The organism is Mucilaginibacter pineti (genome assembly GCF_900101875.1).
Taxonomy (GTDB): Bacteria; Bacteroidota; Bacteroidia; order Sphingobacteriales; family Sphingobacteriaceae; genus Mucilaginibacter; species Mucilaginibacter pineti.
The window spans coordinates 1-57,671 of the sequence record NZ_FNAI01000011.1 but is presented as its reverse complement, the minus strand read 5'-3'; the positions used below and the strand labels follow the sequence as shown (position 1 = coordinate 57,671).

The window sequence follows — 57,671 nt, the reverse complement described above, 5'->3', positions numbered from 1 at the left end:
AAAAGCAGGTGCGTTATGAAGAGGCCGAACATTACGCTTTCCATGCTTCCATTACTATTGAAGACGAAATTATTATCGGTGAGGACAACGCCGCCCTGCAAAGCAGGCTGCAAGCCACCCTTGAACAGCTTACCGCCAGGCAGCGGGAAGCGATCTTTTTAAAGTTTTACGAGGGGCTTAACTATGAGGAAATCGCGGAGGTGATGGATATTTCTGTCAAGGGAGCATACAAAGTGATGGGCAGGGCAATTGATGCTTTACGGGATAAGCTTGACCATAATGACTTTTTAATACTGCTTGCTTTATTTTCCTCGAAATTATTTCGTTGATATATAGATGGTTGTAGATAAAAGATATTTTTAATCAATGCACTTGGGGTAAAAAAGCAAGGTTGCGGCTAATCGGAGCTGAAAGGCAAACTATGAAAAAGAGGAATACCGATTTTAACACCTATACTCTGCAAGACCTGCTTGATGATCCAAAGTTTATTAATTGGGTCTTACTCCCTAAAGAACCACTAAATATATACTGGAATGCGATACAAAACAGCTATCCAAATTTATCAGTTCTTATATCAAAAGCCCGGCAACTGGTTTTATCACTTCAATTTAAGGAAGAACGGATGGCTGAAGATGAACAGCGACAGCTTTGGCAGCAGATAACAGCGCAAACATCCAAGCATAAAACAACAACCCGTATTATTCCCATTTGGATGCGCGGCGCGGCAGCGGCGCTGCTTATCGGTTTTTTATTTAGCGCAGCATTCTATTTCTATATCAACAGAAAAACAGAGATTGCAACAGCTTACGGCCAGATCACAACCATTGTTCTTCCTGACAGTTCTGAAGTAACGCTTAATGCGAACAGTAAACTGCAATATACCCCTTATTGGAATAAAGAACAGGTAAGAGAGGTTTGGATAACAGGTGAGGCTTACTTTAAGGTCAATCACCTGCATAAGGCCGGAAAGATTACCTCAGGCGACCGCTTTGTAGTTCATGCAGGCAAAATCGATGTCGAGGTGTTAGGCACCATCTTTAATGTCAATGACCGCAGGGGGCTGATCAATGTGGCATTGATAAGCGGTAAAGTAAGCATGGGGTTGGCGGCAAGTCATAAGGCCCCGGTAATTATGCGACCGGGCGATGTACTGGAATACCAGGCCAGACAGGATACGATCATTCGGAAGCAGATGAAACCAGCGAACAAGGTTGCCTGGAAGGATGGTGTATTGGTGTTTGAGCAAATTACCGCCGGTGAATTGTTTGACCAGTTAGCAGATATTTATGGGTATAAAGTGGTTATCAAACGGCCGGAGATCAAACTTAAAAAGATAAGCGGCAGGTTTACCAGTAATGACGAGGAAAAGCTTTTTAAAGGCATTTCCCTGGCTTTAGGGGTGTCCATCAACAAAGATGAGGCCAATCACGCGCTTATTGTCCAATAATCACTTACCGATCTATCCACATGACTATTTTCAAATACCACATTACAATTTCTCTTTTCATTATATTGTTACTTATTAACTGCGCTTACGCGGATGCACAACAACATGCGGTTCCGCAATCTGCTGTGAAACTAAAGGATGCTTTACAGGAGGTAAGTAAGACTTTTCATGTCAGCTTTATGTATGAAACTGATTTGATTGACAGCAAGATGGTTGAACTCGACAGGCCAAACCTCAAAGCGCAAAAACTGGAAACCGTATTGTCCGAATTGCTCCAACCAGCCGGCATAAGTTATTATGCCATAGATCAGGATAACTATGCACTCTTTAAAATGGCTCGTGTCGCGATCCCAGCGAATCCTGCAAATAGCACCGGCCTGCAACCCTCACTTCCTGATACGACACGACATGCTTCGGTCAGCGGTGTTGTAATTGATGAAGCAAGCCATCCATTGGAATACAGTACTATTTCTTTACTCGATATAGATTCCAGTATCGTAAAAAGTACGCTGGCTGATTCATCTGGCCGGTATCAATTCAGAGACATCATGTCCGGACGTTACCTTGTCCGTGCTACGCAGATGGGATATTTAAAAAATCATTCACGACCCTTTGAGCTTTTAGCCAATGGCAAAGTAACAGTACCACCTATTATTTTAGCAGCTTCAGCGAACCAACTGGCTGAAGTAAAAATAACCGCTAAGAAGCCTTTGTTTGAGCGCCGGATAGACCGAACCATCGTTAATGTAGAAAGCAGTGCACTGGCCACCGGAGGGTCTATTAGCGATGTACTCGAAATAGCGCCAGGGGTATCGGTAGACAACAATCAGATCAGTTTAAAAGGTAAACAAGGGGTAACCGTGATGATCGATGACAAAGTAGTCAAATTATCAGCTTCACAGATCAGCAGTTTATTACAAAGTATGCCCGCCAGCTCTATTTCTCAAATTGAGCTGATCTCTAATCCGTCGGCTAAGTATGATGCGGAGGGAAAAGGCGGTATCATCAATATAAAAACAAAGAAAGGCACGAACCTGGGTTTTAATGGTACGATCACTTCCGGCATCACTGTAGGAACTTATCCCCGGTTTACAGAGGGATTAACATTGAACTACAAATTAAAGAGACTAAACCTGTTTAGCAATTACAGTTATCAGCATAATAAAGGCATCAGCCAATACCTCAGCGATAAGATCATTACGGGACAACCGCCCTTAACCTACCATCAGGATGAAACTTCCCATTCCAAGTCGGATGCACATAACGCAAGGTTGGGTGCAGATTATGATCTGAACGATAAAAACACGATAGGTATATTGGGGACATTGAATACTAACCGGAGCCGGTCTGACTTTTTGCAGGCGGTCAACTTTAACAACTATTCAACCCATCAGCGGGATTCCAGCCTTACTTCTTTGAATTACGGGTCTGGTAAATACGATACTTATGGCCTCAATATCAATTCCCGGCATGTATTGGGCCCGGACGGTCACCTGCTTTTATTCAATGCGGATTATACGAGTTATCGCTCTGCCAATCCCAATACCTATCAAAATAATTATTTTGATTCAGCAGGAGATCAAATCAGAAGCCCTGAAAATATATCAAACGATGCTGCGGTTGCCATTGACCTGCTCACCGCAAAAGTGGACTATAGTTACCCTGTCAATCAAACAACGAAACTGGAAGCCGGGGCAAAGACCGCCTTTACGCACTCCAATAGCGATATTTTATTTCAATCCGGTAATTCAGGCGGTCAACTTATTATAGATACCAACCGTACCAATACCTTTGATTACCATGAAAACATTAGTGCCTTATATATCAATTATGTCACCAAGTTGGGGAAGCAAACCGATTTCCAGGCGGGATTGCGCGGAGAAAACACCCACTATTCCGGTAAATCCCTTACGACCGGGCAAACAGTCGGCCGTAACTACCTGCAACTGTTCCCCAGCCTTTTTTTACTGCATAATTTTGGTTTCAATGCGTTAAGTTTTTCCTACAGCCGCCGGATAGGACGGCCGGGTTATGAAGATCTCAATCCTTTTATTGACTATTCGTCGCCGTATTTTTATTCGCAGGGAAATCCTTTACTCAAACCGGAGACTACGCACTCCTTAGAGCTAAATTATAATTATCACACAGATCTGAATATCAGTTTAGGCTACAGCCGGACAAGCGACTATTATAATTATTTTACTTCATTGGCAGACAGTAGCGGCGCTACTAAACAAACGGTGGCTAATTTCAAGAACTATGACACCTGGAATATATCCATCAGCTACAACAAAGAGCTATTTAAATGGTGGAACCTGACGGCCAATGGCGATGCTTTTTACGATATTTACCAAACGCCTTACCTGGGATCGTTCATCGATGTGCAACGTGCGGGTTATAACTTTAACATCTTAAATGCTTTTCAGCTTACGCAAAAAATGTCTATAGAGGTACTAAACCTGTATAAATCAAAACGGGTGGTATTGGCCCGCACCATTGATAGTAAGTATCGTGCGGATGTTGCATTTAAGTATAGTTTATTGGATAATAAAGCCACCATCAAATTAGGGGTGACGGATATCTTCTATACTTACATTAATCAGGGCGTTAATCAATTTGAGGGATTATATGGTACGTATTATAACCGGAACGAAAACCGGCGTTTTAATATGAGCCTTTCTTATAAGTTCGGTGGTAAAGCAACCGCACCTAAAAAGGTACAGAGCAATAAGGAAGAATTAGACAGGATTAAATGATATTACGACAGTCGAAGTGATTTATAAAATTTAACATCATATGCGACCGCTATTTCTGGCTGCTCCATGCACACGCCTATAAATGAATGCGTAATCGGGAGGATATGAAGACATTATTTATAAACTCTTTTCTAATCTCTGGTCGAAAAGGGAGACATTAATGCAATAACTTCAAACAACAACTTTCAAACCTACTTAAATAGGCTTTACCTTATGTTGTTTTTAAATTGTTGTTAAGTTTCTGTAAATTGCAGTTTGGAACCGGGTTAATGGCAGCTTACACTACACTTACCGATCAGGAATTGGCAGACTCTTTAAGGTCTGGCGATCAACTTGCGTTCAAGGAGCTGTATAATCGCTATTGGACTGTTTTATTAGATACCGCTTACAAACGTCTTGATTCAACAGAGGCAGCGGAAGAAGTGGTACAAGACCTTTTTGTGAGCCTTTTTATTAAAAGAGAAAGTCTAAAAATAACATACTCTTTGGATGGCTATCTTAAAAATGCACTGAAATATAAAATATTTGATATTTTCCGCTCACAATATATCCATAACAAATACGTCGATAATGTCCTCAACCAAAACGGCGTACTTAGCTTAACTCCCGAACATGAGATGCAAGTCAAGGAACTGGCGCTAAAGATAGACCGGGCAACACAAAAAATGCCGGAAAAATGCAGGGAAGTATTCCTTATGAGTAGAATGGAGAATCTTTCCAACAAATCTATCGCATCCAAATTGAGTATTTCGGTAAGTACCGTTGAAAAACACATCAGTAAAGCCATGCACATTCTGGAAAAAGACTTTAAAGAATATCATTTAGAGATAGCTTTGGTGTTTTTTTACCTTCTTCGAAAATAAAAGCAAAAAATACACTTTTTGAATAGCGGTTTTTACCGACAAGTGCGACTTGTTGGTATTAAGCATCGCTATGAACCAGCAAAGACTATTCGAATTAATTGAGAAATTAAAAAATGACCTGGCCACGGAAGCAGAAATGCAGGAGTTGGATCTATTGTATAATGCATTTGAGAAAAAGGCGGGGTATATCGACAACCTGGATGAAAAGCAAAAAGAAACTTACCGGGAAATGGTCTTCGGGCGCATCCACAGTCGGATCAATCCGGTTGAACAACCAAATATCATTCCGGCTAACAAAACTAAAAATCCACAATGGACACGCATTTTAATAGCGGCCTCCGTTATCCTTTGCTTATCATTCGGGGGTTACTTTCTTATACAACAGCGCCAAACTGATCAATTTGCCGACAACGCAGTAAACGATATAACTCCCGGTAAAAATACTGCGACCTTAACACTTGCAGGTGGTCAGAAAATTATATTATCGGGAGCCCTTAATGGCAAACTTGCTGTACAGGCTGGCGTAACGATTACCAAAACGGCCAATGGCCAATTGGTTTATTCCATTAAAAATAACAATGCCACCGGAGAAACCAAAAGCAACACCCTATCAACCGGACGAGGCGAACAATACCAAGTCGTTTTGCCGGACGGTTCCCATGTCTGGTTAAATGCCGCATCATCGCTGACTTTTCCGGCTTCATTCGCTGCGTTAAAATCAAGGGAGGTTAAATTAGCGGGAGAAGCTTATTTTGAGATTGCCAAAGACAAAGCACATCCTTTTATTGTCATAACTGATAGACAGCAGGTACAGGTTTTAGGTACGCACTTTAATATCAATTCTTATGACGACGAACCTGTTATTAAAACAGCCCTCTTGGAGGGTAGTGTTCAGGTAACTGAAACGGCTGATAATGTGGTTAAAGTCCTAAGACCGGGCCAGCAAGCGGTTTTAACCAATAGTAATTTATCGATCAGTGATGCCAATCTTGAAGAAACGGTGGCATGGAAAAATGGCGATTTTGATTTTAACAAAGAGAATATCCAAAGTATCATGCGGAAATTATCCAGATGGTATAATATCGAAGTAACCTATGAGGGAGATGTCAAATCAAAAACATTTACAGGAAAGATCTCCCGCTTTAAAAATATCAGCCAGGTACTGAAAATGCTAAGTAAGACTAAGGCCGTTCACTTCGTTGTTGAGGAAAGGAGGGTTATCGTAAAAGAGTAGATTATACCGCAAAGATAACCCTGAAAAAAGCCAGGATCGAAAGCAATCGATCCTGGGCTAAGCCGTGGCTATCCTAATAATTTAAACAAACTATTAACGAAACCGCGAGGTGCCTGACCCATCTGGAAATGAAAAGGCACAACGCATTAAACCAATGCATACAAATGTACAAATTTTACCCTAAAAATTTTGTGCGGCCACCACGCTGTACAGCTAAAATCCTGCTGGTTATGAAGCTTACTACGCTACTATTGATGATAGCTATCCTACAGGTAAGTGCAAGCACTTTTGCACAGAAAATCACTTTGTCCGAAAAAAAGGTGCCGATTCAGAAAGTGTTCGATCAGATACGTGTTCAAACCAGCTATGACTTTGTTTTTTCAGATGATGTCTTAAAGGATATTAAGCCCGTTAGTATTCAGGTTAAAGATGCCGATCTTAAAAGTGTGCTCAAACAGATCTTTGAGGGCCAGTCTTTGGAATATTCTATTGAAGATAAGTCTATTGTCATTTCAAAGAAAGAACCTTCCTTTTTCGATAAGATCAAAACCGCCTTGGCGATCCCTATCCACGTTTCAGGCAAAGTAACCGATACTGCCGGAGCACCTTTGCCTGGTGCAACAATAAAGAATAATACACAAAATACTTCGACTGTTACAGGAGACGATGGAACGTTTAGTATCAGTTCACAGACGGAGGACAAAATTACAATATCATTTATTGGTTATGCAGCGTATACTATTACTGTTAAAGATAACTTGCCGTATCAAAACATTGTACTTCATTCATTAAGCAGTAAATTAAATGAAGTGTTGGTAAGTACCGGCTACCAAACAATACCGAAAGAGCGCGCCACCGGTTCCTTTACAAGGCTTGATGAAAAAGCTATCAATTCAAGTGTTACTACTGACATCATTTCGAGGTTAAAGGGCATCGCAAGTGGTGTGTCATTCGACGAGCGAACAACGGAGCGGAGGATTAATATCAGGGGGTTGAGCACCATTTATGCAGATGCGCAGCCACTAATCGTATTAAATAACTTTCCGTATGATGGTGATATTAGCAGTATCAATCCAAATGACATTGAAAGCGTTACAATTTTAAAAGATGCGGCAGCAGCCTCAATTTGGGGCGTTCGGGCGGCAAATGGCGTGATCGTAGTCACCACAAAAAAAGGAGCACTAAATCGCCCGACGGAGATCTCATTCAACGCTAATGTAACTGTTGGCCAAAGACCCAATGTTTTCCAAATTCCCATGATGTCTTCAAAAGACTTTATCGGTGTGGAGAAATATTTATTTTCAAATGGGTTTTATGATGCTGCTGAAAATGACCCTACCCATCCACCACTTACTCCCGCAGTCGAATTGATGATCAATCAAAGGGACGGCAACATTACACAGGCACAATTGAATAACCAATTAAATGCATTGGGAAAACTTGACGTTCGAAATGATTTCAAAAAGTATTTGTACCAAAGCAGTTTTAACCAGCAGTACGCCCTGAACGCGCGGGGTGGTAGCGACAGGTCAACCTATTATTACTCACTCGGCTATGACCATAATTCCGACTATTTGGCAAACAAATACGCCCGGTTAAGTGTGCGGGCAGATAATACATTTAATGTTGGCAATAAAATAAAGATCAATCCGGTAATTTCTTACACGCGATCTTCCAATGAGTTAGGGAGGCCGGACTATACAGCCATCTTACCGTCCGCCTTATCAAAAAGCTTATATCCCTATGCTCAATTTGCTGATGCTGAAGGCAATCCGTCAGCCATCGTTACTGATTACCGCACCTCTTTTATAACTGATGCTCAATCGAAAGGCTTACTTGATTGGACGTATAGACCCTTGGATGATTTTAATCAAAGAAAAAACAATACTAATCTAAAAGATATCTTATTAGGTTTTAATGGAGATTATTTGATTAACCAGAGTCTAACTTTACAGGCCCAATACCAGTATGAAAACCAGGCTACAGAATTTACAGATCTGTACAGCAAGGATTCCTATTACGTAAGAGATTTTGTAAACCGGTTTACGCAGGATGATGGCAGCGGAAATCTAACATTTCCTCTGCCTAAAGGAGCGATACTTACCACTAACAATACTTACCAGGCGGCTCAAACTGGTCGTTTGCAGTTAAAGTATAATCACAGGTGGAATAAAAATGATCTAAATGTTTTGGCTGGCAGCGAAATAAGGCAGATACGGACAAATAGTAATGGTACAACCACCTATGGATATAATGAAAGCGGCCTGACGAGTGTTCCCGTAGATCATGTTAGCCGTTTTCCGCAGTATTATGACAGCGGAAATCTACAAGGGATACCAGACCGTACTTCGTTTTCTTATCTCACTAACCGATATACATCCGTTTATGCAAATGCCTCCTATACCTATGATAACAGATACATATTTTCTGCAAGCGGGAGGAAAGATGAATCGAACTTATTCGGGGTTAACAGTAATCAGAAGGGCGTTCCGCTTTGGTCTACTGGCTTGGGATGGAACATTCACAATGAACAATTCTATCCGACAGGCTGGGTTAATTACCTGAAACTGAGGTTAACTTATGGATTTAATGGCAACCTGTCAAGAAATCTAACAGCGGTAGCCTCCCTGTTGCAAACTTCCGGCGGATTGAATAATCAGCCGTATGCCATTGTATCTACCTACCCAAATCCTGATCTAAGTTGGGAAAAGATCGGCATTGTTAATCTGGGACTCGACTTTGGAACAAGAAATAATGTATTGTCAGGTAGCCTGGAATATTATCAGAAAAAAGGCAGTAACCTTATTGGAAGACAGCCTATTGACCCTACGGTTGGGATACCTACCGGGCTAATTACAAGGAATGTGGCTGATATGAAAAGCAATGGCTTTGATTTGCAGCTGACTACCAAGAATATCGATCAAGGTCTTAAATGGCAAACCGGCTTCCTTTTCAGCTACAACAGGGACAAGATAACCGCTTATCAGAATACTTCGGCCAACGGCAGCAGTATCATTAGTTCAGGATTGAGTGTTTCGCCAGTGCTTGGACAGCCGGTATATAATATTGTAAGCTATAAATGGGCCGGCCTTGATCCCCAAACTGGTGAACCAATGGGCATTGTTAATGGAGTTCCAAGTAAGGATTATGCTACAATTACCGGTAAAACCCCTTTAAATGATTTAGTCTATAATGGGCCGGCTTTGCCTCCATTCTTTGGTTCGGTTTCCAATACTTTTTCCTGCAAAGGATTTTCCTTGTATATTAATATTACTTACCGATTGGGCTATTATTTCCGAAAGACATCAATTTCATACTATTCTCTTTATAATAACGGTTTTGGGAACAGCGATTTTGCGCTTAGATGGCAAAAGCCCGGTGATGAGTTACATACCTCCGTTCCATCAATGCCTACAATTGATGATAATAGCTATGAAAGAGATGATTTCTACAGCAATTCATCCATTCTGGTAGAAAAGGCGGATAACATCCGTTTACAGGATTTGAATTTAAGTTATCGACCTAAAATCTCTTTAATTAAGAAATTAAAACTGAGCGACCTTCAATTTTATATTTATGCAAGGAATTTAGGTATGTTATGGAAAGCGACTAAATCAGGTGTAGACCCGGATTTTGCCTCCGGTTACCTGCCCCCTTCTTACAGCCTTTCTTTTGGAGTTAAAACATCCTTTTAGTTATCAAAAAAATAGAACGTCATGAAAAAATATTTAATATTCATCATCCTGCTGCTTAGTCAGGCAGGTTGTAAAAAATACCTTGATGAAAAGCCGAATAATGCGCTGGCTTTGCCAAAAGATAATTTGGAAAATCTAAAATTGCTGCTTTATGATACCAATACCATGAACCAGCAATCGGCATCTGCGGGTGAAATAGGCTCAGATAACTTTTATCTTTCAGACAGCCAATGGAAGACATTAAGCCAGGCACAACCAACCTCTGCTAATCTCTATATATGGGGCAGGGATTTGTTTAATGATAATGATCGAAACGATTGGACGCTAACTTATAAAGTGGTTTTCAATACCAATCTTGTGCTCGATGCCATCAAAACAATATCACCAACAGCATCCACTCAAACACAATGGAACAGTATTAAAGGGGCTGCTTTGTTCTTTAGGGCTTATTCTTTTCTCCAGCTATTACAGGAGTTTGCCAAACCTTATGACGAATCCACATCTGCTGCTGATTTAGGAATAGCGATTAGGCTTACGCCTGACATCACGGATAAATCGACAAGAGCTACTGTAAAGCAGTCCTATGCACAGGTTTTACAAGACCTTCAGGAAGCAGTCGGGTTGCTGCCATTAACATCTGATTTCAAAACTACCCCTAATAAAGCTGCTGCAAATGGCCTTCTGGCCAGGACATATTTGTTAATGGGGGATTACCAACAAGCATTGGTTTTTGCGAACGCCTGCTTAAAATTATCCCCGACTTTAGTGGATTTTAATAATCTTTCAGCTTCTGCGGCTTATCCGATAAGCCGTTACAATGATGAGGTGACGTTTCATGCAACTTTATTCCAATTAACTGCCTACGGAACAAGCTACGCAAGGGTGAGTGATGAATTATATGCGCTATATAATAATAACGACTTGAGACGGACTATCTTTTATAAAAACGGAGGTATAGGTAATATTACTTTTAAGGGCAGTTATGACGGCTCTCGGGTCTGTTTTGGAGGAATTGCGACGGACGAAATTTACTTGATCTATGCTGAATGTGCCGCGAGGACGGGGAATATATCAGATGCAATGGATAAGTTAAATTCACTTTTGTTAAAAAGATGGAAAACAGGAACATTCAACCCAATTACTGCAAACGATTCGTCAACTGCTCTAAGGTCAGTCTTGGAAGAGCGGCGGAAAGAACTCGTTTTCAGAAATCTACGCTGGGCGGATCTCAGACGTTTGAACAAAGAAACAGCATTCTCTAAAACTCTAACGAGAATAGTAGATGGAAAGAATTACATGCTAACTCCCAATGATGCCAAATTTACCTTTCCCTTGCCAAATAAAGTCGTTCAGTTAAGTGGAATGAATCAAAATTAACATGAAAAAAAATATAATCCTAACTATAGGAACTTTACTTTTCTCAGCAAATGTAAATTCACAATCAATAACAAATTTACAAAAACTTAAAATAGGCGAGAAAGTGCCAGATGTCAGAATAGATAGGCTTATAAACTCACAAAGTAAAACTTCAAAAATATCTGATTATAAAGGAAAAATTTTAATATTAGATTTTTGGAGTACTTGGTGCAGTGCCTGTCTTGATGAAATGCCTCACGCTGTTGAGTTACAGAGAAGATTCCCAGATAAAATAAAAATAATTGCTGTTACAAATCAAAAGGAAAATGTGATCAATGCCTTTTTAAAAACACACAAACAAATTGCCGGGTTGAAATTAGCGATGTCTCTTGAAGATGTTGAACTTTCTAAACTTTTCCCCAACAAACTCTTACCGCATATTGTATGGATAAATCCTGATGGCATCTACTTAGGGGCTACTTCTCAGACGGACTTAAACGCAAAAAACATAGATAAAATTTGGGCGACTGGCGCAGCCGATTTTTCAGAATACAAAAATGACGATATTCAGTTCGACAGTGGTAAACCTTTATTCGTAAATGGCAACGGAGAATTACCGATTTATGAATATAAATCTTTGCTCACCTACTATCAACCAGGCCTACCCACTTCGATAGGCACAAAGAAAGAGAACAATAACATTCGAATTCATGCGACGAATGTAACTCTCGCTATGCTGATACGACATTCGTTAGGTCTAAACAGTTTGCAATTTCCCCAAAATAGGTTTTTAGTCACGCCATCCGATTTAGAAAAAAAAGTATTTCCAGATAGTAATGTTTCAAAAAGCCAAAAAATGTTTTGTTATGAACTAATTAGAAAAGATACAAGTCGATTAGGGGCCTACAAACACATGTTAAATGACATTGAAAGTTTTTTCCATATAAAAGTAACTACAGAACAAAGAAGCGTTAAATGTCTAACTCTCGTTGTAAATGGAAATAATAAAAGACTTTTAACTACTGATAATATAAACGAAAATAATCTTCATGACCCAACTGTATCTGATAAAATTTTAAGAGGCGGTAGCGTTTATGATTTTATTTATTATCTCAATAATAATGAAAACTTGCCTCCAATAATTGATGAAACCAATATAAGCGGGTTGATTAATTTGCATTTTCACTCTGATTTTAAGAGTTTAAATGCACTGAATTCTGAACTATTTCCATACGGGTTAACCTTGAAAGAGGCTGAAAGAAATCTGAAGATGATTACTATAAAAAAGGCAGACAATGACTTTTGATTTAAGGATAATTCAGTTGGTAAGTAAACAGGATAATCCCGAATAAGTATCAAACTAAAGAACGTAATATGGAATTGTTTTGAATTTCGTTAATTATTTAGCTAAATGTTTATGTCATAATGATATGATTAACATTCAGCTAAATAAAAAATACTCTTTTACTTCTTTATAAGATCAGTTAGTTAAATAGTTAGTGAGGTGCATTCCGGAGAAAGAGCCGGATGCACTTTCTATAAAACTAAAATTGAATAATACGAAAACAAATTTAAAATAGAACAAAAAGATCAGCTTACGCTGTGGCTTGAAGAAAAATTTGTATCCTAAGCTAAATAATTATATCAATAATGTCGTGTTTAACATTGCGGCTTAATAAAAACACTCTTTTACTTCTAAAATGAAATCAGTTAATAGTTATGCGCACAGCCGAAGAAGAGCCGTTGTGCGCTTTTTGTAAGCACAGATCACGATAAATATTTATTTTTGGGTATACAAAGTGGTCTGCCTATGTTTTTTCATCATCTCAAAAACTTCAGTCCTTACTCCGGCCATATTTACGATGATATGCACGTGCCCTTTGTTCAGAAGAAAGACGGTTATCTAAGTAAGAAAGACAGCCGCTTTGACCTGATGGACAGATTGGGCTATTTCCCGTTTAAGGAATTAATCAGGGATGACAGGGCCTATTTTATCAGCGATATTGATCTTTATGAGTTTTTAAATAGTGATGAAAATACTATAGATAATTATACCGCAGGTTATGGCGAATGGAACATAGCTCAAAAAGAAAGCTTTGCGGAATGTTTCTTTACGGGCTATAATGTCGGGGTGATCGAATTTGAACGAAATACGGGTATGGCGTATCACGGTTATACGATAGAGCAGCAAACCCGTTATTTACATGTTTTTTGTTTGTACTGTCTTGATTTCCTTTTTTTTGACGGCGACCTTGACAAAGGACTATTCTATAATTTAGGCTATTTACAAGCGAGCTTTTACCGTGGCTTCATTGAGATCAATAATTTAAAAAGCGCCTTGCCCGATGGTAGTCCCGGTGTCCGTTTACATTTTGAAAGCTATAATAAGGTACTGGCTATCGCACAAGCCGCCAAAGTGCGGCAAGAAAAGACACAAAAGGCAGCAGAAAACAATAAACCGATCACGCCGGATACATCAAATGTAAAACCGCCGGTCAGTAAGCAAGCAACTGCACCCATGCCAACCCGCATTGAATTGCTTTGCAATTTAGATGAAATTAAATCGATATGGCGTGTGCTGACGGCTCCGTTAAATACCAAGAATGGAACGGAGGAAGCCGTATTTGATGCTCAACAATTAGCGCAGTTCTTAGGCGCTTCATTCAGTTCCGGTGCATTTCCCGATGCTTTGCCATTTGGTAAACAGACAGAGATTATCAAAACCTCTAAAGGCGATATGCGCAATGTGCTGATCGCCCTAATTTTTGCCACCTATAATATTAACCATGAATACAATCGCGGCGTAACGCAAATGGAATATGTTGGTATTTTAAAACGACACTTTTCCGTTTTCTCCGGTTCTGGCCCCGTAAGTATTAAAAACACGCTGGCGACCTTTAACCCCAAAGGCATAAAGGTCATTAAAAACAGCCAAAGTGTTAATCCCCATGTGGATGAAATGCTAAGCATCCTTAAAAAACATAAATTATTACATTAATGTCATTGCGGTTTTAGCTGATTTTTCGCTATTCCTTTGTATCCATCAACGCAAATGTTATGGATAGCAAAGAGAAAATTTTATTCACCGCACTGTCTGCCGAGGAACTCGCCACACTGATGGAAAGATCAGTGCGAAAGGCCATTGGTCATAATGGCGTTCAATTACCCGACGGAGACGAATTGCTTAACACCAGACAGGCAGGCAAGCTGATCAATTACAAGGCGTCCACCCTGTATGGCCTGGTCAAACAAAACAAAATCCCTTATTCTAAGACGGCGGGAAAACTGTTGTTTTCACGCAATGCTCTATTGGCATGGGTACATGCACAGCCGGACGAAAAGCCGCCACCGTGAGCGCCAGCGAATAAACAGCCTACATTATTCCGGCCTAAGACCAAAGGTATGCCATGAACCTGAAAAGGTTTCGGCATGGTGGAAACGTTGTCCTTTTCTTGCAAAAGAAAAGGAGCAAGCGGAAGTTGGGCAGAGCCCTACTTTGCTTGCCCTACGCTATCGCTACGGGGGTTTTACGTATCCTCCGGGGATACTTTAATAGCCTGCAATAGCCGGAATGATAATAAAAAGGATACTTCACAGTATCCCGTATATCTACCGATCTGTATATCTATATATCTGGAAATTTCAGGCAGGCAAAATAATAATAAGACTAAAAAGATTGAATCATGCAGTTAAATATCATCACGTTAGAAGATTTATTACAGTTCAAGACAGAACTGTTTACAGAAATGAACCGCCTGCTGCAAGGCGGTAAAGAAAGCCAAACCAAACAATGGCTAATGAGTGCCGAGGTTAGAAAAATGCTTAACATATCACCCGGCACCTTGCAGAACCTCCGTATCAGCGGTACGCTGCCGTATCGTAAGATCGGCGGAAGCATGTTTTATAACAGGGAAGAGATTGAAAAAATTATGAGGGGGGAATAATAAAATGAAGCACCATGAGAATAACACCAACCGGAACCAACTGGATATACCAAGACATGCTTTAAGTAATTACTTCGAGCGTGCCGCGCTGGATGATCGTTTGTTTCCAACCCACATCAGCTTGTTTATGGCCCTGTTTTATTTTAGCAACAGCGAATGCCCAGGCGAGCCTTTTAAGGCAAGCCGGGCAAAGCTGATGCGCTTTTCACGGATCAGGTCTATTGCTACCTACCACAAAAACATGAAAGAACTGACAGCTTACGGCTATATCCAATATACACCCTCCTGGCATCCGCATCATGGCAGCACGATAAAATTGCTTTGCGGTACAGGCGAAAATAATGAAGGAGATGGAAGATATTAATGTTAAATCCGTCCGCTACCCGCAGGTGGTCGATGTTAAGTTGGAAAAACTTGCCCGTAAATTGGGCAGGACAAAACGTGCTTTGTTTATACAGATGGTGGATTATTTCTACAAGAGTAAAAAAGACCCTGCCGACCTGAACGATGAAATGCTTAAAAAGGAACTTTCAAATGGGGTAAGCCGCATCCTTTCCTTTATGAAGACCCAGGAACAGGAATTATTGCAACCCACTTTTACCCATGCGAATACAATGGTTACAACATCGCAAAAGCGCACAGAATGGATCATCAAATTAAACGATTGGCTGAATGCACATAAGAAGACCGTGGAGCAGGTCGATCAGCGGATGGGCAGCCTCGAAAAGGCCATTGAAAAAACGCAGAAAAATCTGAACGATAAGGCATTGCTAAAATCCCGCTTTACCAGGATACTCGAATATTATATCAGTCAGCGGGAATCATTGGGCTGGCCGGTATCGGCTGCCAAAAAAGAAGAGCTGCAAGCGCAGGTCAGGCAATCACTTGAAAATTTATAGTTATGCATATCAACATCACCGCTTCCGAAACAGGCGGCAACAAAGGCAGCAGCGGGGCATTGGTTCATTATCTTGAAAAGGAGAATCGCCTGTCACCGGAGAACGACCAACATTTAAGTCCCGAATATTGGTTCAATGGCAGTCATGAGGATATTTTACGGCAGGAGGTCAGAAGCAAGATCGACAATAACATTGCCAAGCTTGGTAAGGAAGATGCTAAATTCTTTCTCATCAATATCAGTCCGAGCCAAAAGGAATTGTCGCATTTAGTGGCGCAATATGGGGAAGTTGGGGCAAAAGAGAAACTTAAGGAATTTGCCGTTAAGGTCATGGACGAGTACGCCCTCAACTTTAAAAGACCGGGCATAAACAGCCATAAAGACCTGCTTTGGTTTGGTAAACTTGAAAATTACCGTTACTACAGTCATAAGGACGAAGCGGTTAAACAGGGCTTGAAAAACACAGGCGACCGCAAGGAGGGCAGGCAGATGCATGTTCAGGTCATTGTCAGCCGAAAGGACATGACCAACAAGATCAAATTAAGCCCGCAGAATAATTCTAAAGGCACAAACAAGGCCCACTCCGCTAAGTTAGGGCAATTTGACCGCATGGCTTTTAAGCAGTCGGGTGAGCGTTTGTTTGACCAGGAGTTCAATTTTGACCGGGGATTAAAAGATACCCTTGCCTATGCAAATACCATGAAAAACGGCACCGCCATGCAAAAAGCGCAAATGCAGGTATTAGATACCATGTCCGGCCACCGGGTAGAGGGATTGCCCTATGTGGTCGGTCAGCTTAGTCAAGGCGTTGCGGAGGGTTTATTTGCCGATATCGGGCAAATGATAGGGACTGCCGGGAAAGCAGCGGGCGCTCTTTTTGAGCTGCTAATGACGGAAGTACCGCAAGCTGCTCCGCAGGTCAGCCCGGCAGAAGAAATGCAGAAACGTAAGAAGAAAAAGAAAGGACAAAGCCAGTCAGTAACGATCAGCAGGTAAGGTAAGGACATGATTGTTCCGTCGTAAACAATGATAGTCTGCCTATTGAGCCTATCTTGTTTCATTTTTTATCCAGGACAAAACTCTGTCTGTATTGACTCGGCTGATCTTTATGTCTTCCTTTACTTCTGGTTTCAGCAAGAGCAGCATACCCCGGTTCTTGCGCATCGTGTATCCCGCGTAGGCTTTCCGGGTAATGATATAGGATCTGTTTACTTTGCAGAATTGATCAGGGTCTAATTTGGCTAGCACATCTTCCAGCGTAACCAGCCCCAGGATCACCGGCTCTTGTTCGTGGAACTGTATGGCAGTATGCTTGCCATGACTGCACAGATAAGCAATATCCAAAACCGGGATCTTGATCTCGCCGCCATTATAGGGAAATAGCAAATGCTCCGGGTATCGCTCGTCAGCATTTGCTTTTGGCGCAGGCTTTCGGCCGATCCGGAAATACCAGTGCAGATAATAGCACATATAAGCGACATCAAGAATCAAAGCTAAGGCCAATTCGAATGGAAACTTGTTACGGGAATAAAGGGTATCCATCATATCTATGCCCAGGAATCTAAGATAGGCCCAGGTATAGAGTACGGAGAAGAGTACCGGAACAACCCATCCGAATAACAATTGGTATAGTAAACGTTCGGTGAACTTTTCTTCCCACCGGTAGCTCTTATCAAGCCGGACGGATGCCCAATGAACCAGGTAGACCATGAAAAGACTGATCGCAAAAACGGAAAAAAACGGGTAAAAAAACCACTTGCTGAGGATCGTGTTAAAAAATCCGTTACGGTATGGAAAAAGCGTTGCCAGGCTCATGACAAGCGCCATGAAGACCTGTGCCCCCAAACTAAAATAGGGTAGCGCCATTCCCAGGGACGGCGCATCTTCTCTATTGTCTTCCATAGTAAAGCAGATTAACCCTAAGTTAAGTAAATCGATCCTCCGGCGTACTGGTGTTTTCGTCAAATTTCGATATACCATGTACATTTCATTCCGTTTTTTGGCCTTTTTGCTTAATTATGATGGTATTTAATAAAAAAAGCCGCGTTGCTGCATTAATTTTATACCAGCAAACGCAAAAGATCATGGAACCACACTCCAATGGAACTGACCCGCAAAGGCAGATCAACAAAGATATATGGGCGAGAGCAGCCCGGTGGTATATGCGTACCCCGGTGTTAAAACATATTAATCCTGCCGGGATCATCGGTCTGATACTGGCTGGCCTGATGGTCCTTATTTTCCCGCCGGGACATTGTACCTGCGAAGATCAGATCGATGACCCTAAGCTCAATAAGCTGGCATTGGCAGGCGATACGAATGTACGTAACTATCAAAAACAATTGGATGATATCTATATCTGCGCCGCCAAAAGAGCTGAACTGCTTAAAAAGCTGGAACTTCAGAAAAAAAAACAACAAGACAGCTTGAAACTAAAAAAATCAACCCCTAAGACATGAGCCTAATGTAACATTAATCAACCTACCCCATGATCCGCAAACATCACATCAGTGCGGCCAGTTATCAACAAATTTTTGATTACCTCGCCAGCTTTCAAGTTATTGAAGACCCGGATTTTCATCCGCAATTCATCGGTATCCTGTCCGGGTACTGGTGTAACGAGGGGGAAGAAAAATTGCACCAGGAACGCGAGGTTTGTGCCAAGGCCTGGTTCATTACCAAAGGTATGATCTACCTGTATTTTACCGATGTCGATAAAGGGGAAGTCGTACTGACCCTGTTCCGTTCCGGTGAGCTCGCCATCATACCCGATAGCTTTATGAACGGCAAACCGGCTACCTGTAATATGATGGCCTGTGCAGACACGGAAGTATTGGAAATTTCCAAAGCAGGAAGAAAGCTGATCCACCAGCTTTTTCCGCAAAGCCTGGCACTGGAAAACGCGATACTGGCACAAATCCCGGAGAAAGGCCGGGAACGGGAAGCTTTGCTCTGTTTAGATGCCGAGGAACGGCTGACCCGGTTCTTTGAACTGTATCCTGAGTTGCACCCGTATCACAAAACGGTGAAGATGCTGGATAAGCATATCGCCAGTTACCTGCACATCGATAAATCACATTACAGCAAATATAAAAATCAACAGTACCCTAAAAAAGCCTGGAAAAGTTGGCATATGCCATTTTTTAAGGTAACAACTCGCTGTACATTAGCTTTATAATATAACATAAAGTTACCGGACAACATACTATGGCGTGGGGAATACCGTATTCATGCCGCCCTTTCCGGGCGTACAAGTGCACAGCGCTAAGATGGCCGTCCCCTTTGTTTGAAGCGGCCATCCATGCAGAAACCGGCGGTATTGGCAAGTTAAAACCGGATCAGGCACAAGGAACGTGGGCACGACGATAAGTGCAAATAAACAAACAGGGCGGGCCATATCAAGGTCGTATGGCCGGGTTAAGTACAGTAATAAGAAAAATGTAAGGCAGATGAAAACGTTTGATGCAGCAACAATCGGGGACATGGCAGAGGATTACGCCTCGCAGACCGTGTTTGCCGCTATGGCAGCGCTATGCATCCGTTTCATCACAGCATACTTAGCAGCATCGGTGTGGTTTCAAACCATATCTATCATGCCATTCTTTGCCTGTACTTACGCCCGCAAGAGAATTGTTAACCGAATTACTCACCAACGTAAATTTGCCTTATTCCAGCGTTGCGGCAGGCAGGGAATTTATAATTGAAAAAGACCCATCAGAAGCTGACAGGTCTTTCTCGGGCAGCCGTGGCTGGCTGATCCTAAAAATTAAAATGAACTAATTTTCAAATTAAAGGTACGCATTTACCTCAATATATGCATGTAAGCCCCATGGCAACTAAACATAAAATAGGAATATTCGGAGCAGGTGCCTTGTTACTTGCTCTTGTATTAACAACAGTAGTATTATTTGCTTTTAAAGCAGATAGTAAACACAATAAAAAGGTTGAGCAAAAATTTGAGCGAAATACTAAAAAGTTTTTTGCAAGCCAGTGGTATCTTATTGATGCTTCGGATAATAACCCGGCGAACCAGGACATTACCTCAACTACGGGTAGTGCACCGTCAAGTCCGGGCTGTAATACCACAAATACAGGGGTACCCTGTGCTGTAAATTTAAGCTTTTCGGGAGCAGTTCCGTCCATTCCCGCAGGCACCACAGTGCAAGAAGCGGTGGATGATTATGGCGCTACCGTAGGCAGCTATACCAGGGAACCATAATTACGATTTACTTGTTAGAGCCGGTCCGATTGACCGGCTCTTCCCTTTTATATCAACGTGGATTTTGTTCGTAGCCACCGGTTTCTATAGCATTCTGTGGAATCGGCCAGACATATTTTAATACGTTTGGTAATAATTGATAAGTTGTACCTTTTAACAAACGCGTTTGAATCTTGGCTAATGCAGGTTCTTTATTATATCGCCGAAGATCTTCCCAGCGAACTCCTCTTAAGGCAAGTTCTTTCCGACGCTCCTCTACTATCCTTGATATCAGTATGGCGGAATCTCTTACGGTCAAAGGTTGAAAACCCGCGGTTGTAATACGATTTTTAAGCAGAAAATTCAGGTCAGCTAAGGTCTCATCAATCCTGCCCGCCCTCAAATAACATTCCGCACGAATCAGCAAGGTTTCGTCAACGGAAAGTCCGGTAAAAAATGCAAGCAGTCCAGCATAAGAGCCTTTAAAAAGTATCCGCCCGTCAGTATCTGTTTTATATAGAATCTTTCTCCGCAAGTCGTTGGAAGCATATAGACCCAGTAATTCGGGCGAAGCATTGAACCTTGTGGTCGTAACTACCGCGATATTTAGCATATTACACATCAAGAGCACTTCAGGGTTTCCCTGCCCCCAAAGTGGGAAGGTGTAATCGGCGCTTGTACTCAGTGAATTATAATTTATCAAGCTGCCTTTCAGGGCAAGGCTTAAAGAGGCATATTGTTCTGCCTTTTCATATTGCCCCATTTGTAAGTAGGTCTTAGCCATAAGTGCGTAGACCGCTGGTTTCGATGGCCGGAAAAGATTCACGGGTGATACCGGTAACAAGGAAGAAGCCTCATTGAGGTCACTGATGATCTGTGCGTAGGTGGCGGCCACGTTTGCCCGCCCCGTCTTAAGATTAATATCCGGATCAAGTCTTAGGGGTATACCTGGGTCGGCGTCAGCGGAAGCGCTGTAGGGTTTGCAAAAGAGTTGTGCCAACTGATAAAAATTAAAGGCCCGGAAAAACAAGGCGCTTCCTTTCACATTACTCCAGGCATCTTTTTCGCTGGCCAACGGTTGTATATTGTTAATTCCCAATAACGCTGTATTGGCGTAAAGTACTCGTCGATAGGCACTATTCCAGTCGTTTACCTGGTTATTCTCATATACTTCATTAGCCCAGATGTAAGCATTTTTTTCATAGGGACGGTAGGACAGGTTTTCCCATGTCTGGTCAGATAAAGTATATTCATCGGCACCGAGGACACCAAGTTCATGACTGGACGAATTGTTCATTGTATTCGATGCGTCATCCAGCAATGCCTGGAAATCAGCAATCGTCGAGGGAACGACCTGGCCTTTATCTCTTTTTACATCCAGAAACTCCTTTCCGCAAGAACTAAATGTTAGGCATACTATTATTAAGACGATATATTTCATATAGCTTTATTTTAATTAGTTAAAAATCAACTTTTAGACCCAATGCAAAAGTCTGTGGTTCAGGATAACTCGCATTGGCATAATCCGGGTCAAGATTATTCTTATTGGCTCTCCACAAAATGCCTAAATTCCGGGCGTAAGCATACACCTGTAATTGGCTTAAATTCATATTCTTTAAGATCTTACCCTGAAAACGATAACTTAAATTGACGTCTTGTAAGCGGATATGATCGCCTTTTGTGATCAAAGCCTCGGAGTTTTTGTATACTAATGCCATATAATTGTTGCCTACCGTTGTTCCGGGTGGTATAGCAGCGGGAACCGATGTAATTAGCTCATCACCAGGATTTTTCCATCGTTTGAAGTAATCCATATTATAATTAGAACTTGAATAATATTCATAACCTGGATACATAGAACTACGGCGGAAAACATAACCTGCTTTCCAAATGATATTTGCACTTACCTGAAAGTTTTGATAGCTAAACGTATTTCTTACCGACCCGAAATAAGGCGGAGAGGTGACGCCCGCCTGTACGAGGTCGCTTGTCTTAAAAGAGTTATAGTAAGTTTGATAATCTGTACTCACCACGCCGTTTATATAAATAATGGGCTTGCCTGTATTATGGTCTAATCCGTTCCAAGGAAAGGCATAGATCATGTCACGCGAACTGCCGGCAACTGCCGGGCCGGGAGTAGCTGTATATGCTGTGATCGTGTTCGCCAGTGCGGCATTATATTTGGTGACCTTATTACGGACATAACTGAACAGCACTGATGTCTCCCAGCGGAATTTGCCGGTCAGGTTTCTGCTGTTAAGTTGAATATCCACCCCGCGGGTATTCATATTGGCGTAATTGATCTTATTTTGCAAAGCCGGGGTTACACCCAGGATGATCCCGGTTGTCGGGTCCATATTATCGATACCGATCAGGTCACTTGCATTTTTATTGTAAAACTCGATACTGCCTTCAATTCTCCTGTTCGATAGCGCAAAGTCGATACCTGCATTAAACGTTTTTACCTGCTCCCAACGCAGGTCGGGATTCCCTGCGCTTGTCAACGAAGCATTTGGTAGGCCGGTGATCGCATCTGTGTTGTATAAGGCTGTTGGAAATGCACTGACCGATGTATTTACGTTACCACTGCTCCCATAGGTGGCCCGCAGTCGTAAATAAGGTAACCATTTCAACTGATAAAATGGCTCTTTGCTCAGTTCCCAACTGCTGCCTATAGACCATAGTGGCACCCCTTTCTGATTGGTATTTACGCCGAAAATATTAGACCCGTCCCAGCGGACACTCCCGGAAAGCGTATACCGTTCCTTATAAGTATCCGCAGCATTGGCAAAGTAAGACAAATAACGGTCGGTCAGGATCCTGTGTAACTGGTATCCGTTGATACTGGGTAATGTTGCCGCGCCGGTTGGCCTGGTCGGGTAAGCGGTATAATAATCAAATGCCGTGTTGCTGGTCAACACATCTTTATTGTAATTCAAAAGCATGTATCCGGGTAGGGTTTCTGCGACCTGCTGCCGGACCTCCGCCCCGGCGAGTGCGCTTAACTGGTGCTGGTTGGTGAAATCATGATTATAATTGAGCTGCAATCTTCCGGCTTGTGCCTGTGTTGTTACAGGTGTTGCACCGGTCAGGACTCCGCCGTTTGGAAATATCTTTGTTCCGTCGGTTTGCGTAAAGCGGTTAACCAAGTTTCGCACATAATAAGTTTGAGGCGAATAATAGCTTACACCTGTTGCATTATTTTGAATGAACTGATAGGATGCATTGATATTAAAGTCCTTAAAAAAGGTATACTTTAGTCCTCCATTAAGCTTGATCTCGTTATTCCTGGCAGTGTTATCTGCTAATTTCAGTTCGTCTAATGGGCGGTATAACCAGTCTACCAAACCATTGGCCGCAGCCTGTTGCTGATAAGTAAACCGGTAATCCCTGGGAATAGCTAACGCATTCCCGTTATCGTCGGCCAGACGAGCGTAGGGAGAAATAATACCAACTCCAGCGGTCGTTAGTCCGGAATAGTTAAGGCCGTTGGTTTGCTGTTGCTGCCTGGTATACCAGATATCGGCAGTAAACTCCAGATTTTTCAATGGTTGGAATGAATTGAGCAGCCGAAGACTGAGCCTGGAATTACTGTTTTCGGTGACGTTTTCTTTATTGTTATCGTAACCGGTTGAAAAATAATATTTGTAGGCTGCGCCGCCGCCGCTGGCATTCAGTGCATATTGCTGGTTTAAGCCCTGCCTGTAAAGATATTTTAAAGCGTCATTCCGCACATCGGTATTTTTCATAACGTCCTCCTGTGCGGTAAAATCCGCATCGCTGATCGCGCCGTTTCGCTTTTTGATCAGCAGTTCCACGTATAAAGGCAACGCGGTTTGATTGCGTTCCAGATAATTACCTCGCGTAAATAGTTCCTTCTCGATAGACATTACTGTCGGAGAAGGTAGCCAGTTCTGATTGTAAAATAGATCGGGCCTATTAATCGAGGTCACATTGCTGGTAAAGGAGATCCTGCTTTTTTGATTGTAGCGGCCTTGCTTAGTTGTGATGACAATTACTCCGTTCCCTGCGCGGGCTCCCCATATTGAAGCGGCAGCGGCATCTTTGAGTATGGTGATGCTTTCTACATCATTTGGGTTAATGGTCGAGATATCACCTTCATAGGGAAAATTATCAACAACGATCAACGCCTTCTCGTTGGATTCAATAGTTGAAACACCTCTGATCCTGATATCAGGACTTCTTTTTACTGTATTTTCGCCTGTAATAAGTCGCCGGTCAAAGTTCAAACTATTTGTTATTCCCTCAAGCCTGTCCAAGATATTTGTTGTAACGCTTCGGTTGAGTAGCTGGTTATTGATTTGTGTAAAAGAGCCGGTCGCTCTTTCTTTTGGTATTTGATAATAACCTGTATTGACAACAACTTCTGAAAGAGCAGCCATGTTTTCTTTAAGCCGCACCGTATAATATGTTGTTTTGTTGGAGCTAATGGTTAGCTGCTGAACCATATAGCCAACATAGTTTACCAATATGGTATCAGAAGTTAATTTAATGGTGAAATTGAAATCCCCGTTTCCATCAGTTATAACGGTGATATGAGTGTTTTTCAATTTTATAGTTGCTCCTGCCAACGGTTGGTTTCCGTTTTCAGATATGACCTTTCCCCTGATATTTATCTGGCCAAAAGCTACTGATGAAAAGCCTATTAGGATGCTTAATAATATATATCTATTCATTGTGGATCATTTAGGTGCTTTTTTACTTTTTATTTTGGAACTCTGTTTTACCTGAAGGCGCTATATTCTTATCACGTATTTCAAGCACAGGAACCTGTTCTTTTTCAATGGTAAGATATAATCCGTATCGTGACAATTCTTTTTGAGCCTTGTCCAGGTTACCTTTAATAGACTTCGCGAAATCGAAATCAACCCTAAAATTGGGATCAATACCGGTACTGTCAATGACCTCTCGGATCGTTAATTTAGGTGATAACTGAGAAGAAGAAAGACGGCCCAAAAAGTGTTGACCAAACAAGAGATTTTTATACCTATACCTATCTCCGTGATGATCTACACCGCCAGAATCTGACTTGCTTTTCAGCAAACCTTCTGTTTCGGTTTTAGCTCCTTTCAGTCTCAATACCGCATAGATATGTTTGGGGCCAGCTTTGATCTTCGCTTCAAGGTTCAGGTAAAGGCCGAAAAAATGATTAAGATCTTGTTGCATCATCCGCAGTGCCTGATGCTCATTAATAGGTTTTGGGTATCTGAGATTATAACCGTAATTATTTTTTTTTCGCCATGCCAGATAGATGGAGTCTTGCTTGTATTCACCATTGAGGCTTGGATGCGGTTTGTTTAAAAACCGTGCCTGAAGTGCGGGACTGATATTCCACTCAACCCCATTATCGATGCCAAATGCCGGGAAAATATCTTGCCTGAAAGCCTGAAAGAATAATTCTGAAAGTGAAAGATTGCAGCAATAAAGCACTGTTGTATCAGCCAATGTAAGATAGGTTAACGTTTGAGTATCGTAATTCGGGAGATATCGGGCTATAACTGCATCATTCCCTTTAAAATATAATCCGGTTTCTCCATTTCCTTTCGTAAATAAAGGCATCAAAGGATTAAGCGCATTATCCTGTATGTTTTGGATCACTTTAATAGGCTTACCGGCAATGGCATTTAAAATATTTTCCTTGGTAGCGTAATCCGATTTAGGGAATGCAATTACTTTTCCACTTCTAATCCATACCTGGTGTGGTATCCCGGAATGCGGGAAAATTTGTGCAAGTATCGTATCACCAATGATAGAAGTAAAATCCCATTTGTATCTATTGAATTCTGTTTTCGCTTCCTTTTCGGACTGATAGGTTACCGGAACCACTATAAAGTCCGCACCGTTCATAGCCATTTTTATGCTATCCAGTTTATTAAGAGAGTAAACACACGGGCCGCACCATGTCGCCCAAAAGTCGAGAATGATCAGTTTGTCCTTAAATTGCTTTAATTGTATCGTAGTAAGTTTTCCTGTACGGGTATTTACAGCTTGATGTGCTTTTTGATAAAAAGTTTCAGGAAGTGTTTCATTGATATGTATAGTTACGGGCGATGGTTTGTAAAACTGACCCTGTGCCGTAAAATTTAGGCAAAGCGCGGCCAGTACTATAAATAGTATAATTTTTTTCATGAAAGTTCATTAGTTTAGAGAGTTATGAAATAGGCTGAACAGCCTTTATAAAGCAAAACGGCGACACTATTAACTATAACTGATCTGGTCGCCGTTTGCAGGCAGGGAATTAAATCGGGTGCTTGATGATGTTTTTAAAGCGGTTTTTTAACGATGGGCAGCGACTGTTCTTAAATAATATATTATGGCGTTCAATTAGTAAAAATGAACCTATATGATTAATTTTGAGACAATACATCCCCCCTAAGTATAATACTTTCATTATTTGGGGCCTAATTGGTAAAAGAAATGATTGAAAATCGCTTAACACCAATTAATCAGGAGGCTTATGAACGTTCTTTATTATATTTTTGCGAAAATAATTAAGGGAGAAATTACGGTAGAAAACGCACTGCGATCCGTAGCACCCGGCGGTGCTGGTTAAGCTAATTGGACGGCTGTTTAGTCTCGTTTTCATTACTCATATGTTTGAAACGAGTCTCTAAGCGGCAGAGTAACCTTATTGAAAAAACCAATAAGGCGACTTTTACTGCTTCCGACCGAGGGTACGACCAAGCACCCACCCCTAAATCTACACGAAATTCAGGGTTTATCACCGGAAGACTTACGTAAAAGCCGCCCTACTGGTTAATATATCTATGAAGATAGGGATTATCCAGTATATGGGGCGACCTCACGGCCTTCTCGCTGATAAAATTTGGTCGTTTTTCGGGCGAGAGACTTCGTTATAGTGAAACATCAATGAATGCCTCACATTAATTGTCGCTATAATACAATACAAACATACGAAAAAATATATAAATGCAAATTATTAATCTATCTATTTTAAAATAAGTTCAGTGTCGAAAGAACGTAAAGACGAAAACGCAAAATATAGAACTATAATTAAGAAATACAGAAGGCATTTTGGACTACTTCAAGGTGACATTGCATCCTTGTTAGATATTGACGAGAACAGATATAGTGGTATAGAATCAGGAAGAAGAACATTGGATATAAATATTTCAGATGAAATTGCAGGGCTATATAATCTAAAATATTATAAAATGGGAAACCCCAGCCAGGTAATACCCAAAATTGAGGATTTGCCAAAAGCTACCCAAGAGATTATTGCCACGCGCGTGGGGTTGGGAATAAAGCTTAAAAATACGGATAGGAATCTCGGATTTTACTTAGACCAATTGATAAATGGAAAAGGACTTGATGAGCCTATAACAGCAAAGGAAATCTGGGAGCAATTACCGGAAAATGTTAAAAAAAGCAGTTCGCCTACTGAGATTACCAATCTATTTAATAAAAAACCCAGGAATAAAATTATTACAAAGGTTGATAAAAAAGGTAAAGAATATTTATTTCAATTGAAAAAATTGGCGAAAAAGTAAGTGTTACTTATATCTCGAAAAATTGATCCCTGAATGGATGCCCTCTATTTCTTTCATTAACGGAGTTTCCACCTTATTGATAAGACGCTATTATTTAATTGAGTCTAAAAAAGTGCCCTGCTCCTTCAGGGCACTTTCACTATTAACGGACCCTATTCATTAATGTCATGAAAAGGTGAAAGAACGAAGGAGAATATTTAATCATTTTTCTTTTTGATAACCGGGTTGTTTTTCTCTTTGATCATATCCATTACCAGCCAAACGATCACACCAATAATGAACAAAAGAAAAACACCGAAACCGATATAGTACCAGATTTCCATATATGGTTGTTAAAGAACTAACAAAAGAGTATTTTACTTTAGAGGATGGTGTCAAGGTCGCCCCGGCCATGACGGCGGTTCCAAAGCTTGTTATCATTATATAATAATCAAGATTGCTCTTACAGAGAGGTGTAACCCATACCCTTATAGCCCAGATTCAATCAAATTGATAAAGTTCTTAGTTGAATGTGAATCAGAATCTAATGGTCTGGGTGGTTCAGCGCTAAGTATACGACCAGACTTGTCGATTATCAAAAGTTTGGGGTAGGCCGTAACATTATAATGTGACAGAATAGGATGCTGTTCTCCCAGTCCATCGGTATATAAATTCACATTGCCCTTGTGTGTATATTTACCTTCTTTTAATGATCCTACCCAATACCTTTTGACTTTATCTACGTTGATTGTCACAAATACCACATCCCTGCCTTTAAACGATTCTATGATTGGCCCCATTTTTTTCGCCAGAACCAGGCATGCTCCGCATCCGGTAAACCAAAAATCTACAACTACAACTTTCCCCCTATAATCGGTAAGTTTAATGATCTTTCCTGTGGAGTCAGGGAGTGAAAACGGAAAGGCATCAACTTTGATGCTTAAAGATTTTTTTATGCTGTTAAACACATTGAAATAGGAAGAGTTTTCCTCAAATAGAACAGGTTCTTCTAAAAAACAATAGGCATCGCTATATTCGTTCGGCAAATCGGATAGCCCAATTACTAATAGCCTTTCCCGAAGCCCGCCTTTATATTTATTTGAAAGATATGCTAAAAAACGGGGTGCTCCTGTCTTATTGATTGTGTTCTTTCTGAAATTATTGATCTCAAAATCCAGCTTTTCTTTCCTATAGATATAATCAGTAAAAATAGGAGATAAATGCGCTTGTTCCGGATAGTTAGTGTCCATACCCTGAAGTCTACTTTTGTAGAACGCAACCGCTCGTGAATTAAACGTTGAATCTAACTTATATGAATTACAGATCAATGAAAGAATCGCGAAGTTTCTCCATCCAAGACATTGATTATGTAGATAATCATAAAAATCTTTGCTAATATGCCCTTGATAAGTTTGCAGTAAATCAATTTGACTTTTATAATTACGGTCGAATAAACTAATATTATTTTCAAAATAAAAATCATCACCTCGGTTTGCGATCTCCGGGATGGTGTAAAAGTATTTACTGCCTAAGTAAAAGAGTTTCGATTGCAAATTCATTTTATCGGAACCTTTACCCGAAAATACAACTGAATCTGTATAAAAAGTGCATTGAAGGTCATCCCCATCTTCTACTATATAATTTTTCATATAGTTGTAGGATGGGAATATTGTCTTTGCATTGGTATAATTAATTGTTAAATGGCTTATTTTGGAAGGGATCGCTAATTTCTTTTCAAATGAATTATTGACGGTATCGTATTCATACTTTATTGAATTTGTAAAAACGTTGGTCAGCGAGAATACTTCATATACCGAAAGTTGAAGCCTGCGTATATCAGGCTTCAATGAATCCTTTACCACGCCATGAATAGTGATTGAATAGTTTTTATTTACATTCTCAGAACTGATCTTATGCTTGCCTGTCTGGGCGGTGGCTACTGTTGCCATAAATGTCAATAGTAATATAGCAGGTATTTTTCTCATCACTTTTATCTTTGATTTTGCTCGATTCCACTTAATGCAATTTCCTGGTCAGGAATAGGGAAAACGTATTTGGGGTCGTTGGGCGGTAATGTGTAATTTTGGCCATTGATGCTCCTGGTGAGCACGATGTTGGCCCCGTCCCTGTTATATCTTTTTAGATCAGACCATCTCAGGCTTCTGAATATCAATTCCTTTTTACGTTCTTCTAATACTTTAGCTAATGCCTGTTCCGGACTGGAAGCTGATGCCGGAATGTAGACCGTGTTTTTATCGTATCTATTGATCAAAAGCTGGTTGAGAAACGTCATAGCATCGCCAGTCTGCTTCCTGCGAGCGAGGCACTCCGCTTTGATCAGATATAATTCGTCGGTAGCTAATCCGCTAAATGGATATAAGCCAGGCCCCAAATAAATTCGTTTTACTGAATATCTTCCGGTTTCCTTTTGCTTAAAAAAGATCTTTTTTCTAAGATCATTGCCTACATATAAATTATAGAGTTGGGAATCAACTCTGTATGATGCTATTGAGGAATTTGCTGAAACCAGAAACGCATAAGAATTGATCTGTTGGGACGAATAAATCACTTCTTCCGAACTATTACTGAAAGGGTAGTCCACCGTAGTACTTATGGTATTATAATCGGTCAGTCTTTTATAAATTTGCATGGCAGTATCCGCAGATTTTTCCGCGTCATCATAGCTGCCCATATATAGGTACATCCGAGCTTTGAGGGCCATCACAGCGGCCTTTGAAGGCTGGTTTTTATTATAGACAGGAGCAGGTGCATCCAATAAGGATCCGGCAATGTCAAGATCACTTATAATCTGATCGAAAGTCTGTTTTAAGGTGGCGCGTGACTTAACAATGTCTACTCCTGATTCTGTCCGTATAGGAAGACCAAGGTCACTGTTGGCGGTCTGTGAAGTGTATACCTTACAAAAGTTCCTGGCAAGATCGTAGTACGCATATGCCCTTACAAAACATGCCCGGCCTTTTACTCTGTTCGCTTCCTGTTTATCACTAAAATTGGACTTACCGATTACATCGAGTACACTGTTTGCATAAAATATCTGCTGAAATGATTTATTCCAATCTGTACCGATTTCACCCTGGTACATATCCTTGCTCCAAATATAAGCGTTGCGTTCGGTCAACGTTGGTAAAGTATTATAACTTTGATCCGAAGCGACGATGTACTCATCTGCGGATATCTGAGATAATCCAGTGGTTGAAGCAAAAACAGTTACATTTTCGAGAAGGCTTTTAAGATCTTCTAAAGTGGTTGGTGCTACGATAGCTGAAGATGGCTTTTTATCCAAAAACTCTTTAGTACACCCGATGCTTAGCATCAGTATGAATGAAATACAAAGTATAGCTATAGTTTTCATGCGATTATAGGGTTGCTTTGATACCGAATGATATCGTTAAAGGAATAGAAGTGTTTGTGATGGTTGGATTGGGATTATCCGGGTCAAGGCCGAGCTTATTGGCTTTCCATATGTACCCCACATTGTTCAGATAGGCATACAATTGCAAGGCGGAAAAGTATTTCGTCAAAGGCGTTAGCTTTTTTAGATTCCATTCCAGCCGTATATCTTGTAATCTGATATTATCAGCTTTTTCAATAAGTATATCTGAAGAGGTGTAAATCTGACGGGAACCATCATCCGGATAGAGCAGTGAGGGTACGGAGGTCTTCAATTCGTCACCTGATTTCATCCACCGGTTTGCAAAGTCGATATTGTTTTGAAAGCCTAAAGGGCCATAAACAGTGCTTTCTAATGACGTCCTTCTAAAATAATAATTTAAGCGGTAAGTAATGTTAAATGATAAAGCTAATGAACCATATGAAAAAGTGTTTCTTAAACTTCCAAAAGTTGTGGGAACAGCAGAGCCTACCCGAACTATATTGCTTCTATTTAAAGAGTTAGAGATACTGCTAAAATCCGAACTGGGTGACCCATCGAAATAAACCTGCGGGTTCCCATTACCGTCAAGCCCCGCCCATTTGTAAGCATATAATGAAAAGTAAGAATTACCTACTATTGGGTTATCAAAAGGAAATGTGACAATTGCTCCGTTTGTGTTTTCACTCGCGGTATATTTTGCGACTTTGTCCCGAATAGTGCTGAATAAAAACGTGCTGTACCATTTAAACCTACCATTGAGGTTTATTGTATTAATAGTAACATCCAGCCCTTTCGTGCTGGTTTGTGCGAAATTTCCCTGGAAAGAGAGTACTCCAGTTTGACCGGCCAGCGGGCTTGTACCAAAAAGATCTACCCCATCCTTGATATAAGGTTCTATACTTCCCGATATAACCCCGGATTTGCTCGAAAAGTCAAGCCCCAGGTTAATGATCTTATTTTTTTCCCATTTCAGAGAAGGGTTAGGCGGGTTTATGATGCCACTATAAGTTGGTCCATAAATGTTTGTGCCTATGACATTGGCTGTCAGGTAAGCACTTATAGTTTTACTTACATTGCCGGTATATCCATAGCTTCCTCTGAGTTTTAAATAAGGCAGCCACGAAAAATCATAAAATGCTTCTTTGCTGATATCCCAGCCGAAGCCCGCTGACCATAAAGGAACGCCCTTTTGATTGGATTTAACACCGAAAAGGTTAGATTCATCCTTCCTGGCACTTAACGATAAAGTATATCTACTTTTATAGGCATAGGTTGCATTTGCGAAATAAGAAACATAACGGTCGGTTAAATAACTGGATTCTTGCCCGGCACTTATGCGCGTGGAGCCCCCATACAACAGCGCATAATCATTGTTGAAATTGATTGCTGAATTGGAATTTACACGGGTCGATTCATCGTAACCGTATAGATTTTGACTGATACTTTCTGCAAAATTATCCCTGACTTCAACTCCTCCTATGGCTGATAGGGAATGATCTGCTCCGATTGATTTATTATAATTCAACTGAAACCTTCCATAATTAGAGGTTAACTGTTCTATTCTGCTATTGAATATGCCACCTACAGGAACCACCCTGGAAACTGCACCGGTACTGTAATCTATTGATGAAAGGCTGTTAACCAGGTCTCTCGCCGTATAGGAATCCGCATTATTAAGAACTTCTCCAACTGTACTTTGCTTTTGATACTGGTATAACAGGGATGCTGAAAATCCGGGTAAGATGTTGTAATTTAAACCGGCATTTATGATATAACTGGTCAGGTTACTTTTAGAATTCGCATAATTTTCATCCAAAGGCCTGTAATGCCAGTCCAGCAGATTGCCTTTTCCAACAGTGTCAACATATCCCGACCTTAAGTTATTTTGCACGGCTAAAGCGTTACCGTTCTCGTCAGCCAGCCTGTCATACGGTGATTGCGGCGAATAGGTGTTTCCGCTTTTGTAACTGCTGGAGGTGAACAATAAGCCGGTAGTAAGTTCCAGTTTATCTTTTAAAAACCGGTAAGAGTTATTAGCTGTCAAATTAAAGCGGTTATAACTATCCGTCATTTTTGAAGCCAGGTTGCGGTCATATCCGACTGATACGAAGTATTTATTTCGATCGCCACCACCATTTACATTAAATGCGTATTGCTGATTTACGGACAGCCTGTATAGATATTTCAGCATATCTTTTCTGACATCATAGTTTTTAAGGGCATTGATCTGTTTCAGAGAATCGGCGGAAGAGATCATTTTTTTTGCTCCCTGATCCATGATATCAACTGCGGCTGAGACGGGGAGATAGCCGCTATTAATGGCATCTGTGTATGCCCCCTGATCGTATAAGAACTTCTCTACGCCAATCCAGTCAGACGACGAAAACCAGGGAGCCTGATACAGGTCAGGCTTTTTGCCGATGGTAACGTTCGCATTGAAGTTTATTACCTGTTTTGCATTGTAGTTACCTTTAAAGGTAGTGATCACCACAACTCCGTTGCCTGCACGGGTGCCCCAAATGGCCGCTGCCGCTGCGTCCTTCAATATATTGATGCTTTTAATGTCATTCGGGTTAATATTATCCAGATTTCCTTCATAGGGGAAATTATCTACCACAATTAATGGTTTGTCTTCACCATTGATGGTGCTGCGGCCACGGATGTTAAACTCGCTTTGTGATGCAACTCTGTTCTTATTGAAAAGTAAACCGCTGGTGATCCCGTCGAGGCGATCTAAAACATTAGTTCCAACCTTTCTATTTAGCAATGCACTATCAATGACCACAAAGCTTCCTGTCGTTTTTTCCCTTGACAATTGCTGGTAGCCTGTACTTATGATTACTTCGGTTAGTTTATTTAAGCTAGCATGTAAAACAATATTTTGAAAAGGCAGATTGTTGGTTACCGTAAACACATAAGGTTGATAACCAATAAAGCTTGTGGTTATTTGATCGCCATTTTGGGCAGTTAAAATAAATTCACCTTTATCATTGGTTAAGATGGCTTTGCCATCGGTTTTGTTGATGATAGTCGCGCCAACTAAAGGTATACCCGTGGTGTCGGTAACCTTGCCCGAAACAGTAATCGGTATAGCAAGAGCGGTTTTTATTTTATCAAAAAAACTTGCCTCCTTAACCTTAAAAACCACCGCACCATTTTCAATCTTAAAATCAAGCGCCTGATTTTTCAAACTGACTTTTAGTGCTTCGTCCAGTGTAGCATCCTTAATATTCACGGTGATAGGTGATGAGTTAAGAAACAGGTCTTCACTATAAACAAAATCATAACCGCTTTGCTGGCGTATTTTGTTCAGCACCTGTTCCAAACTGGCATTCTTTTCACTAAGGGAGATCTTTTGTGCCAGGCTAGTAGCGCTGACAGTCATTATAGTCATCAGCAGAAGAAAGGTCGTAATCTTCATGACGAGTAGTGTTTTACGCGGCACACATAAATGCACGCTGCCGCTAATGCGTATTGCATTAAAATCCATAACTTTGATTGTTCGGGTTTAAATAAATTTGTTGTCATACACGAATTATTTTTTCCCATTGCGGCTCTGCCACAGGGGAGGGTTCCCGGACGCTTAACGTATCCCGAGGCTCAATTCGGGGTGCGTTTTTTTGTTTCGGTTCACCATTGGCCTGCGGCCTTTAATCAAGTAAAATTTCTTTCATCGTTTTCTGGGGTTTAGCGTGTTTAATTTATAGGGTTAATTATTATTTCTTCTTTTTAAATACCGTTACTGTCTTTCCATCCACTGTAAAATCCACTTTGCCCGTATTGCGGAAAAAGTTCAGAATATTGCTCAGCTTTTGCGTACGGCTGACTGCGCCACCAAATTTCAATTGCTTCAGGCTGACGTCCTGCCAGATGAATTGCATATCGTAGATACGGCCGACTTCAGTAAGCACGCTTTCCAGTGTGCGGTGATTCAGCGGTATCTTACCCTGTAACCAAATCGTCGCCATTTCCAAATCGGCCGTGATGCTAACCAATTCGTTATTTTCAAGGTAAGCTTCGTTACCTGGCTTTAAGACAAGGAATTTTGTTGCACCTGCATGGATACGAACAGCACCTTGCACCAACGTGGTTTTAATGTTATGATACGCATCGATATTAAACTCCGTACCAATATCCTCAATGAGCTGATCTCCCACATGAACACTAAAAGGCTGTGCTGCATTATGCTTGACCTTAAAATAAGCCTGCCCAGTCACAGTAACATTTCTTTCCTTACCGCTGAAAGCTACCGGATAGGTAATACTTGATGCGACATCCAAATAAGCCTCGCTGCCGTCAGCCAATACCAAGCTGTATTTAGCGTTACTATTGTTGGTGAGTGTATGTACCTGTGGTTCGGCAGCGGTTTTCTCCTGCTGATAACTCAATTCGTTGCCATTTTGATCGACCTGGGTGCCGTCACCTACCTTCGTACGGCCAACGTGTTTCTGATCGAGTACGATTTTTTGACCGTTAGATAAGGTAAGGTAAACACCCTTTTGAACAGGGGCGATCAATTCCGCAGTAACGCTGTTTTGTCCTGGTGCCTCCCGGTTCATTAAGTAATAAGTACCGAAAGATAAGATGAGCAGAATAGAAGCTGCGGCAACGATCCTCGGCCAAAGCCTCCGGGATGTTTCAGATATTTGCGGTTGTATAACTACATAATCGTGAATCGCTTCCTCGGTTTCCTGATCCATTCTAAGGTCGGAAACCTCTGCTTTTTCCCACTGATTTTCCAACCACTCAGCAAAGGCAGGATTTTGCTCACCAGAGTTAACATAGCTTTCCCACTCTAGCCGTTCATCAGAGCTTAGCTTTCCTTGTTGGAATTGTTCAAATAAATACTGGAGTTTGTTTTCGTCCATCATTAATATAGCCAGCAATAGCGCTGTTTATATTGTTAGTCGAACGGGACGGTGGTTTCGGGGTAATGAAAAAGTAAATTTTTTAACAAAAATTTTAAAATAAGGTAACATTGGTGAATTTTTGTGCCTATAAACCAAAAACGCTTCCGAAAACACCAATAAAATGCGTGAGTTTTCACTCGAAAATATTTCTTATCGCGTTAATGCAAACAGATTAGTGAGCTAAATGTCTAATTTGTTGCGATTTTACAGAAACTTTAAAATTATAAGCAGCGCCGCATAGGAAATATTGTTTTTTAACTGCTCTCGTAATGCGCGAAGCGCTAATTTCATGTGCTTTTGCACCGTGCCGCGAGATATTTTCAATTGTTCAGCCGCTTCTTCGTATTTCAGACCCTGTTGGTAACACAAGCGGTAAACCTGTTGTTGCTGTTTTGGTAATTTGCTGACTGCCGCTTCGATCTGGTCACGCACATCTTTCAGCAGCATACTCTGCTCGGTTTCATTTTCGGCTTCCTGCCAGTTCCGGCCAAACGTAGCCTCGCTCTTTTGCGCGGTCAATTGCTTGCGGAGCATATCGATACCACGGCGTTTGACATATGTTTTCAGAAAAGCCAAAGGCTTTTCCATCGTGCTCAATTCCCCGGCATGCTGCCAGACGTATAACATGGTTTCCTGTACAATATCCTGTGCCTCCTGTTTAGAGCCGGATAAATGATAGGTAAATGCGAAAATGACCGGGTGGTATTTTTTGTACAATAACCGGAAAGCACGCTGGTCACCCGCCGCAATCAATTGCAGCAGTTCATAATCAGTATGCAGGGCCTTGACGGACATTGAAGCGTTTTTTCTTCCCATAAAAATAAGGAAAACAATTCAATGATGCCAATTTCAGTGATTTTCAACGAACCAATGATGTACGATTTACCTATAACCCGTCACATGCTTAGGTCCGGCGGTGTACCTGGCTGGTCATTCTTTTTAATATCCTCCGCTGGCTTTTGCGTTTCAATTGTTTGTTGCCTATTCCGCTACCATGGAGCTAATGATTAGATTGAGTAAAAATCAGTCCAATGACATATGGATTATGCAAACTCGAATCCCATATAAAGAACCTATGAGTCAGGTCTTAGTCAATTTTAAACCGGAACCCAATCCCCCGGATGCTTTCGATTTGTATAGAAGGATCACCAGAAAGATGTTTTCTTAGGCGAGTGATAAACACATCCATACTTCGCCCGTTAAAGAAATCAGCTTCCTTCCATACAACCTCCAGTATATCGTTGCGTTTAATTAACAGACCTTTATGATGATAAAGATATTCCAGTAACTGTGCCTCCTTTTCAGTAAGCGTTTTTTCACTTGCTATTGAAGACAGCTTTAAATTTTTTGCATCAAATTGAAAAATACCGATCTGGTAAATTTCGTTGAGATTTTCCATCTTTGGCTGACCTCGCTTTAATATATTCCGCATTCTGAGTATCAGTTCATCGGCATCAAAGGGTTTGACGATATAATCATCTGCCCCAAGTTTAAGACCGTGCAGGATGTCTTCTTTCAATTTTCTCGCTGTAACGAACAGGAAAGGGAGTTGAGGGTAATGTAGCCGGAGTTTTTCAGCTAATGCAAACCCATCTTCTCTTGGCATCATCACATCGATGATCAGGATATCATAAACCGCATTTTTTAATTCCGCCCGTGCTTTTTCTCCGTTGTGAACAAGTTGAACCTGGAAATCATTGATTTCAAGGTATTGTTTAAGCAGGCTACCCAAGTCATTATCGTCCTCGGCAATCAGTACATTAATTTTCATATATCGGTAGTCTGATGGTGAATGTGCTGCCCTCGCCGGGTCTGCTTTTTAAGGTTAGGCTTCCGCCCAACTGGTTAATGGCCTGATTACTGATGTAGAGGCCAAGCCCCAGTCCCTTAACGGTGTGCCGGTTTTGCTCCGGGATGCGGTAAAACTTATCGAATATTCTGCTTTGCTCCTCTAATTCGATACCGCAACCTTGGTCAGTAATATTAATCAGGTAGTCATATTGGGATGCACCGGCTTCAATGATGATTGGCGAGCCTTCCGGACTGTACTTAACAGCATTGTCAACCAAGTTATTAAGCGCCTTCTCTAATGTGGACAAATGCGTTTTGATCATCTGACCATCAGGTTGAATGTCTATGGTTAAAGAATGTGAGGCCAGTAGAAGATCATTGGTATAGCGTAGCAAGTAGTCTGTAATATTTACATTGGTCTTTTCAACTACCGGGTCGGTTTGCATCATGCTTTCCAAAACACTATCAACGGTATCGTTTATTTTAGTTTGCTGCCTTTGTAACGATTGTAACAGTTCATTTAACAGCGCTGGGTTTTGCCGTATCTCTCTTCTTTCCAAAGTTTTCAGGATAACACTCACCGAACTTAAAGGCGTTTTTAGTTCGTGTGTGATGTTGTTAGCAAAATCCGTTTGGATTTCTGCTATCTTTTTTTGCTTCAGCATGGTACGGAATACCTGGTAAAAAAGCAGAATAACCGCAATAAGCAACCCTGCCGCCAGCAAAAACATTCCAAACATTCGCCGAAGCACCACTTGTTTCCAAACAGACACATCTAAATATCTTGATCCTTCAAGATTGATGGTATAATTGATATCGAAATTACTTTTACCGGCTTCTTTGGTATGCGTCCTTTCAATACTTTGGCTGGCGTTGTTGTTCAATAACAGATTGTCGGCCGTAAACCCGGATTGCCCTATATACACGTAGTGTTTTGTTCCGTGTTTAAGCAGTGTATCTTCCTTTCCATTTCTATTTAGAACGATTTCATCATACCGGGATTGATAATGTGTCCCTTTAAGTAGCGGGTTGTTTGCGGCTATACTATCGAAATATTGATTTGCAGCCCTGGTCACCGAATCATTTTGAATAGTTGCTTCCTTCAAAAAATCTTTTCTGTTGATCTGCCCGATGGTATACAAAAATATAGTTTGCTTTAAATGCGCTGCTGTTTTTTCTTCAGAAGCCGCAACCAACGGTGTGTGGATAATTCTGTTCATCTCGCTTTTTACGGCCGCATAATATTGTTCCCTGGTGAGCTGATAGGTGTTTTTAACCAGGTAAAACTGGATAAGCGACAACATACTTACAATCAGTACGCAGGCAATTATCAAGATCTTTATTTTAATATTGGCATTCATCTTCTTTCCAAAGGTAAGCAGAAGTATTGCGGGTGCCTCTAACGTTTTGAGTCATTAACTTATCATTAACGCTTGATTAACCATGTTAATGACTTACGACAGCCAAATTTGCTTTCATAAAATAAACGCACAAACATGAAAAGATTAACCCTTACGCTGGCCGCGCTCTTTTGCACAGCGCTGCTTTTTGCGCAAAGCGCAACAACCTCGCATACTTCGACTGAACGTACTTCTATCAGCGTTAGCAACAGCGACAACGACTATTCGCTTATTGCGGTATTTAATAGCACAAAAGCGGAAAAAATCAAGATGCTTCTTATTCAAGCCCTGGGCAAACCAACCAATGAAGCTGATGGTCTGGCGATATGGAATTCAAAAAGCACGTACACGGTCAGCCTCAAACCAGAAAAAGTAATTATCGACCTTAACAAGGATAAATCCACCGGGGCTTTAATAAAAACTTTTGAGCGGTTGGGCGATGAGATTAAAAAAACATTAGATCCACCCAAAACACCAACGCCACCATCTGCCAATTAAATAACGAAATGCAATTGATTAATTATGAAGTATTTATTAAGTCTGCTCTGTTGGTTTTTTATCTTAACCAATTGCTGTGCCCAGAGCCTGGATAGTATCTATACCCGAGCGATGACCGCTTATAATCAGCACGATTATAAAACCGCATCGGTTGAGTTTTCGGCTATAATTAAACAGCAGGGTTATCAGTTATCAAGCAGCAAACTCTATGACGGCGCTTGTATTTTTGCACTTAACGGAGAATATACCCGGTCGATGGATATATTAAGTTTTTTGGCTAAGGAAAGATATTACGCCAACATTGGTCATCTTACCAGCGACAGCGACCTGAAAAACTTGCATGAGCTGCCGGAATGGAAGATACTGATCAGCCGGGTTAAACAAAATCAGGAAACACTGCCTGCAAGAACAAAACAAAATGTAAAAGTTGCCCTGTTAAAAGCGAAAGCCTTGTTAATGCAGGATAACGGAAAACTTTGGGGAGAAAATTTGTGGTCCGATAATTTGCTGGTACTGGGTAATGATCATACTATTTACAGTCTGAAAATTTTACCGGGGAGCGTAACCGCAGACTCCGTAATTTATACTAAGAAAATTGCTGACAATGTTTTAAGCCAGACCAATTCATCTCAAAAATATGATAATCAACCTTATGCCGTTATTTTAACAAATTATCTTTCGGACAGCAGCGTCACCATTATCCACGAACTGTTTCATGTACTTCAATATAAGCATATCAATCTGAATGGCAATCCGGTTAATTATCTGGATGAATACCAGGCCAGGCAACGGCTCAGGCTGGAATACCAGGCTTTGAAAAATGCGCTACAGGCTGTGCGCGATAAAAAAGAAAAAGCTTTGATTAGGCAATATGTCACAGACGCCTTAATGTACCGGAAATTACGGCAGCAAATTGATCCGCAATCGCTGGATGCAGAGTTGCAGATAGAAACGTCTGAAGGATTAGCTAATTATACAGGGTTCGTTTTGTCGTCCAATACCGATAAATACCTTCTTGCTATAAATGAGATCGATATGCGCGAAAGCGCACCAACCTATACCCGTGCCTTTCCATATGCTACCGGACCGGCCTATGGGTTGCTTTTTGACTATTTGCAGATGAACTGGAAAACGGGTTTAGGAAAAGTATATAATTTTCAGGCAATCTATGAAAACGATTATTTGCATCACCCGATCAATATCAGTCCCGCGGCTATTAGTAAGGCTGATAGCCGCAACAACTTTGCAACCATCAACAGGCAGGAAGTAGCGCGCAAGCGTGATTTTGATAAGAAGATCAGTTATTATACCGATCTGTTTGAGCACTATCCAACATTGAGTGTTTTGATGACGGACAGCATCTACAGCAGGTCTTATGATATGAATGGTACTGTGGTATTAAAAGACAAAGGGCTTGTATATTCTAATATTGTAGGGACGGACATCACTGGCCGTAACTTCGGAAGTTTTAAAATGGAAGCGGATAGCGTTAAAAAGGGACTTTCGGGCATTTTTGGCGATTTTGAAAGCCATAAGTTTATTTTTCCGTTACCTGTTAAAATTGACGGAAATAAAATTACTGGAAACGGTTTCCATATCCAGTTAAACAGGGGTTGGGTGGTCAGGAAAAAAGATAAAAACGGGAATTTGGAGATTGTTCAGCAGTAAAGTAAATCACGATAAAAGAGGTAGCATAAAGCATTCCTTGCGTCTATTTGCAGACGAACGATATTAAAATGCTTATTAGTCCCCTGACGTGCTTTAACGGAAGGTAAATATTTGATTTACTGTGAAATGTGCTCCCGTGTATGCAGCATCGTTTTAATTCGATAGCTGCATATCATTTTTTTATCTGTACAATAGCATTTTGGGAAATAGTCAATATTGGCGCTTTGTTGATCGTGATCTTGCTGATATAAGGTTGCGGACACGGGGCGAAAGTATTTGAAATAGTGTACACAAGCGTATCCAACTTATAATTTTTGATTTGAATATAACAGGTATCTGTTCCTTTAGCACGTTTGACGCTAAAAGAAAAATACTTTTGGCCGGAAGCTGATCTTAAGACCGGACTGATCGTGTCTGTTCTATTCGCATCATTTTTTAGATAGATGTAGATATCCGTAGTGGTATAAACCGGCATCGTATAATCTGTTTCATTGACAATTTGAAAATTCAGGGATGGGTAAACATATTGCGCTGTACAAGCGATTTGGCTATCCTTTTTATTAGTACAGGAAGCTAAGGCGAACAGTGAAGCAATGATAACAAGGGATGCCCTTTTCATTTTTATAGTTTTTATATAATATACTAATACGTAGATTTAATAAAAAACGCTACTGCATTTGCACTTTTCTAATGCTAAACGCTGATCGTGCCAATATAATTTACAAAATCGCGGTGGGCTATTGCCAGCAGGCAAACGGCTCCATTACACCCACGCTTCGCTCCGGGTTCATTTCACCGCCAGCCCGCTGGCCGCACAGCAGGAGTATAAGTCGCTCCCGCTCCTAATACACCTGCTTCTGGCGACCGCGCCGATGAAAGAAAAAAGGACAGGCTATGCCGGGCTTGTGCAAGCCTGGCCGGGACGAATGACTTCCTGCAAATAACTCAGGACACTGCTCCCGGCCAATCGCATTGTTTTTATTGGAGCCGCATTACCCGCCGCACTCCCAAAGCTCCAACAAAAACAATGCGATCAATTTGTCCCCTATTAGAATGTTGCCGGTGAAAAGAAAAAAAACCACAGCGATATGCTGTAGCTTACTATGCATTAAGGGGTGTGTATGCTATTACTTTTTTATTTCAGCCCGTACTTTCGCCACATATTCGACTGATACCGCCGCAACATCGGCAGCCTGTTCATTGGATAAGCCAAGTTTAACGATCAGGTTCTCTACAACGGCACGGCTCTTTTCCTCCCTGCCTTTTTCCATGCCCTCTTTCTTAGCGTAATCAAGCACGTTCTTATTGTCCCATTTATATTTCATGCTATGGTCGTACATCTTTTTTTCCTCCTTCGTCAAGTTGCTGTATTCAGCCACATTGAACAGTTTTTCAAATATCGGCTTGCGCAGGTAAACCGGGATCTTATCCATGCTGCTCATATTTTTCAATACAAACAGCCACTTATCCAGTTCGGTTTCCAGCTGGCTTTCCGTTTTAACAAATTTAAGCAATTCTATATAGGTATAGCCTAAGTCTTTGTAAAATATTCGTCCAGTCTGTCTATTACAGAGGTAGATGTCATGCAGATATTCATTCGTTGGGCTGTCGGATAAAGCAAAGTCCTCTAATAAGGCGATCAGGTAAACGCCATTAATGTGATAGCCCCACTCGCTTCGCCTGCCTTTAGGGGCCTGCTCTGTAATCAAACGGCTGGTATAGAAAAGCGCACGTTGCTTAAAGTTCTCTTGTTTGCCCCGTTGCACCTCGATAATAAAACGTTCACCGTCATCGCCCGTACACAGCAGATCAAAGATAGCGCCGCCCTCATGGATATGGTCGCCGGGATGCTCGTTTTTATTGTAGATCAGGTCTGTTATAATTTTTCGCCCCCTGAAAACTTCGTTCAAGAAGTCTATTAATAAATCCCGATTAGGGTCTGTACCGAAAATCCGCTTAAAGGAATAATCGGTTAATAAGTCAATGTACTTAGACATATAAAGTGCTTTTTAATAGTTCAATAATAATTCTTTCATCGCCTGCCGTCGAATTGCCCCGCGCGCATTTGTGGCCTACGGAACCCCGGCGCACTTACCACACGCTGTTCCCGTTTTTGGTGTTTACGGAGTGATGTGCAAGCGAACAGATGCAAGGCAAATTACTTACGGGGCCACAGCGTATAAAATGCCGCCCCGCCTATAGGCAGAACGGCATAGCCGGATCAGCCTGCGAGGGCGGCTAATTCTTTCTTTTGTTCGGCTTCGATTAATCTTTTTTGCAGCTCCTGCATGTCACCGCTAACTTTAATATCCACTATTTTGCCGTAGTGCTGTGTCGTTTTCATTTCCTCATGTCCGAGCAACTTTGATACGGTTTCCATCGGCACGCCATTGGCTAAGGTTACGGTAGTAGCAAACGTATGCCTGGCCATGTGGTAGGTCAGTTCCTTGGTTATCCCGCACAAATCTGCTATCTCTTTCAAATAACTGTTCATTTTCTGATTGCTCGATACCGGGAATACGATACCCTTATTGACACATTTGGGATGATCGCTGTAGCGGTTAACCAGGTCAACGGCGATCCGCATTAACGGGATATGCAATGCTGTACCTGTTTTTTCACGGCTGTTAAAGATCCATAGATTGCCGTCTATCCCTTTGCGGATATCGGTTTTCAGCAGTTGTTTAATATCTATATAGGCCAGCCCGGTATAGCAGCTAAAAATGAACATATCACGAACCTGTGCAAGTCTTGGGATCAGAAAATGTTTATTTGCCACACGTTCCAGTTCTTCGGTAGTTAAATATTCCCGCTCCTTCGCCTTTGCTTTATTTTTGTAAAAAACAAAAGGATTGTCTTTAAGCCAGCGCAGGGCCAGGCACAGGTTGGTGATCTTGCGGAAATGCTTCATGTATTTGGCGACCGAAACACCATCGCAACCGACTACCGTGCGCAGGTAAAAATCATATCCCATAATAACCCCATGATCTATACTACAGATGTCAATATCCGATTTATTGAAGCTTTGCTGTAAGTAAGCGGTCAGGTGCCCGACCGATGTTTTATAACCTTTAAGGGTGTTCGGCCTAAACCCTTTGCCAAGCAACGCTTCCATTTTCTGATTATGGTCGGCAAATATCTCCATAAGGTAATGCGGCCTTTCTGTCTTACCGAGATACTTGTTTTTGATCGCTTCGGCGGTTATCGCCGCGCCCTCTTTGATCAGATCGGTATGCGCTTTTTCAATGCTTCTATCCAGCGTATCGAGGTAACTGTTTAAGGTGCGCACATCTTCTTTGTTTCCGGTGGCGCGGTTAGCCTTTGGACACCACCGGGAGGGGAGGCATTCCCGTCCGGCTGAAAGTTCTTTAGGCAGCCCCGCTACGGTGATCCGCATGTAAATGGGTTTAGGCTGTCCTGCAACGTAATTTTTTGGCTTCTTCAAGTAGAAGAGCAAGGAATAATTTACATTCATGATTTCTCATTTTTAAGTGAACAAAATTAGCCTTGCAGCTTGCGGCAATCAAGATGTTTAGTTATTGAACAGGTTGTATATCAATAACTTATGCACTTTCCAGTGAGTAGGTGTTTCCGAAAAGCTGACTCACTGAATTACTCACTTTCGCTATGCGAAAAATTGAATAATCTGGTATGCCTGTAAACGCAAAAAGCCTGCAAATGTATGATTTGCAGGCTTTTATACGTTTTGATGCTTTAATGAGTAGCCCGTAGGGGAATCGAACCCCTGTTTCTAGAATGAAAATCTAACGTCCTAACCCCTAGACGAACGGGCCTTTTTTTGTTTTTGTTTCCCTTATTTTGGGAATGCAAAGATATAGCTTTAATGAGAAAATAAAAATAAATTTTTAAATTTTTTATTTCTCCCTCACTATCAGCACCATTTTTTTTACTGTCAAACAAAATTGCAGCTTCGGCATTGTGTTTCTGGGTGTGTTAAAGCTATCTTTATAAATAAATCCGTTTAACCGATGAAAGCAATTTGGAACAACCAGGTTATTGCCGAAAGCAATGACACCATCGTGGTTGAAAACAATCATTATTTCCCTAAAGACAGCGTAAAAGCCGAATACCTGGAAGAAACCGATATCCACACTACCTGCCCATGGAAGGGCAAGGCATCTTACTATTCCCTTAATGTTGATGGGCAGCAAAACCGGGATGCCGCGTGGTATTATCCCGAACCTAAGGAAGCTGCAAAACACATTACCAACTATGTTGCCTTTTGGAAAGGTGTTAAAATAACCGACTAACCCCATGAAAAAATACGATGCTATTGTTATAGGCTCCGGGCAAGCGGGTGCCCCCCTGGCCAAAAAGCTGGCCGCCGCAGGCATGAAAACCGTCATCATCGAAAAACGGTTTTACGGCGGCACCTGCGTAAACGACGGCTGTACCCCAACTAAAACCTGGGTAGCATCGGCAAAGGCGGCGTATATGGCAGGCAAAAGTGCCGAGCTGGGCGTGCCCGTGAAAAAGTTTTCGGTAAATATGCCCAAGATAAAAAAGCGTAAGGACGAAATTGTGATGCGCTCGCGCATTGGCGGGCAGCATGCTGCTGAGAAAACCAAGGGCCTGGATGTTGTTTTTGGCGAGGCTGTATTTACCGGCGAAAAAGCGGTTACCGTTATCCTTAAAAACGGCAAAAAAGCCAACATGCAGGCCGATCTTGTTTTTCTGAACACCGGCTGCCTTCCCCTGATCCCCGAGATTGAGGGGCTTAATGAAATTCAATACCTCAACTCAACTACTATACTTGATCTTGATTATGTGCCCGAGCACCTGCTGGTGTTAGGTGGCAATTATATCGGGCTGGAGTTTGGGCAGATGTTCCGCAGGTTTGGGAGTAAGGTAACTATTTTGGAAAAATCGGCGCGCATTGTGGCTAAGGAAGATGAGGATATCTCGGCCGAAATGCAAACCATCCTCGAAGCCGAATCCATCAAGGTGCTTACCAACGCGCAGGCCACTAAATTTAAACAAAAACCGGGTAGCAAAATAACCGCTACCGTAACCGTAAACGGCGAAGAAAAGAAGATCAAATGCAGCCATGTGCTGGTAGCAGTTGGTCGCGCGCCGCAGACTAAAACACTGGGGCTGGATAAGGCCGGTATTAAAACCGACGACAGGGGCTTCATCACTGTAAATACCAAACTGGAAACCAGCGCCAAGGGCGTTTATGCCTTGGGCGATGTAAAGGGCGGTCCCGCGTTTACGCACATTTCTTATAACGATTACACCATTGTTTACCGCAATATTGTTGAAAAACAAAAGCTGAACACCAATGATCGTCCGCTGCCGTATTGTATGTTTACCGATCCGCAGTTGGGCCGCATAGGTATCAGCGAAGCCGAAGCAAAAAAACAGGGACTGGATTACAAGGTGGCTAAGCTACCGATGGCCCACGTAGCCCGCGCCATTGAAAACGGCGATACCCGCGGCTTTATGAAGGCCATTGTTGATACAAAAACCAAAAAGATATTGGGTGCGGCCGTGCTTGGTCCCGAAGGCGGCGAGATCATGACCGTGTTGCAAATGGCTATGGAAGGCGGCATCACTTACGACAGGATCCGCTATTGCGTATTTGCGCACCCGCTGTATTCCGAATCGTTGAATAACCTTTTTATGTCGCTTGAAGATTAGCATTTGCTTATGATAAAGGTTGATAGCATAAGCAAACATTTTGGCAAGGTAAAGGCTGTTGATGCTATCTCTTTTGAGGTGCAGGAGCAGGAAAATATGATACTGCTGGGCACCAGTGGCTGCGGCAAAACCACTACACTAAAAATGCTCAACCGGCTTATTGAACCAACCAGCGGCAGCATCAGCATCAACAATAAAAATATACTGGATCAACAGCCCGAAATTTTACGGCGTGGCATTGGCTACGTGCTGCAAAACAACGGCCTGTTTCCGCATTATACCGTGGCCGAAAATATTGCCATAGTACCGCAGTTGCTTAAATGGGACAAAAAGAAAATTGAAAGCCGCACTGCCGAGCTGATGGAAAAACTGCACCTCGATGCCGGCTACCTAAACGTTTACCCAAACGAATTAAGCGGCGGTCAGCAGCAACGGATAGGGCTGGCAAGGGCACTGGTATCCGATCCGCCGGTTTTGTTGATGGACGAGCCTTTTGGTGCACTGGATAACGTAACCCGCTCCAATATCCACAAGGAGTTTAAGGCGCTTGACGAGCTGAAGCGCAAAACCATTATCATGGTAACGCATGATGTGCAGGAGGCCTTTGAGCTTGGCGACAGGATCTGCCTCATGGACAAAGGCAAAATAATACAATCCGGAACACCGGCCGAGCTTTTGTTTAAACCGGCCAATGATTTTGTTGAAGGTTTTCTGAAAGATCAGCGCCTGCAACTGGAGTTCAGGGCCATTAAATTAATCAACCTTTGGGATACGCTGCCCGCCTTGCAAAAAGAAGTAAACACCTCGTCGTTATCCTCCGGTACCGACTTATGGACGGCACTTGAAAGTTTCAAATTCGGCACTGCCGAAACCATCAATATCAGCAAGGATCAAAACACGGTTAAAAGCGTCGGCTTTGAGCAGTTGATGGCCGCCTTTTATCAATATAAAAATCAGCAGGTATGAAAAAGGCACTTTATAAGATATTCTTCGTCCAACTACTGCTGTTGAGTTACAGTACTGGCTTCGCACAAATTCATAAACCCGATTCCGTAAAACTCGAATTTGAAGGATTTGATACTGAAACGGTTTACGCTATCCCATGCGATGCTTTTGATTACATATTCTTAAAAACAAAGAAGATCAAAATTATCAATAAGCAGCAGGACTTGTCCAAATTTGAATCTCTGAGGAAAAATTTTAAACAAGCTAAAGAAAGGTCGTTTGATGTTAGAGGGAAAATCACCTATCATTATGGGAACAAAGCTGCAAAATACTGCTTTGATACTTTTGGCTTTTTTTATAAAGATGGAAAGCTATCTTATAATAAAAAGTTATTAATGGCTATTTCTGATAATATATATTCTAATCACCCAGAATACTTAGACACCCTTAGGCAGCCATGAATGAGCATCAGCAAACCTTGTTGGAGTTTATGCAGCAGCAGGCAGGTAAGCTTGGCGTGCAAACTTTGCAGCATATCGGGCTTACGTTTATCTCGCTTTTTATAGCGGTAGTAATAGGCTTGCCGCTGGGCATTTTTATTACCCGTAAAGTAAAGTTCTCGGGGCCGGTTTTGGGGATAGCGGGCATTTTACAAACCATTCCCAGTATCGCGTTGCTTGGCTTTATGATCCCGGTTTTGGGCATTGGTGCCAAACCTGCTATTGTGGCTTTGCTGCTGTATGCGCTGCTGCCTATCATCCGTAATACCTACACAGGCATTACCGGGGTTGATGCAGCTGTTAAGGAAGCAGCCGTGGCCATGGGCATGAATAAGTGGCAGGTGCTGTTTAAGGTTGAGCTTCCTTTGGCCATGCCCGTTATATTGGCCGGTATCCGCACCGCTACGGTAATAAATGTGGGCGTGGCAACGCTGGCCTCGTATATTGCAGCGGGTGGCTTAGGCGAGTTTATTTTCGGTGGTATCTCCCTAAACAATACCAACATGATTCTGGCGGGGGCAATCCCGGCGGCTTTGCTGGCCATTATTTTCGATTTCCTGTTGTCGCGGGTGCAAAAGCTCAACTTTAAAAAAATAAAAACGGGCACTTATGTTATGCCTGTTGTGTTGGTGCTGCTATCCTCCTTTTACTTTATACCATCGGCCTACGGCGGTAAACTTACGGCTGGCTTTACGCCCGAGTTTATGGGCCGGCAGGATGGCAACCTGGGCCTGGAAAGTAAATACGGCTTAAAGATCCATACCATCGTGATCAGCGACGCGGTGATGTATAAGGCCGCCTTTGAAAAACAGCTGGACGTGATCAGCGGCTACTCTACCGATGGTCGCCTTAAAGCTTATGACCTGGTGGTATTAACGGATGATAAAGGCATTTTCCCGCCATACTATGCCGCGCCCATCGTGCGCGAGGAATCATTGAAAAAGTTTCCGGAGCTCGAAAAAACATTAAATCTGCTTTCGGGCAAAATAAATGATTCGGTTATGACGGATTTAAACTACCGTACCGACTATCTTCACCAAAGCCCCGAGCGGGTAGCCAAAGATTTTTTGGTGGCCGCAAAATTATACAAACCATCCCGCGAGGGGAGTGCAGGCATCATCCGCATAGGGTCTAAAATATTTGGCGAGCAGTACATACTGGCCAATATATACAGCATGCTGATAAAGGGCAATACCGATTATGATGTAGCAACCAAAACCGGCCTTGGCGGTACAAAAATTTGTTTTGATGCTTTAACTAACGATCAGATAGATTTTTACCCCGAATATACCGGCACCGGGCTGCTGGCCATTTTGCAGGCATCGCCCAAAATAGTAACCGAGGTAACTCAAAGTAAAGACAGCACCTACAACTACGTGCAGCGCGAATTTGAGAAACGTTACCAGATAAAATGGCTCAGGCCGATAGGCTTTAATAACGCCTATGCACTGATGATGCGAAATCAGCAGGCAAAGAATTTACATATTAAAACAATTTCAAACCTCAAACGGTATTTGAATAGTAAATAAAGGTGTTTAGCAATTGTAAAATGATAAAAGAAACTGAGTTTAAAGCCTGGGCCGTGCTATTCCCCTCTTGAGAGTAATAGCCCATGAGAAGACATAGTGGAATATAAGCAGATGGGTAGTCCCCGATGGGGACAAATTCATTTTTTATATTGTCCTACAAACAGGTAGTCCCTCCGGGACATAGAAGTATTCATATATTGATAAGAAACGAAAGTTTTTTATGTCCCGGAGGGACTACCTGTTTGTAGGAAAAACATCGAATCGTTTATGCCCCATAGGGGCTACCCATATGGCAATTGATGGGGAGTTGCTACAACGTTAATATTATCAATCAACTACCTAATTTCAATACTAAACACGCAAGTAAATAATAGCAATGGATTTAGCCGACTGTTATAAAAAAGTTCGCCAGCGTACGGAGCAGATCTGCTGGCCCCTGCAAACGGAGGATTATGTGGTGCAGCCCGTGGTAGATGTTAGTCCGCCCAAGTGGCACATAGGGCACGTTACCTGGTTTTTTGAAACTTTTATCCTGAAGCCGTATTTTATGGGCTACCAGGAGTTTAACCCAAATTACAATTACGTATTTAACAGTTACTACGAAACCGTGGGCAACCGCGTTATCCGTACAGACAGGGGCAACCTGAGTCGCCCAACCGTTATAGATATTTATAGTTATCGCAAATATGTGGATGAAGCCATGCAGGGCTTTTTGTGCGGGCAGATAAGCGACGAGGTAAAAGAACTGCTTATCCTGGGCTTTAACCATGAGGAACAGCACCAGGAACTTTTACTAACAGATATTAAATACATTTTAGGGCATAACCCGCTGTTTCCGGCTTATTCAACAAGCTATGTATCACCAAAGGTTGATGCTGTTGACGCGGGTTTTATTAAGATGGATGAAGGCATTTATGAAATAGGTTTTGAGGGCGAAGGCTTTTGTTTTGATAACGAACTTAACCGCCACAAAGTATATTTAAACGCTTACGAAATAAGCCCTAACCTTGTTACCAATGCCCAATACCTGGAGTTTATTAACAGCGGCGGCTATCATGATTTTCGCCATTGGCATGCCGAGGGCTGGGATTGGGTAAACACCAACAAAGTAGAGGCCCCGCTTTACTGGCACCTTATTGATGGCGAATGGCATAATTACAACTACCATGGCCTGCAAGTGCTTAATATAAATGAGCCCGTTTGCCATATCAGTTATTTTGAGGCTTACGCCTACGCTTCATGGAAAGGGCTACGGCTGCCTACCGAATTTGAATGGGAAGCCGCCGCCACCAAGTTTAGCTGGGGCAAGGCATGGGAATGGACAGAAAGCTCATACCTCCCTTATCCTGGGTTTGCCAAGGCACCGGGTGCAATTGGCGAATACAATGGCAAGTTTATGGTAAACCAAAAGGTATTGCGCGGCGCTTCCGAAGCTACATCGCCGGGGCATAGCCGGGTTACTTACCGCAATTTTTTTCAAACTAATTTACGTTGGCAATTTACTGGCATAAGGCTTGCTCGGTAAGTTGCACAAATATGGGCATTTTATGGATTCGACCTTAACACAAACAGATTCAAATACCGCATCAACCGATAAAACGCAGCAGTTTTATAATGATGTTATAGCCGGTTTAAACACTTCGCCAAAGCGTTTAAACTCTAAATATTTTTATGATGCCAATGGCGATAAGCTGTTTCAGGATCTCATGAACTGCCCTGAATATTATCCAACCAATTGCGAACTGGAAATATTTTCGGAAAAAACAGACGAAATTGCCGATGCCCTCATTGGCAGCGGCGACGCTTTCGACCTGATTGAACTTGGCGCGGGCGATGCCATGAAATCAACCTATCTCCTTAAACACCTATTGGAGAAAAAGGCCGATTTTACCTACCTGCCTATTGATATATCTGACAATGTAATCTCCTACCTTAACATCACCCTGCCCGTAACGTTGCCAGGTATAAATATTACGGGCCTCAACGGTGAGTATTTTGATATGCTGAAAAAGGCCGCCTCAATTTCGTCGAGGCGTAAGGTGGTATTGTTCCTGGGCTCAAATATTGGCAACATGCCGGTACCAGAGGCCATAGAGTTTTGCCGGGTGCTTAGGAGCCATTTATCTGAAGGTGATATGGTGCTGATAGGTATGGACCTCACAAAAGATCCTAAAGTAGTACTGGCTGCCTATAACGATGAAGGCGGGATCACCAAAAGGTTCAACCTTAATTTATTGGAGCGCATAAACCGCGAGCTCAACGCCAACTTCGACCTTACCAAGTTTGACCATTACCCTACTTACGACCCGGAAACAGGCTCCTGTAAAAGCTACCTCATTAGCCTGGAAGATCAGCAGGTAACCATCGGCGGTAAAGAAACCATTGCGTTTTCAAAAAACGAATACATATACATGGAAATTTCGCAGAAGTTTACCGTGATGCAAACAGATCAGATGGCGCTTAACGCGGGCTTTGCCCCTGTCGATCGCTTTTTTGACACCAAAAAATGGTTTATCGATGCTATTTGGATAGCGGCTTAAAACAACTGCTCAATAATATCGGCGGCAGATAAGCCTTCGGCTTCAGCGTGGTAGCTGCGTACAATACGGTGGCTTAAAATAGGTTTGGCAATAGCCTGTACATCCTCAATATCCGGAGAGTATTTGCCGTTGATAACCGCATGGCATTTGGCACCCAAAATAAGGAACTGCGATGCCCGCGGACCAGCGCCCCAGGTAAGAAGCCTGTTAATTTGCGGGGTGGCAAATTCACTGTTGGGGCGGGTTTTTGACACCAGCTTTACGGCATACTCCATCACATTATCAGTAACGGGGATATTGCGCACCAATTGCTGAAAATAAATGATCTGCTCGGCATTCAGGATCTTTTTTACATCGGCTTTAAGGGTGCTGGTGGTATTTTTAACAACCTGTAATTCCTCCTTAAATGATGGATAGTTTAAAGCCACGTTAAACATAAACCTGTCTAACTGGGCTTCGGGCAACGGATAGGTACCTTCCTGCTCAATTGGGTTTTGGGTAGCCAGTACAAAAAACGGCTGGGCCAATTTATGGGTAACACCGGCAGCGGTAACCGCTTTTTCCTGCATCGCCTCTAATAGGGCAGCCTGTGTTTTGGGTGGTGTACGGTTTATTTCATCGGCCAGGATAATATTACTAAAAACCGGGCCGGGGATAAATTTAAAATTCCTGTCCTCGCCCAATATTTCAGAACCAATAATGTCTGACGGCATCAGATCTGGCGTAAACTGGATGCGCTTAAAATCCAGATCAAGCACTTGCGATACGGTTTGCACCAGCAGGGTTTTAGCCAAACCGGGTACACCAACCAGCAAACAATGGCCGTTGCTAAAAATAGATATCAGCACAAATTTCACAACCTCGTCCTGGCCTATGATAACTTTCCCTATTTCGGATCGTATTTGTTGATAAGCCTGCTTTAAAGCGTCAGCGGCTTCCACATCAGAACGGTGTTGCATATATTATTATAGTATACTATTTTACTTGCGCGGTTGTAGTAGTTGCAGGCATGATCCATTTTTTAAGGATATCGCATTCCTGGTATTGCTTATCAATTTTAATGAAAGTTTCCTTCCTGCGTTTATCAAACCAATCACTTATGGTTTTGTTGGTTTTTATTTCAAAAGCGTAATCCTTTAGCTTTGCAAAATCCTGCTCAAGATTTGCCTTGTGCGCATCCGTGGCCGATTTTAGGTAAAGGATCTTGTAGCTCGATTTACCATCGGCACCGGTAAATAAGGTTGGTTGTGAAATAGACCCCACTTTCATGGTATCAACAACAAGAGCAACCTTAGGGTCAAGCTTATCCATAGGGATATAGGTTGAACGTACCTGAACGTTTTCGGCATTCAGCATCATACCGCCGTTATATTTTGTTTCCTTATTATCTGAGTAAAAGTTAGCCGCAGCCGAAAAATCGATGGTTTTATTTTTGATAAGCAGGTTATAAGCACTATCAGCCTTACCCTTTGCCCTATCTAAACTGGCTTCGGTAATGATAGGCATAATTAATATGTGCCTTACGTGTACCTGCTCGCCGCGGCGCTCAATTACCTGTAAAAAGAAGAAACCATAATCCGGAGCTTCAAACACCGGCGAATACTCCCCTGCTTTTAACCTGAACGCGTTGGCGGTAAATTCCTTTACCCAGGTTTGCCTGTCGCCAAAGCCAGCATCACCACCTTCGGGTGCCGAACCGGGATCCTGTGAATACAAACGTGCCAGGGTACCAAAATCTTCGCCTTTTTTTACGATCCTGTCGCGCAGTTCTTCAGCTTTCTGGCGGTATATATCTTTTTCTTCTTTACTCAATTTAGGCTGAAATACAATTTCTCCCACTTCAACTTCTTTGTTAAAAGATGGCAAACTGTCTTTTGGTAATTTGTCGAAATATTTTTTAACGTCAAGCGGGGTTACATTCAGCTTTTCGGTAATTTTTTGCTGCATCCTTTGCGCAACTAATTGCTCCTTCATATCCGGACGGATCTCATCCTTAAACTGGATAATAGAACGGCCTAAATAGGCTTCCAGCTTATCCTGGCCACCCGCACGTTGTATCATTTCGCGCATTCTGCGGTCAACACTGTTATCAACTTCATCGTCTTTTACTTCAACGCTATCAATAATTGCCTGCTGCGCCAATAACTTTTGGGTTAGTAACGATTGTAAAATGCGGCATTTAACATCGGGGTTGGGTGCCATACCCTGCGTTAAATACTGGGCGTATGACAGTTCAATATCTGATTGTAATATGGGGCTGTTACCAACTATAGCTGCAATTTTATCAAGCGTACGTCCCGGCGGCCTTGCAATAACCGAATCAACAGTGGCTTGCGTAACGGGTGCTTTTGCTTTGGCCGTATCAACAACAAGCTGTGCTTTGGCAACTGATATGATTGAAATAAAACTTAAAATTACTAACCCTAACTTTCTCATGTAATGCTTATGTACTAAAATAAAACGGAACAGTATTCCGTTAAAAATCACGAATTTCGGTAAAATTTATTAATTATAGTCCTACAATTAAATTCAATTAAAACTCAACTGCTTATAATTGTGCTAATATGGCTATAAAGGCTGAAACCGTTTAACTACTTTTGGTTAAAATTTGTTAAAGTGAAGATTGAAAACCCGGTTGCCCTGCGCTTTTTATTACAGGATGAGCTATACCTCTTAAATACAGACAAGTTACTGTATACAGAAGATGCTATTGCCCCACACATAGCCGAACAACCGGCAGCCTCCATCATTCAGGTAGCACCTACTGTTAAAGAACCCGAGCCGGTGTCCATTGTCCCCGCACCCGAAGTAAAAACGCCGCCGCTTACGTTTAATTATCTGGGTAAAAATTTAAAAAACTTTGTGGTGCTGGTAAATTACCCCGCCCTGGAGTTTATTGACGATGCCCATTTAACAGCACTTACCAATATTATTAAACGCAAAGAGCTTGCAATTGACGATCTGGCGATAGTGAACCTTGCTCATCACTCAACGGCTAAGTATGATGAACTGCTTACCTTTTTTAAACCCACAAAACTGCTGATACTGGGCAAAGCCGCATTGCCACAGGATATAGCGCCGCTTGTTTTAAACGTACCCAAACCACTTGGCGCGCTTACCGCCCTGCAGAGTTTTAGCTTTGGCGAAATGATGGACAGCGTTGACAACAAAAAAGCTTTTTGGGAGCAGGTAAAGGGATTTTAATTTGAAGTATTAATCCTCGCTCCCCGATCTTCGCACCCCGATCTTATCCTTTATCTTTGTTCCCCAAATCCTTTATCCCCCAAAAATGCAATTAGTATTCGCCACCAATAACCGCCATAAGCTTGATGAAGTTGAAGCCAAGCTGCAAGGCCGGTTTCAACTATTAACCCTTGATGATATTGGCTGTTACGATGATATTGAAGAAACCGGTACAACCTTTAAGGCAAACGCATCTATAAAAAGCCGTTTCATTTTTGAAAAGTATAGGCTGAATTGCTTTGGCGACGATAGCGGCCTGGAAATAGACGCGCTTAACGGCGAGCCCGGCGTTTACTCGGCCCGGTACGCCGGCGAGCATGGCAACCATGCCGCCAATAATAAAAAAGTGTTGGAAAACATGGCGGGGATTACCAACCGCAAAGCCCGTTTCCGTACGGTGATATCGCTGGTATGGAATGGCGACGAGCATTTTTTTGACGAAACCGTTGAAGGCACCATCCGCACCCAGCTTAGCGGTACCGACGGTTTTGGTTATGACCCTATATTTGAGCCCGAAGGCTACAACATTACCTTTGCCGAAATGACCATGGATCAAAAGAACCAGATAAGCCACCGCGCCAAGGCTGTAGAACAGTTGATAGCTTTTTTAAGCTTAGTTACAGAAAAATAGCGCTTTGTAACCTTTAATATAACTTTAATTTGCTTTTTATGTAACCCTGCCTTAAAACACCCCGTATAATAGAGCTTTAAGGAATATCGCTTAAAAGAACATTACCTATGAACATAGTAAAACAAATTGGTCGTAAGTTATTTTCAAAAGATACAGACCAGCGGGTTGCCAGAAGCTTAAACAAAGTTAAAGAAGCCGACCAGATCACCGAAAACATCAACAACCGCTTATCTGAAATTCAAAAGAGCTTTAAACTAAAAACTGCTAAGCTATAATTTTATTTATTTGGCAGGGTTTATGCTGTTATGCTTTTAAAATAACCCCAAGTCATGAAAAAATTATTTCAAACCTCAATCGCAGTACTATCACTTATTTTTGTTTTAGCAGCTTGTTCATCAACCAAAAACACGGTATCAACAAACGTATCGCGCGGTAAATTTGTAGGCACCTGGACGCTTAACAACGTTAGCTACCAAGGTATTGTACAAAATGCAGTTCAAAACGTATTTGACCAGGCACCTCCTGAAGCTTTTACCGGCAGCACCTGGAAACTAACCAACAGCGGCAACGGTGTTTATACTTTAGCAAACGGCACTTCACAAACTATATTCTGGTCGGTTAATAACACCGGCCCAAATGGCACACAGTTTCAGTTTAAAAAACTATACGAAGGCGATAAAGCCAAAAACGTTCAGGAAGGTTATGTGCTTGAAATTGCCAGCAACGATGGCTCAACCATGACCCTGAAATCGCCCGTAGCAATAGGCGGCGGAACCGGATACGTTATTTATTCGTTTGCGAAAGCAAATTAATTCTTAAAGGTAAAAGGGTAAAGGCATCCTCTTAAGGTGAAAGGGTAAAGGCGAAAGGTAAAAGGTTCGCTTAGACTATAAAAAGGAAAAGGGTAAATGAACTAAGTTCATTTACCCTTTTTTTGTTGTTAACTTTAACTCTCCACAAAAACCTTTCACCTTTCACCTTTCACCTTTCACCTTTCACCTTTCACCTTTCACCTTTCACCTTTCACCTTTCACCTTTCACCTTTCACCTTTCACCTTT

49 protein-coding genes and 1 tRNA gene (1 of these 50 running past the window's edge) are annotated in these 57,671 nt (G+C 41.8%); 32 read left to right on the top strand and 18 right to left on the bottom strand.

Annotated elements, in window-relative coordinates:
- From BLS59_RS21250 to BLS59_RS21185, 14 genes are all read left to right on the top strand, one after another.
- On the top strand, positions 1-329 hold the 3' portion of the coding sequence (locus tag BLS59_RS21250; RefSeq protein WP_091152366.1) for an RNA polymerase sigma factor. The gene continues 208 nt to the left of window position 1, outside the view; 329 of the gene's 537 nt are visible here — the last part of the coding sequence; its start codon lies off the left edge, out of view; the stop codon is at positions 327-329.
- Between the two features lie 92 nt (positions 330-421).
- Positions 422-1,447 carry a FecR family protein gene (locus BLS59_RS21245; protein WP_091152364.1) on the top strand — a complete coding sequence of 342 codons (1,026 nt, stop codon included), beginning with the start codon at positions 422-424 and terminating at the stop codon, positions 1,445-1,447.
- A gap of 20 nt (positions 1,448-1,467) precedes the next feature.
- Positions 1,468-4,203 (top strand): outer membrane beta-barrel protein, encoded by a 2,736-nt coding sequence (locus BLS59_RS21240; RefSeq protein WP_091152362.1) that lies wholly within the window; start codon positions 1,468-1,470, stop codon positions 4,201-4,203.
- 269 nt (positions 4,204-4,472) lie between these two features.
- A complete protein-coding gene (locus tag BLS59_RS21235) occupies positions 4,473-5,066 on the top strand; it encodes an RNA polymerase sigma-70 factor (protein ID WP_091152360.1) in 594 nt (197 codons plus the stop codon).
- Positions 5,067-5,136: 70 nt separating this feature from the next.
- Positions 5,137-6,300, top strand: a complete 1,164-nt coding sequence (locus BLS59_RS21230; RefSeq protein WP_091152358.1) for a FecR family protein — start codon at positions 5,137-5,139, stop codon at positions 6,298-6,300.
- 164 nt (positions 6,301-6,464) lie between these two features.
- Positions 6,465-9,995 (top strand): SusC/RagA family TonB-linked outer membrane protein, encoded by a 3,531-nt coding sequence (locus tag BLS59_RS21225; protein WP_162842724.1) that lies wholly within the window; start codon positions 6,465-6,467, stop codon positions 9,993-9,995.
- 21 nt (positions 9,996-10,016) lie between these two features.
- Positions 10,017-11,372: a RagB/SusD family nutrient uptake outer membrane protein gene (locus BLS59_RS21220; RefSeq protein ID WP_091152355.1), complete on the top strand. Its 1,356-nt coding sequence runs from the start codon at positions 10,017-10,019 to the stop codon at positions 11,370-11,372.
- A gap of 1 nt (position 11,373) precedes the next feature.
- Positions 11,374-12,657 carry a TlpA family protein disulfide reductase gene (locus BLS59_RS21215; RefSeq protein ID WP_091152353.1) on the top strand — a complete coding sequence of 428 codons (1,284 nt, stop codon included), beginning with the start codon at positions 11,374-11,376 and terminating at the stop codon, positions 12,655-12,657.
- A gap of 504 nt (positions 12,658-13,161) precedes the next feature.
- The gene (locus tag BLS59_RS21210) at positions 13,162-14,349 is read left to right on the top strand and encodes a hypothetical protein (protein WP_091152351.1); all 1,188 of its coding nucleotides are present in this window, start codon (positions 13,162-13,164) and stop codon (positions 14,347-14,349) included.
- A 59-nt stretch (positions 14,350-14,408) separates the two neighbouring features.
- Entirely contained in the window at positions 14,409-14,705 is a 297-nt protein-coding gene (locus tag BLS59_RS21205) for a helix-turn-helix domain-containing protein (protein ID WP_091152349.1), read from the top strand.
- Positions 14,706-15,034: 329 nt separating this feature from the next.
- Positions 15,035-15,295, top strand: a complete 261-nt coding sequence (locus BLS59_RS21200; protein WP_091152347.1) for a helix-turn-helix domain-containing protein — start codon at positions 15,035-15,037, stop codon at positions 15,293-15,295.
- A 4-nt stretch (positions 15,296-15,299) separates the two neighbouring features.
- The gene (locus BLS59_RS21195; RefSeq protein WP_240315301.1) at positions 15,300-15,659 is read left to right on the top strand and encodes a hypothetical protein; all 360 of its coding nucleotides are present in this window, start codon (positions 15,300-15,302) and stop codon (positions 15,657-15,659) included.
- On the top strand, positions 15,646-16,194 hold the full coding sequence (locus tag BLS59_RS21190) for a BfmA/BtgA family mobilization protein (RefSeq protein ID WP_091152345.1): 549 nt from the start codon (positions 15,646-15,648) through the stop codon (positions 16,192-16,194). Before BLS59_RS21195 ends, BLS59_RS21190 begins: the two co-directional genes overlap by 14 nt.
- 2 nt (positions 16,195-16,196) lie before the next feature.
- Positions 16,197-17,189, top strand: a complete 993-nt coding sequence (locus tag BLS59_RS21185; RefSeq protein WP_091152343.1) for a DUF5712 family protein — start codon at positions 16,197-16,199, stop codon at positions 17,187-17,189.
- Between the two features lie 51 nt (positions 17,190-17,240).
- On the opposite strand, the gene BLS59_RS21180 is transcribed toward BLS59_RS21185, so the two are convergent.
- A complete protein-coding gene (locus BLS59_RS21180; protein WP_162842723.1) occupies positions 17,241-18,095 on the bottom strand; it encodes a LytR/AlgR family response regulator transcription factor in 855 nt (284 codons plus the stop codon).
- A 116-nt stretch (positions 18,096-18,211) separates the two neighbouring features.
- On the opposite strand from BLS59_RS21180, the gene BLS59_RS21175 reads away from it, so the two are divergent.
- The 4 genes from BLS59_RS21175 (at position 18,212) to BLS59_RS21165 (ending at position 20,412) form a co-directional block, all read left to right on the top strand.
- Positions 18,212-18,652: a hypothetical protein gene (locus BLS59_RS21175; protein WP_091152339.1), complete on the top strand. Its 441-nt coding sequence runs from the start codon at positions 18,212-18,214 to the stop codon at positions 18,650-18,652.
- A 29-nt stretch (positions 18,653-18,681) separates the two neighbouring features.
- A complete protein-coding gene (locus tag BLS59_RS21170) occupies positions 18,682-19,371 on the top strand; it encodes a Crp/Fnr family transcriptional regulator (protein ID WP_091152337.1) in 690 nt (229 codons plus the stop codon).
- 425 nt (positions 19,372-19,796) lie between these two features.
- Positions 19,797-19,973, top strand: coding sequence for a hypothetical protein (locus tag BLS59_RS31725; protein WP_162842722.1), 177 nt, complete (start codon positions 19,797-19,799; stop codon positions 19,971-19,973).
- A 49-nt stretch (positions 19,974-20,022) separates the two neighbouring features.
- Positions 20,023-20,412: a hypothetical protein gene (locus BLS59_RS21165; protein ID WP_143014204.1), complete on the top strand. Its 390-nt coding sequence runs from the start codon at positions 20,023-20,025 to the stop codon at positions 20,410-20,412.
- A gap of 52 nt (positions 20,413-20,464) precedes the next feature.
- Here BLS59_RS21165 and BLS59_RS21160 read toward each other — a convergent pair whose 3' ends face one another.
- Genes BLS59_RS21160 through BLS59_RS21150 form a run of 3 tightly spaced genes read right to left on the bottom strand, consistent with a single transcriptional unit; the run spans position 20,465 to position 26,541 of the window.
- Positions 20,465-21,832, bottom strand: coding sequence for a RagB/SusD family nutrient uptake outer membrane protein (locus BLS59_RS21160; protein ID WP_091152333.1), 1,368 nt, complete (start codon positions 21,830-21,832; stop codon positions 20,465-20,467).
- A 19-nt stretch (positions 21,833-21,851) separates the two neighbouring features.
- Positions 21,852-25,088: a SusC/RagA family TonB-linked outer membrane protein gene (locus BLS59_RS21155; RefSeq protein WP_091152332.1), complete on the bottom strand. Its 3,237-nt coding sequence runs from the start codon at positions 25,086-25,088 to the stop codon at positions 21,852-21,854.
- A 22-nt stretch (positions 25,089-25,110) separates the two neighbouring features.
- Positions 25,111-26,541: a redoxin family protein gene (locus tag BLS59_RS21150; protein ID WP_091152330.1), complete on the bottom strand. Its 1,431-nt coding sequence runs from the start codon at positions 26,539-26,541 to the stop codon at positions 25,111-25,113.
- 839 nt (positions 26,542-27,380) lie between these two features.
- Between BLS59_RS21150 and BLS59_RS21145 the strand changes: the two genes are divergently transcribed.
- Positions 27,381-27,923 (top strand): helix-turn-helix domain-containing protein, encoded by a 543-nt coding sequence (locus BLS59_RS21145; protein ID WP_091152328.1) that lies wholly within the window; start codon positions 27,381-27,383, stop codon positions 27,921-27,923.
- A 197-nt stretch (positions 27,924-28,120) separates the two neighbouring features.
- Here the strand turns inward: BLS59_RS21145 and BLS59_RS32545 are convergent, their stop codons facing one another.
- The 8 genes from BLS59_RS32545 to BLS59_RS21110 all read right to left on the bottom strand — a co-directional run bounded on the left by BLS59_RS32545 (position 28,121) and on the right by BLS59_RS21110 (position 39,358).
- The gene (locus BLS59_RS32545) at positions 28,121-28,246 is read right to left on the bottom strand and encodes a hypothetical protein (protein WP_262492966.1); all 126 of its coding nucleotides are present in this window, start codon (positions 28,244-28,246) and stop codon (positions 28,121-28,123) included.
- Between the two features lie 144 nt (positions 28,247-28,390).
- Positions 28,391-29,851: a TlpA family protein disulfide reductase gene (locus BLS59_RS21140; RefSeq protein ID WP_162842721.1), complete on the bottom strand. Its 1,461-nt coding sequence runs from the start codon at positions 29,849-29,851 to the stop codon at positions 28,391-28,393.
- 41 nt (positions 29,852-29,892) lie between these two features.
- Positions 29,893-31,236 carry a RagB/SusD family nutrient uptake outer membrane protein gene (locus tag BLS59_RS21135; protein WP_162842720.1) on the bottom strand — a complete coding sequence of 448 codons (1,344 nt, stop codon included), beginning with the start codon at positions 31,234-31,236 and terminating at the stop codon, positions 29,893-29,895.
- 43 nt (positions 31,237-31,279) lie between these two features.
- On the bottom strand, positions 31,280-34,786 hold the full coding sequence (locus BLS59_RS21130) for a SusC/RagA family TonB-linked outer membrane protein (RefSeq protein ID WP_091152322.1): 3,507 nt from the start codon (positions 34,784-34,786) through the stop codon (positions 31,280-31,282).
- 226 nt (positions 34,787-35,012) lie between these two features.
- A complete protein-coding gene (locus BLS59_RS21125; RefSeq protein ID WP_091152320.1) occupies positions 35,013-36,167 on the bottom strand; it encodes a FecR family protein in 1,155 nt (384 codons plus the stop codon).
- A 243-nt stretch (positions 36,168-36,410) separates the two neighbouring features.
- Complete coding sequence (locus BLS59_RS21120; RefSeq protein ID WP_091152318.1) at positions 36,411-37,022, bottom strand: RNA polymerase sigma factor; 612 nt, start codon at positions 37,020-37,022, stop codon at positions 36,411-36,413.
- A 271-nt stretch (positions 37,023-37,293) separates the two neighbouring features.
- A complete protein-coding gene (locus BLS59_RS21115) occupies positions 37,294-37,977 on the bottom strand; it encodes a response regulator transcription factor (RefSeq protein WP_091152317.1) in 684 nt (227 codons plus the stop codon).
- A complete protein-coding gene (locus BLS59_RS21110) occupies positions 37,967-39,358 on the bottom strand; it encodes a sensor histidine kinase (RefSeq protein WP_091152315.1) in 1,392 nt (463 codons plus the stop codon). The genes BLS59_RS21115 and BLS59_RS21110 overlap by 11 nt, the downstream gene beginning before the upstream one ends.
- Positions 39,359-39,493: 135 nt before the next feature.
- Here BLS59_RS21110 and BLS59_RS21105 point away from each other — a divergent pair, with 135 nt between their 5' ends.
- Together BLS59_RS21105 and BLS59_RS21100 are read left to right on the top strand one after the other, a co-directional pair.
- On the top strand, positions 39,494-39,895 hold the full coding sequence (locus BLS59_RS21105; protein WP_091152313.1) for a hypothetical protein: 402 nt from the start codon (positions 39,494-39,496) through the stop codon (positions 39,893-39,895).
- Positions 39,896-40,006: 111 nt separating this feature from the next.
- Entirely contained in the window at positions 40,007-41,563 is a 1,557-nt protein-coding gene (locus BLS59_RS21100) for a hypothetical protein (protein WP_091152311.1), read from the top strand.
- A gap of 172 nt (positions 41,564-41,735) precedes the next feature.
- Here BLS59_RS21100 and BLS59_RS21095 read toward each other — a convergent pair whose 3' ends face one another.
- From BLS59_RS21095 to BLS59_RS21075, 4 genes are all read right to left on the bottom strand, one after another.
- Entirely contained in the window at positions 41,736-42,182 is a 447-nt protein-coding gene (locus tag BLS59_RS21095) for a hypothetical protein (protein WP_091152309.1), read from the bottom strand.
- Between the two features lie 508 nt (positions 42,183-42,690).
- Positions 42,691-43,560, bottom strand: coding sequence for an Rpn family recombination-promoting nuclease/putative transposase (locus BLS59_RS21085; protein ID WP_091152305.1), 870 nt, complete (start codon positions 43,558-43,560; stop codon positions 42,691-42,693).
- A 224-nt stretch (positions 43,561-43,784) separates the two neighbouring features.
- A complete protein-coding gene (locus BLS59_RS21080) occupies positions 43,785-45,038 on the bottom strand; it encodes a site-specific integrase (RefSeq protein WP_091152303.1) in 1,254 nt (417 codons plus the stop codon).
- Between the two features lie 247 nt (positions 45,039-45,285).
- Positions 45,286-45,357, bottom strand: a tRNA-Glu gene (locus BLS59_RS21075).
- Positions 45,358-45,552: 195 nt separating this feature from the next.
- Here BLS59_RS21075 and BLS59_RS21070 point away from each other — a divergent pair.
- From BLS59_RS21070 to BLS59_RS21040, 7 genes are all read left to right on the top strand, one after another.
- Positions 45,553-45,834 carry a DUF427 domain-containing protein gene (locus BLS59_RS21070; RefSeq protein ID WP_091152301.1) on the top strand — a complete coding sequence of 94 codons (282 nt, stop codon included), beginning with the start codon at positions 45,553-45,555 and terminating at the stop codon, positions 45,832-45,834.
- Between the two features lie 4 nt (positions 45,835-45,838).
- Complete coding sequence (locus BLS59_RS21065) at positions 45,839-47,224, top strand: mercuric reductase (protein ID WP_091152299.1); 1,386 nt, start codon at positions 45,839-45,841, stop codon at positions 47,222-47,224.
- A gap of 9 nt (positions 47,225-47,233) precedes the next feature.
- Positions 47,234-48,190, top strand: a complete 957-nt coding sequence (locus BLS59_RS21060; RefSeq protein WP_091152297.1) for an ABC transporter ATP-binding protein — start codon at positions 47,234-47,236, stop codon at positions 48,188-48,190.
- Complete coding sequence (locus BLS59_RS21055) at positions 48,187-48,630, top strand: hypothetical protein (protein ID WP_091152295.1); 444 nt, start codon at positions 48,187-48,189, stop codon at positions 48,628-48,630. Before BLS59_RS21060 ends, BLS59_RS21055 begins: the two co-directional genes overlap by 4 nt.
- Complete coding sequence (locus BLS59_RS21050) at positions 48,627-50,198, top strand: ABC transporter permease/substrate-binding protein (protein WP_091152293.1); 1,572 nt, start codon at positions 48,627-48,629, stop codon at positions 50,196-50,198. Before BLS59_RS21055 ends, BLS59_RS21050 begins: the two co-directional genes overlap by 4 nt.
- Positions 50,199-50,574: 376 nt before the next feature.
- On the top strand, positions 50,575-51,723 hold the full coding sequence (gene egtB / locus BLS59_RS21045) for an ergothioneine biosynthesis protein EgtB (protein ID WP_091152292.1): 1,149 nt from the start codon (positions 50,575-50,577) through the stop codon (positions 51,721-51,723).
- Between the two features lie 22 nt (positions 51,724-51,745).
- A complete protein-coding gene (locus BLS59_RS21040) occupies positions 51,746-52,738 on the top strand; it encodes an L-histidine N(alpha)-methyltransferase (RefSeq protein WP_091152291.1) in 993 nt (330 codons plus the stop codon).
- Here BLS59_RS21040 and BLS59_RS21035 read toward each other — a convergent pair.
- Both BLS59_RS21035 and BLS59_RS21030 read right to left on the bottom strand, forming a co-directional pair.
- On the bottom strand, positions 52,735-53,697 hold the full coding sequence (locus BLS59_RS21035; RefSeq protein WP_091152290.1) for an AAA family ATPase: 963 nt from the start codon (positions 53,695-53,697) through the stop codon (positions 52,735-52,737). The two genes, BLS59_RS21040 and BLS59_RS21035, sit on opposite strands and share 4 nt — an antisense overlap.
- Positions 53,698-53,713: 16 nt before the next feature.
- Positions 53,714-55,174, bottom strand: coding sequence for a peptidylprolyl isomerase (locus tag BLS59_RS21030; protein ID WP_091152288.1), 1,461 nt, complete (start codon positions 55,172-55,174; stop codon positions 53,714-53,716).
- A gap of 180 nt (positions 55,175-55,354) precedes the next feature.
- On the opposite strand from BLS59_RS21030, the gene BLS59_RS21025 reads away from it, so the two are divergent.
- From BLS59_RS21025 to BLS59_RS21015, 4 genes are all read left to right on the top strand, one after another.
- Entirely contained in the window at positions 55,355-55,942 is a 588-nt protein-coding gene (locus BLS59_RS21025; RefSeq protein WP_091152286.1) for a hypothetical protein, read from the top strand.
- 85 nt (positions 55,943-56,027) lie between these two features.
- A complete protein-coding gene (locus BLS59_RS21020) occupies positions 56,028-56,612 on the top strand; it encodes a non-canonical purine NTP diphosphatase (RefSeq protein WP_091152284.1) in 585 nt (194 codons plus the stop codon).
- A 107-nt stretch (positions 56,613-56,719) separates the two neighbouring features.
- Positions 56,720-56,887: a hypothetical protein gene (locus BLS59_RS31720; RefSeq protein ID WP_162842718.1), complete on the top strand. Its 168-nt coding sequence runs from the start codon at positions 56,720-56,722 to the stop codon at positions 56,885-56,887.
- Between the two features lie 54 nt (positions 56,888-56,941).
- On the top strand, positions 56,942-57,424 hold the full coding sequence (locus BLS59_RS21015) for a hypothetical protein (protein ID WP_091152282.1): 483 nt from the start codon (positions 56,942-56,944) through the stop codon (positions 57,422-57,424).
- The last annotated feature ends 247 nt before the right edge of the window (positions 57,425-57,671 follow it).

Coding starts and splice junctions, on each gene's coding strand:
- BLS59_RS21245 (WP_091152364.1), top strand. CDS start 422: ATGAAAAAGAGGAATACCGATTTTAACACCTATACTCTGCAAGACCTG.
- BLS59_RS21240 (WP_091152362.1), top strand. CDS start 1,468: ATGACTATTTTCAAATACCACATTACAATTTCTCTTTTCATTATATTG.
- BLS59_RS21235 (WP_091152360.1), top strand. CDS start 4,473: ATGGCAGCTTACACTACACTTACCGATCAGGAATTGGCAGACTCTTTA.
- BLS59_RS21230 (WP_091152358.1), top strand. CDS start 5,137: ATGAACCAGCAAAGACTATTCGAATTAATTGAGAAATTAAAAAATGAC.
- BLS59_RS21225 (WP_162842724.1), top strand. CDS start 6,465: ATGTACAAATTTTACCCTAAAAATTTTGTGCGGCCACCACGCTGTACA.
- BLS59_RS21220 (WP_091152355.1), top strand. CDS start 10,017: ATGAAAAAATATTTAATATTCATCATCCTGCTGCTTAGTCAGGCAGGT.
- BLS59_RS21215 (WP_091152353.1), top strand. CDS start 11,374: ATGAAAAAAAATATAATCCTAACTATAGGAACTTTACTTTTCTCAGCA.
- BLS59_RS21210 (WP_091152351.1), top strand. CDS start 13,162: ATGTTTTTTCATCATCTCAAAAACTTCAGTCCTTACTCCGGCCATATT.
- BLS59_RS21205 (WP_091152349.1), top strand. CDS start 14,409: ATGGATAGCAAAGAGAAAATTTTATTCACCGCACTGTCTGCCGAGGAA.
- BLS59_RS21200 (WP_091152347.1), top strand. CDS start 15,035: ATGCAGTTAAATATCATCACGTTAGAAGATTTATTACAGTTCAAGACA.
- BLS59_RS21195 (WP_240315301.1), top strand. CDS start 15,300: ATGAAGCACCATGAGAATAACACCAACCGGAACCAACTGGATATACCA.
- BLS59_RS21190 (WP_091152345.1), top strand. CDS start 15,646: ATGGAAGATATTAATGTTAAATCCGTCCGCTACCCGCAGGTGGTCGAT.
- BLS59_RS21185 (WP_091152343.1), top strand. CDS start 16,197: ATGCATATCAACATCACCGCTTCCGAAACAGGCGGCAACAAAGGCAGC.
- BLS59_RS21180 (WP_162842723.1), bottom strand. CDS start 18,095: ATGGAAGACAATAGAGAAGATGCGCCGTCCCTGGGAATGGCGCTACCC.
- BLS59_RS21175 (WP_091152339.1), top strand. CDS start 18,212: ATGATGGTATTTAATAAAAAAAGCCGCGTTGCTGCATTAATTTTATAC.
- BLS59_RS21170 (WP_091152337.1), top strand. CDS start 18,682: ATGATCCGCAAACATCACATCAGTGCGGCCAGTTATCAACAAATTTTT.
- BLS59_RS21165 (WP_143014204.1), top strand. CDS start 20,023: ATGGCAACTAAACATAAAATAGGAATATTCGGAGCAGGTGCCTTGTTA.
- BLS59_RS21160 (WP_091152333.1), bottom strand. CDS start 21,832: ATGAAATATATCGTCTTAATAATAGTATGCCTAACATTTAGTTCTTGC.
- BLS59_RS21155 (WP_091152332.1), bottom strand. CDS start 25,088: ATGAATAGATATATATTATTAAGCATCCTAATAGGCTTTTCATCAGTA.
- BLS59_RS21150 (WP_091152330.1), bottom strand. CDS start 26,541: ATGAAAAAAATTATACTATTTATAGTACTGGCCGCGCTTTGCCTAAAT.
- BLS59_RS32545 (WP_262492966.1), bottom strand. CDS start 28,246: ATGGAAATCTGGTACTATATCGGTTTCGGTGTTTTTCTTTTGTTCATT.
- BLS59_RS21140 (WP_162842721.1), bottom strand. CDS start 29,851: ATGGCAACAGTAGCCACCGCCCAGACAGGCAAGCATAAGATCAGTTCT.
- BLS59_RS21135 (WP_162842720.1), bottom strand. CDS start 31,236: ATGCTAAGCATCGGGTGTACTAAAGAGTTTTTGGATAAAAAGCCATCT.
- BLS59_RS21130 (WP_091152322.1), bottom strand. CDS start 34,786: ATGGATTTTAATGCAATACGCATTAGCGGCAGCGTGCATTTATGTGTG.
- BLS59_RS21125 (WP_091152320.1), bottom strand. CDS start 36,167: ATGATGGACGAAAACAAACTCCAGTATTTATTTGAACAATTCCAACAA.
- BLS59_RS21120 (WP_091152318.1), bottom strand. CDS start 37,022: ATGGGAAGAAAAAACGCTTCAATGTCCGTCAAGGCCCTGCATACTGAT.
- BLS59_RS21115 (WP_091152317.1), bottom strand. CDS start 37,977: ATGAAAATTAATGTACTGATTGCCGAGGACGATAATGACTTGGGTAGC.
- BLS59_RS21110 (WP_091152315.1), bottom strand. CDS start 39,358: ATGAATGCCAATATTAAAATAAAGATCTTGATAATTGCCTGCGTACTG.
- BLS59_RS21105 (WP_091152313.1), top strand. CDS start 39,494: ATGAAAAGATTAACCCTTACGCTGGCCGCGCTCTTTTGCACAGCGCTG.
- BLS59_RS21100 (WP_091152311.1), top strand. CDS start 40,007: ATGACCGCTTATAATCAGCACGATTATAAAACCGCATCGGTTGAGTTT.
- BLS59_RS21095 (WP_091152309.1), bottom strand. CDS start 42,182: ATGAAAAGGGCATCCCTTGTTATCATTGCTTCACTGTTCGCCTTAGCT.
- BLS59_RS21085 (WP_091152305.1), bottom strand. CDS start 43,560: ATGTCTAAGTACATTGACTTATTAACCGATTATTCCTTTAAGCGGATT.
- BLS59_RS21080 (WP_091152303.1), bottom strand. CDS start 45,038: ATGAATGTAAATTATTCCTTGCTCTTCTACTTGAAGAAGCCAAAAAAT.
- BLS59_RS21070 (WP_091152301.1), top strand. CDS start 45,553: ATGAAAGCAATTTGGAACAACCAGGTTATTGCCGAAAGCAATGACACC.
- BLS59_RS21065 (WP_091152299.1), top strand. CDS start 45,839: ATGAAAAAATACGATGCTATTGTTATAGGCTCCGGGCAAGCGGGTGCC.
- BLS59_RS21060 (WP_091152297.1), top strand. CDS start 47,234: ATGATAAAGGTTGATAGCATAAGCAAACATTTTGGCAAGGTAAAGGCT.
- BLS59_RS21055 (WP_091152295.1), top strand. CDS start 48,187: ATGAAAAAGGCACTTTATAAGATATTCTTCGTCCAACTACTGCTGTTG.
- BLS59_RS21050 (WP_091152293.1), top strand. CDS start 48,627: ATGAATGAGCATCAGCAAACCTTGTTGGAGTTTATGCAGCAGCAGGCA.
- egtB (WP_091152292.1), top strand. CDS start 50,575: ATGGATTTAGCCGACTGTTATAAAAAAGTTCGCCAGCGTACGGAGCAG.
- BLS59_RS21040 (WP_091152291.1), top strand. CDS start 51,746: ATGGATTCGACCTTAACACAAACAGATTCAAATACCGCATCAACCGAT.
- BLS59_RS21035 (WP_091152290.1), bottom strand. CDS start 53,697: ATGCAACACCGTTCTGATGTGGAAGCCGCTGACGCTTTAAAGCAGGCT.
- BLS59_RS21030 (WP_091152288.1), bottom strand. CDS start 55,174: ATGAGAAAGTTAGGGTTAGTAATTTTAAGTTTTATTTCAATCATATCA.
- BLS59_RS21020 (WP_091152284.1), top strand. CDS start 56,028: ATGCAATTAGTATTCGCCACCAATAACCGCCATAAGCTTGATGAAGTT.
- BLS59_RS31720 (WP_162842718.1), top strand. CDS start 56,720: ATGAACATAGTAAAACAAATTGGTCGTAAGTTATTTTCAAAAGATACA.
- BLS59_RS21015 (WP_091152282.1), top strand. CDS start 56,942: ATGAAAAAATTATTTCAAACCTCAATCGCAGTACTATCACTTATTTTT.